Annotated in this window: 55 protein-coding genes, 2 pseudogenes and 1 riboswitch (1 of these 58 running past the window's edge); of the genes and pseudogenes, 47 read left to right on the top strand and 10 right to left on the bottom strand. The window is 63.5% G+C overall.

The window, feature by feature from the left end:
- Nucleotides 1-89: 89 nt before the first annotated feature.
- From ACO59D_RS06720 to ACO59D_RS06755, 8 genes and pseudogenes are all read left to right on the top strand, one after another.
- A pseudogene (locus tag ACO59D_RS06720) lies at nt 90-635 on the top strand (IS30 family transposase); the annotation flags it as partial.
- A 227-nt stretch (nt 636-862) separates the two neighbouring features.
- Nucleotides 863-1,324, top strand: coding sequence for a hypothetical protein (locus ACO59D_RS06725; RefSeq protein WP_130810881.1), 462 nt, complete (start codon nt 863-865; stop codon nt 1,322-1,324).
- 49 nt (nt 1,325-1,373) lie between these two features.
- The gene (locus tag ACO59D_RS06730) at nt 1,374-2,192 is read left to right on the top strand and encodes a hypothetical protein (protein ID WP_485126321.1); all 819 of its coding nucleotides are present in this window, start codon (nt 1,374-1,376) and stop codon (nt 2,190-2,192) included.
- Between the two features lie 349 nt (nt 2,193-2,541).
- A complete protein-coding gene (locus ACO59D_RS06735; RefSeq protein ID WP_485126322.1) occupies nt 2,542-3,426 on the top strand; it encodes a hypothetical protein in 885 nt (294 codons plus the stop codon).
- Complete coding sequence (locus ACO59D_RS06740; RefSeq protein ID WP_485126323.1) at nt 3,423-4,268, top strand: hypothetical protein; 846 nt, start codon at nt 3,423-3,425, stop codon at nt 4,266-4,268. Before ACO59D_RS06735 ends, ACO59D_RS06740 begins: the two co-directional genes overlap by 4 nt.
- Nucleotides 4,265-5,161: a hypothetical protein gene (locus ACO59D_RS06745; protein WP_485126324.1), complete on the top strand. Its 897-nt coding sequence runs from the start codon at nt 4,265-4,267 to the stop codon at nt 5,159-5,161. The genes ACO59D_RS06740 and ACO59D_RS06745 overlap by 4 nt, the downstream gene beginning before the upstream one ends.
- Nucleotides 5,158-5,811 carry an ABC transporter ATP-binding protein gene (locus ACO59D_RS06750; protein ID WP_485126325.1) on the top strand — a complete coding sequence of 218 codons (654 nt, stop codon included), beginning with the start codon at nt 5,158-5,160 and terminating at the stop codon, nt 5,809-5,811. The genes ACO59D_RS06745 and ACO59D_RS06750 overlap by 4 nt, the downstream gene beginning before the upstream one ends.
- Nucleotides 5,808-6,449 (top strand): DUF5028 domain-containing protein, encoded by a 642-nt coding sequence (locus ACO59D_RS06755; protein WP_485126326.1) that lies wholly within the window; start codon nt 5,808-5,810, stop codon nt 6,447-6,449. The genes ACO59D_RS06750 and ACO59D_RS06755 overlap by 4 nt, the downstream gene beginning before the upstream one ends.
- 50 nt (nt 6,450-6,499) lie before the next feature.
- Here ACO59D_RS06755 and ACO59D_RS06760 read toward each other — a convergent pair whose 3' ends face one another.
- Nucleotides 6,500-7,366, bottom strand: coding sequence for an SDR family NAD(P)-dependent oxidoreductase (locus ACO59D_RS06760; RefSeq protein WP_485126327.1), 867 nt, complete (start codon nt 7,364-7,366; stop codon nt 6,500-6,502).
- Nucleotides 7,367-8,228: 862 nt separating this feature from the next.
- Here ACO59D_RS06760 and ACO59D_RS06765 point away from each other — a divergent pair.
- Nucleotides 8,229-9,764 (top strand): 2-isopropylmalate synthase, encoded by a 1,536-nt coding sequence (locus tag ACO59D_RS06765; RefSeq protein ID WP_485126328.1) that lies wholly within the window; start codon nt 8,229-8,231, stop codon nt 9,762-9,764.
- A gap of 92 nt (nt 9,765-9,856) precedes the next feature.
- Here ACO59D_RS06765 and ACO59D_RS06770 read toward each other — a convergent pair whose 3' ends face one another.
- Nucleotides 9,857-10,639, bottom strand: coding sequence for a GntR family transcriptional regulator (locus ACO59D_RS06770; protein WP_485126329.1), 783 nt, complete (start codon nt 10,637-10,639; stop codon nt 9,857-9,859).
- Between the two features lie 172 nt (nt 10,640-10,811).
- On the opposite strand from ACO59D_RS06770, the gene deoC reads away from it, so the two are divergent.
- The 10 genes and pseudogenes from deoC to ACO59D_RS06820 all read left to right on the top strand — a co-directional run bounded on the left by deoC (nt 10,812) and on the right by ACO59D_RS06820 (nt 18,116).
- Nucleotides 10,812-11,543 (top strand): deoxyribose-phosphate aldolase, encoded by a 732-nt coding sequence (deoC, locus tag ACO59D_RS06775; RefSeq protein ID WP_485126330.1) that lies wholly within the window; start codon nt 10,812-10,814, stop codon nt 11,541-11,543.
- Between the two features lie 91 nt (nt 11,544-11,634).
- Nucleotides 11,635-12,063, top strand: coding sequence for a kinase/pyrophosphorylase (locus tag ACO59D_RS06780; protein ID WP_485126331.1), 429 nt, complete (start codon nt 11,635-11,637; stop codon nt 12,061-12,063).
- Between the two features lie 27 nt (nt 12,064-12,090).
- Nucleotides 12,091-12,777: a transaldolase family protein gene (locus tag ACO59D_RS06785; RefSeq protein ID WP_485126332.1), complete on the top strand. Its 687-nt coding sequence runs from the start codon at nt 12,091-12,093 to the stop codon at nt 12,775-12,777.
- A 17-nt stretch (nt 12,778-12,794) separates the two neighbouring features.
- Entirely contained in the window at nt 12,795-13,625 is an 831-nt protein-coding gene (locus tag ACO59D_RS06790) for a transketolase (RefSeq protein WP_485126333.1), read from the top strand.
- A gap of 1 nt (nt 13,626) precedes the next feature.
- A complete protein-coding gene (locus ACO59D_RS06795) occupies nt 13,627-14,565 on the top strand; it encodes a transketolase family protein (protein WP_485126334.1) in 939 nt (312 codons plus the stop codon).
- 369 nt (nt 14,566-14,934) lie between these two features.
- Nucleotides 14,935-15,393: a PTS sugar transporter subunit IIA gene (locus tag ACO59D_RS06800; RefSeq protein WP_485126335.1), complete on the top strand. Its 459-nt coding sequence runs from the start codon at nt 14,935-14,937 to the stop codon at nt 15,391-15,393.
- Between the two features lie 70 nt (nt 15,394-15,463).
- A complete protein-coding gene (locus ACO59D_RS06805) occupies nt 15,464-15,958 on the top strand; it encodes a PTS sugar transporter subunit IIB (protein WP_485126336.1) in 495 nt (164 codons plus the stop codon).
- 45 nt (nt 15,959-16,003) lie between these two features.
- A pseudogene (locus ACO59D_RS06810) lies at nt 16,004-16,861 on the top strand (PTS mannose/fructose/sorbose/N-acetylgalactosamine transporter subunit IIC).
- 1 nt (nt 16,862) lies between these two features.
- Nucleotides 16,863-17,696: a PTS system mannose/fructose/sorbose family transporter subunit IID gene (locus tag ACO59D_RS06815; protein WP_485126337.1), complete on the top strand. Its 834-nt coding sequence runs from the start codon at nt 16,863-16,865 to the stop codon at nt 17,694-17,696.
- A 72-nt stretch (nt 17,697-17,768) separates the two neighbouring features.
- Entirely contained in the window at nt 17,769-18,116 is a 348-nt protein-coding gene (locus ACO59D_RS06820; RefSeq protein ID WP_485126338.1) for a hypothetical protein, read from the top strand.
- Here the strand turns inward: ACO59D_RS06820 and ACO59D_RS06825 are convergent.
- A complete protein-coding gene (locus ACO59D_RS06825; protein WP_485126339.1) occupies nt 18,113-18,892 on the bottom strand; it encodes a GntR family transcriptional regulator in 780 nt (259 codons plus the stop codon). The genes ACO59D_RS06820 and ACO59D_RS06825 overlap by 4 nt on opposite strands.
- 128 nt (nt 18,893-19,020) lie before the next feature.
- Here ACO59D_RS06825 and ACO59D_RS06830 point away from each other — a divergent pair, with 128 nt between their 5' ends.
- The 20 genes from ACO59D_RS06830 to ACO59D_RS06925 all read left to right on the top strand — a co-directional run bounded on the left by ACO59D_RS06830 (nt 19,021) and on the right by ACO59D_RS06925 (nt 40,185).
- Nucleotides 19,021-21,441, top strand: a complete 2,421-nt coding sequence (locus ACO59D_RS06830) for a glycyl radical protein (RefSeq protein WP_485126340.1) — start codon at nt 19,021-19,023, stop codon at nt 21,439-21,441.
- A gap of 51 nt (nt 21,442-21,492) precedes the next feature.
- Complete coding sequence (locus ACO59D_RS06835) at nt 21,493-22,386, top strand: glycyl-radical enzyme activating protein (protein WP_485126341.1); 894 nt, start codon at nt 21,493-21,495, stop codon at nt 22,384-22,386.
- 2 nt (nt 22,387-22,388) lie between these two features.
- The gene (locus ACO59D_RS06840; protein ID WP_485126342.1) at nt 22,389-23,120 is read left to right on the top strand and encodes an HAD family hydrolase; all 732 of its coding nucleotides are present in this window, start codon (nt 22,389-22,391) and stop codon (nt 23,118-23,120) included.
- Nucleotides 23,121-23,128: 8 nt separating this feature from the next.
- The gene (locus ACO59D_RS06845) at nt 23,129-23,950 is read left to right on the top strand and encodes an ElyC/SanA/YdcF family protein (RefSeq protein WP_485126343.1); all 822 of its coding nucleotides are present in this window, start codon (nt 23,129-23,131) and stop codon (nt 23,948-23,950) included.
- Nucleotides 23,951-24,390: 440 nt separating this feature from the next.
- Nucleotides 24,391-25,653, top strand: coding sequence for a 3-isopropylmalate dehydratase large subunit (gene leuC, locus ACO59D_RS06850; RefSeq protein WP_485126344.1), 1,263 nt, complete (start codon nt 24,391-24,393; stop codon nt 25,651-25,653).
- A 372-nt stretch (nt 25,654-26,025) separates the two neighbouring features.
- A complete protein-coding gene (locus ACO59D_RS06855) occupies nt 26,026-26,532 on the top strand; it encodes a 3-isopropylmalate dehydratase small subunit (protein ID WP_485126345.1) in 507 nt (168 codons plus the stop codon).
- A gap of 2 nt (nt 26,533-26,534) precedes the next feature.
- Nucleotides 26,535-27,650, top strand: coding sequence for a 3-isopropylmalate dehydrogenase (leuB, locus tag ACO59D_RS06860; RefSeq protein WP_485126346.1), 1,116 nt, complete (start codon nt 26,535-26,537; stop codon nt 27,648-27,650).
- A gap of 402 nt (nt 27,651-28,052) precedes the next feature.
- Nucleotides 28,053-28,967: a GntR family transcriptional regulator YhfZ gene (gene yhfZ, locus ACO59D_RS06865; RefSeq protein WP_485126347.1), complete on the top strand. Its 915-nt coding sequence runs from the start codon at nt 28,053-28,055 to the stop codon at nt 28,965-28,967.
- 39 nt (nt 28,968-29,006) lie between these two features.
- Nucleotides 29,007-29,375: a PRD domain-containing protein gene (locus ACO59D_RS06870; protein WP_485126348.1), complete on the top strand. Its 369-nt coding sequence runs from the start codon at nt 29,007-29,009 to the stop codon at nt 29,373-29,375.
- Between the two features lie 13 nt (nt 29,376-29,388).
- Nucleotides 29,389-29,742: a DUF2620 domain-containing protein gene (locus tag ACO59D_RS06875; protein ID WP_485126349.1), complete on the top strand. Its 354-nt coding sequence runs from the start codon at nt 29,389-29,391 to the stop codon at nt 29,740-29,742.
- A gap of 113 nt (nt 29,743-29,855) precedes the next feature.
- Nucleotides 29,856-31,190 carry a YhfT family protein gene (locus tag ACO59D_RS06880; RefSeq protein ID WP_485126350.1) on the top strand — a complete coding sequence of 445 codons (1,335 nt, stop codon included), beginning with the start codon at nt 29,856-29,858 and terminating at the stop codon, nt 31,188-31,190.
- 120 nt (nt 31,191-31,310) lie between these two features.
- Complete coding sequence (locus ACO59D_RS06885) at nt 31,311-32,231, top strand: phosphotriesterase family protein (RefSeq protein WP_485126351.1); 921 nt, start codon at nt 31,311-31,313, stop codon at nt 32,229-32,231.
- Complete coding sequence (locus tag ACO59D_RS06890; protein WP_485126352.1) at nt 32,228-33,334, top strand: aminotransferase class V-fold PLP-dependent enzyme; 1,107 nt, start codon at nt 32,228-32,230, stop codon at nt 33,332-33,334. Before ACO59D_RS06885 ends, ACO59D_RS06890 begins: the two co-directional genes overlap by 4 nt.
- 9 nt (nt 33,335-33,343) lie before the next feature.
- Nucleotides 33,344-34,504 (top strand): alanine racemase, encoded by a 1,161-nt coding sequence (locus ACO59D_RS06895; protein WP_485126353.1) that lies wholly within the window; start codon nt 33,344-33,346, stop codon nt 34,502-34,504.
- A gap of 57 nt (nt 34,505-34,561) precedes the next feature.
- Nucleotides 34,562-35,788 carry a phosphopentomutase gene (locus ACO59D_RS06900; RefSeq protein WP_485126354.1) on the top strand — a complete coding sequence of 409 codons (1,227 nt, stop codon included), beginning with the start codon at nt 34,562-34,564 and terminating at the stop codon, nt 35,786-35,788.
- 2 nt (nt 35,789-35,790) lie between these two features.
- The gene (locus tag ACO59D_RS06905) at nt 35,791-36,477 is read left to right on the top strand and encodes a hypothetical protein (RefSeq protein WP_485126355.1); all 687 of its coding nucleotides are present in this window, start codon (nt 35,791-35,793) and stop codon (nt 36,475-36,477) included.
- Between the two features lie 81 nt (nt 36,478-36,558).
- Complete coding sequence (locus ACO59D_RS06910) at nt 36,559-36,858, top strand: hypothetical protein (RefSeq protein ID WP_485126356.1); 300 nt, start codon at nt 36,559-36,561, stop codon at nt 36,856-36,858.
- Between the two features lie 707 nt (nt 36,859-37,565).
- Nucleotides 37,566-38,963 carry a methyltransferase gene (locus ACO59D_RS06915; RefSeq protein ID WP_485126357.1) on the top strand — a complete coding sequence of 466 codons (1,398 nt, stop codon included), beginning with the start codon at nt 37,566-37,568 and terminating at the stop codon, nt 38,961-38,963.
- The gene (locus tag ACO59D_RS06920) at nt 38,942-39,889 is read left to right on the top strand and encodes a BsuBI/PstI family type II restriction endonuclease (RefSeq protein ID WP_485126358.1); all 948 of its coding nucleotides are present in this window, start codon (nt 38,942-38,944) and stop codon (nt 39,887-39,889) included. The genes ACO59D_RS06915 and ACO59D_RS06920 overlap by 22 nt, the downstream gene beginning before the upstream one ends.
- Nucleotides 39,889-40,185, top strand: a complete 297-nt coding sequence (locus tag ACO59D_RS06925; protein WP_485126359.1) for a hypothetical protein — start codon at nt 39,889-39,891, stop codon at nt 40,183-40,185. The genes ACO59D_RS06920 and ACO59D_RS06925 overlap by 1 nt, the downstream gene beginning before the upstream one ends.
- A gap of 150 nt (nt 40,186-40,335) precedes the next feature.
- Here ACO59D_RS06925 and ilvA read toward each other — a convergent pair whose 3' ends face one another.
- Complete coding sequence (gene ilvA / locus ACO59D_RS06930) at nt 40,336-41,556, bottom strand: threonine ammonia-lyase (protein ID WP_485126360.1); 1,221 nt, start codon at nt 41,554-41,556, stop codon at nt 40,336-40,338.
- A gap of 157 nt (nt 41,557-41,713) precedes the next feature.
- Between ilvA and ACO59D_RS06935 the strand changes: the two genes are divergently transcribed.
- The 5 genes from ACO59D_RS06935 to ACO59D_RS06955 all read left to right on the top strand — a co-directional run bounded on the left by ACO59D_RS06935 (nt 41,714) and on the right by ACO59D_RS06955 (nt 47,590).
- Nucleotides 41,714-42,532 (top strand): ABC transporter ATP-binding protein, encoded by an 819-nt coding sequence (locus ACO59D_RS06935; RefSeq protein WP_485126361.1) that lies wholly within the window; start codon nt 41,714-41,716, stop codon nt 42,530-42,532.
- Nucleotides 42,533-42,537: 5 nt separating this feature from the next.
- Complete coding sequence (locus ACO59D_RS06940; protein WP_485126362.1) at nt 42,538-43,284, top strand: class I SAM-dependent methyltransferase; 747 nt, start codon at nt 42,538-42,540, stop codon at nt 43,282-43,284.
- 138 nt (nt 43,285-43,422) lie between these two features.
- Nucleotides 43,423-44,589 carry a CobW family GTP-binding protein gene (locus ACO59D_RS06945; protein ID WP_485126363.1) on the top strand — a complete coding sequence of 389 codons (1,167 nt, stop codon included), beginning with the start codon at nt 43,423-43,425 and terminating at the stop codon, nt 44,587-44,589.
- A gap of 48 nt (nt 44,590-44,637) precedes the next feature.
- The gene (locus ACO59D_RS06950) at nt 44,638-45,177 is read left to right on the top strand and encodes a hypothetical protein (protein ID WP_485126364.1); all 540 of its coding nucleotides are present in this window, start codon (nt 44,638-44,640) and stop codon (nt 45,175-45,177) included.
- A gap of 586 nt (nt 45,178-45,763) precedes the next feature.
- Nucleotides 45,764-47,590 carry an adenine deaminase gene (locus tag ACO59D_RS06955; RefSeq protein ID WP_485126365.1) on the top strand — a complete coding sequence of 609 codons (1,827 nt, stop codon included), beginning with the start codon at nt 45,764-45,766 and terminating at the stop codon, nt 47,588-47,590.
- A 49-nt stretch (nt 47,591-47,639) separates the two neighbouring features.
- Here the strand turns inward: ACO59D_RS06955 and yfbR are convergent, their stop codons facing one another.
- Entirely contained in the window at nt 47,640-48,242 is a 603-nt protein-coding gene (gene yfbR, locus ACO59D_RS06960; RefSeq protein ID WP_485126366.1) for a 5'-deoxynucleotidase, read from the bottom strand.
- A 103-nt stretch (nt 48,243-48,345) separates the two neighbouring features.
- Here yfbR and ACO59D_RS06965 point away from each other — a divergent pair, with 103 nt between their 5' ends.
- Complete coding sequence (locus ACO59D_RS06965; protein ID WP_485126367.1) at nt 48,346-48,969, top strand: flavodoxin family protein; 624 nt, start codon at nt 48,346-48,348, stop codon at nt 48,967-48,969.
- 34 nt (nt 48,970-49,003) lie between these two features.
- Here the strand turns inward: ACO59D_RS06965 and ACO59D_RS06970 are convergent, their stop codons facing one another.
- Genes ACO59D_RS06970 through ACO59D_RS06980 form a run of 3 tightly spaced genes read right to left on the bottom strand, consistent with a single transcriptional unit; the run spans nt 49,004 to nt 52,286 of the window.
- Entirely contained in the window at nt 49,004-49,795 is a 792-nt protein-coding gene (locus ACO59D_RS06970; RefSeq protein ID WP_485126368.1) for an energy-coupling factor transporter transmembrane component T family protein, read from the bottom strand.
- Nucleotides 49,795-51,657 carry an ABC transporter ATP-binding protein gene (locus ACO59D_RS06975; protein WP_485126369.1) on the bottom strand — a complete coding sequence of 621 codons (1,863 nt, stop codon included), beginning with the start codon at nt 51,655-51,657 and terminating at the stop codon, nt 49,795-49,797. The genes ACO59D_RS06970 and ACO59D_RS06975 overlap by 1 nt, the downstream gene beginning before the upstream one ends.
- A gap of 11 nt (nt 51,658-51,668) precedes the next feature.
- Complete coding sequence (locus ACO59D_RS06980; protein WP_485126370.1) at nt 51,669-52,286, bottom strand: ECF transporter S component; 618 nt, start codon at nt 52,284-52,286, stop codon at nt 51,669-51,671.
- A 6-nt stretch (nt 52,287-52,292) separates the two neighbouring features.
- A riboswitch (FMN riboswitch) is annotated at nt 52,293-52,428 on the bottom strand.
- A gap of 233 nt (nt 52,429-52,661) precedes the next feature.
- Between ACO59D_RS06980 and murB the strand changes: the two genes are divergently transcribed.
- Both murB and ACO59D_RS06990 read left to right on the top strand, forming a co-directional pair.
- On the top strand, nt 52,662-53,597 hold the full coding sequence (gene murB, locus ACO59D_RS06985; protein ID WP_485126371.1) for a UDP-N-acetylmuramate dehydrogenase: 936 nt from the start codon (nt 52,662-52,664) through the stop codon (nt 53,595-53,597).
- Between the two features lie 696 nt (nt 53,598-54,293).
- Nucleotides 54,294-54,974, top strand: coding sequence for a hypothetical protein (locus tag ACO59D_RS06990; RefSeq protein WP_485126372.1), 681 nt, complete (start codon nt 54,294-54,296; stop codon nt 54,972-54,974).
- Between the two features lie 181 nt (nt 54,975-55,155).
- Here the strand turns inward: ACO59D_RS06990 and ACO59D_RS06995 are convergent, their stop codons facing one another.
- Both ACO59D_RS06995 and ACO59D_RS07000 read right to left on the bottom strand, forming a co-directional pair.
- Nucleotides 55,156-55,302 (bottom strand): hypothetical protein, encoded by a 147-nt coding sequence (locus ACO59D_RS06995; RefSeq protein WP_485126373.1) that lies wholly within the window; start codon nt 55,300-55,302, stop codon nt 55,156-55,158.
- Nucleotides 55,303-55,425: 123 nt separating this feature from the next.
- On the bottom strand, nt 55,426-56,579 hold the 3' portion of the coding sequence (locus ACO59D_RS07000; RefSeq protein WP_485126374.1) for a DUF711 family protein. The gene runs 211 nt beyond the window's last position; only the last 1,154 of its 1,365 coding nucleotides appear in the window; its start codon lies off the right edge, out of view; the stop codon is at nt 55,426-55,428.

The raw sequence follows: 56,579 nt of genomic DNA on the forward strand, positions 1-56,579 counted from the left end.
GAGCAGGGCCCGCTCAATTCAGGTGAGAATTCCGCTCAAATCCCGATGAGATTTTCGCTCAAGAGCTATTGACATAACACAAGCGCAGGCACCCGAGGGGGTCCGTCGACAGGAGGGGGAGGCTGAGGGCCACGCACGAGATCTCGGAGCGCCCGGCGGAGGCGGGGGACCGCTCCCGCATCGGGGACTGGGAGGGCGACACCGTGGTCGGCAGGGCGGGCGGCCCGCGCCTGGTCACGGAGGTCGACCGCAGGAGCGGCTACCTCGCGGGCGGCAAGGCCGCCTCGGGCTCCAGCGGCGACGTCGGCCCCGTCGTGGTGGGCGCGCTCGCCGGCGGGCCCGTCAGGACCCTCACGCTGGACCGCGGCGTCGAGTTCGCGGACGCCTCGGGGATGCAGGCGGCGCTCGGGGCGCCCATCTACTACTGCCTGCCCCACCACCCATGGCAGAGGGGGACCAACGAGAACACCAACGGCCTCCTCAGGGAGTACTTCCCGAAGGGCACGGACCTGTCGGGAGTCAGCGACGAGGAGGTGGCGGCGGCGTATGATGACCTCAACCACAGGCCACGCAAGCGCCTGGGGTGGAGGTGCCCCTGGGAGGTATACCACGGCGAGGCGTTGCACTTGCTTTGAGAATTCAAGCGATATTAATTAGCCGTCAAACATGAAATCGATATCTGGGGTACATGGACTGGACTCAAATGCTGCTCTCAAAATACGGTATTTGGTACGGAGCATCCGCTTACGGGAGAGAATCGAGCGCTCGCCTGTATAAGGGTGCATGCCCTGAGGCTGGTGATAGGTTGTTCCCAGGCTAGCCGTTAGCCATTTCGGCCAATCGGACAGAGTTAGGAGAGACCATGAGTAACGCCACCCACTTCCACCGAGCAGCAAGCGTCCTGCTGGGCCTCCAGATAGCGCTCGCGTCCGTCCTGCTCACCGCGACCCCCGCCCTTGCGGCGGGCAACACCGATAACTCTCCCTATGACTTCTACTTCTCCGGCACATATGCCACTCAGGGAGAGAAATGGCGGCGCAAGTATACCGATTCGGTCTGCTTCCTCAGGATTGACGACCTCGACATGAACCGGGTCAACTTCTACATCGACGGCAGCACCTCGTACGACGGGCACGCCACCAACCGTACGCGTGGCGGGGTTGCCACCGCGTACTATAAGGGCTACTTCGTGATCCACAACTACGTCCACGAGAACGGCGAGAGCTGGGCGCGCCTCACCGCCATGTCCCCGGACGGCTCCGGATACGTCTACGGCGCATGGAGCCCGGACTCCAACGAGCCGTGGCACACGTCCCTCAACTAACGAAGCTGCCGCGGCGGCGCACGCGCGCCGCCGCGCCGGAGGAGGAGCCATGGCCCGGAGGGCAAAGCGAGTCAATCGAGGGACGGTGGCCGCCATCGCCGTGGCCGCCGTGCTCGTTGCGGCGCTGGCCGTCGCGTACGCCCCGGGGGCGTACCGGGCCCTCACGCAGGCCCCGGGGGGCCAGGGTGGCGAGGCGGGGGAGTCCGACGGCTGGTCGTACGAGGTCGACCCCGGCTGGTCGTACCAGGCCGGCGAGGCCTTCGACCTGACGGGAAGGTATTACGAGGAGCGCGAGACCGCACGGGGCTGGGATAGCGGGGACACGGGGAGCTTTGAGGACTCCCTCCCGTGGTACGGCACCATGAGGGTCACCGCCTCCAAGCCCGTGTGGTACCCGTCGGCGGAGGCCGCGCAGTTCCCGTACATCGCCGATCCGTCCAGCGGGCGGGGCGTCATCGTGGTGACGCTCCACATCGAGAACGTGGACGCCCAGTGCAGGGAGTCGGTGAGAAGCATCGATGGTGCGGACTCCCTCCCCCTCACCATGTTCGAGCTGGCCCCGACGACCGGCGGGTCCCTGGCGGTGGAATCGCTTGCCGATCTGCTGGAGCACGACGCCCCGGGGGTCGAGGGCCTCGTCTACCAGAGCGACAAGGCGAGCGGCTACACGTGGGTCCCCCAGGGGGCGTCGGCTGACGTCCGCCTGGGCTACGAGGTGTTTGGCAGAGACGACAAGGATGAGTCGCACAACAGGGACGCGTCCTACTACCTGGTTGTTGATCCAATGGGCAAGACCTATGACACGTCGGGGCTCCCCGTCGTCGAGCTGGGCCCCGCCCAGGACGCCACGGAGGGGAGCGCCTCGTAGGCACCGCACCGGGCCGGTCTCCGGTCATATTGGTCACGTTTCGAGAGTTTGGAGATTGCCGCGAGTAACGCCATCCACTTCCACCGAGCAGCACGCGTTTGTGGCGTCTGGAGCCCCGATTCCAACGAGCCGTGGCACACGTCCCTCAACTAGCGCTCAACGCGAAAGGCGCGCAGTGAAGGAGTGAGTTTGCTGCGCGCCCCTTCGATTAGGGGAGGGGCGGTCATCCTGAGCAATACAACAATCAACCATCAGTTGGCTACGGATCTACACGAATCTGGAGGCAAGAGACCTGCCTCTCGCTCCTTCGGGGTCACAGAGTCCATAGATTTATAGGAGGTGACGCGTCATGAGCAGTCTCAAATCGTCCACGCACATGGAGCTACGCAAGGCTTTCGGAAGAAACCCTTGGTTTTGGATAGCGCTGGCGTTTGGCGTGCTCCTTGCGGTCTGGACTGCCATCGTGAGGTCAGAGCTCTTCTTCTCGACCCTTGAGATGGCCATCGTCGATTGGCAGCGAAAGGAGGTAGGGTATTCGACGGTTGGCGCCTATTCGCTCTGGATGCCTCTCTACAACATTGATCTGCCCTCCGGCATCTTTTTCATGGTGTGGCCGATTCTTGCCGCCGTTCCCTATGCTTGGACGTGGACTGCGGAGATGAGGTCGGGACTCATCGAGCAGGAGTGCGTGAGGGCGGGTCGCCGTGCGACCGTCGTCTCGAAGTGGATTGCGGTGTTTTTGACTGGGTTTGCGATCATTGCGGTGCCGTATGCAGTGAATCTTCTCTGCAACCTCTGCATCGAGCCAGCGATGCCCGCTTGGATAAGCGATGGGTTGTATGCGAGGGTGTGGGAGCAGACGCCGTTCTCGAGCCTCTTCTATAACAACCCCCTAGCGTTCTGCATCCTCTGGACGTTCGTCGCGGGGGCGCTGGGTGGCCTCTGGGCAACAGTGGTGGCGGCGCTATCGATGTTGGTGGGGAGCTACCTGCCGTCTCTGGTTGTCTCTTATCTGTCCCTGCACGTTCTTGCGTTCATTGGTGACCAAATCACAATGTATACCCAAGCATACGCTCAGTACTCGTACGCCGCGATGCTGTCCCTAGAAGTGCTCCCTACGGTGTCCGTGCGCGCCAGCACCGGAAGCAGACCGGCTCTGGTTGCAACCGTACTGGCTCTGGTCGTGCTTTCGATTGTCCCCCCAGTCGTGCTCCGCAAGAGAGATCTGCTATGAGAGTCCGGAGGCCCATCCGCCTTATGCATGCGCTCATGGGGCGTCGCCGCGTCAGGCTGCTCCTGGCACCTGCCGTATCCGTCCTGGTTGTGGGGTTCTCCATGCTCTCCATGCTTGGCCGGATGCAGTTTATTCGGCAAGCATACGATTGGGCCGGCACGGCAAGCCTTGGTGATGCCGTGCTGTGGCTTTTTATGGGCCATCCGTCATTGCCCGCTGCGGGATGGATGTCCGTATGGTGCACTGTGAGCGTGATGGCCCTCATAGATATCCAGGGTACAGGGGAATTTGATCAGGGGATCGTTGCCGCCGGCAGCCGATGCGGGGCTTGGGTGGCCTACGCTTGTACTGCTGCGCTGCTCGCCGTCCTGACCTACATCCTCATGATTGCCGCCTGCCTTATGTGGTCTGTACTGGCGGGGCTTGCCCCCACGCTTTCCCCAGAGTCGATACAGGACATATCGCTCGGCCTTGTCGCGCCGGGGTGCACGATGGGAGACGTGCTGTCCTATCTCGGACTGGGACTTTTGGGGGCGGTGTTTTTCGGCCTGCTCGAGCTGGTGGTTGGGCTCTGGGCGGGTGGCGTTGCATCATTTGGGCTTGCGGTTGCGGTGCTCGCGGCGTCCGCGCTTGCGCCGGCCGTTCCGCTTCCAGGGTCGTTCCTCATGGCATGCAGGGTTTCCCCGTTGGGCACGGGTCTCTCGCCTGACGGCGGCCCGGCGTTTTCGCCTGTGCTTGGGTTGGCCGTGCTTATCGTGCCCTCCGTGGTGATGGTGCTTGTTGGCGCGCTGCGTTTCTCGAGGCTGGATCTTGGCATCAGGGGCAAGGGGGCAAGGCGATGAGTGGGCGTCTTGCCTGGCTAGCCCTGTGGACTGCGAGGGCGGTGCTGTGGTCGTCTCGCAGGGAGTTGGCCGCGGTCTGCGTGGGCGGCCTGGTGATCTCTGGCGTCCTGTGCCTCTCGCTCGCCCTTCGCGTGCAGATGGCGGGTGTTGCCACGCCTCCCAGCATGGGTGACTTCTGGGTGAGCGTGATGGCCGGCATCTCTCAGCCCTACCCCCATGGATCGCAGCCCACGGAGATGCGCCCGTTGAACATTCCCTTTGGGTGGCTCACGGTCGTTCTTCTGCCGTGCGTGCTCTCTGTGACCGTTGCGAGGGAGGACGGCTACCTCGATGCCTGCCTTGTGGCAGTTGGTAGCAGGTGGTCCTTCTGGCTTGGGCATGTCGTGGCGATGGTGGCGGAGTGCCTGCTCTATTGGGGCGCCGTCATGGCGTGCTGCGCCGTGGCAACGGCATTGGCCAACGGAGGCTTGACCCTTCAGGCATCCCCTTGGCTCCCCGACCTGTTGCCGATGGAACGGGCCACGCTTGCCGAGGCCCCCTACGACATGGGGGCGGGCGTTGCCCTCGCCGTGGTCACCTCGCTCGCGATCTGCCTGGGGCAGCTTGCGCTCTCGCAGGTCACGGGCGTGCGCGTTGCCTTTCTCGTTGCGGTTGCGCTGGTAACGGGGTCGCTGTTCGTGATGTCGCCCGTGCTTCCCGGCAACCTCATGATGGCAGCGAGAAGCACGGTGTTCACCGTCGCCTACCCCGTGGAGATAAGGGAAGGGATGCTCTTGCCGGGCATTGAGGCAGGGCAGGCGCTCCTGCCGGCAGCCGCAAGCTGCCTGTTGTTCTCGTTGTTGCCGCTCGTTGTGGTCTTGCGCCGCGATTACCTGGGAGGGAGTCGTTCATGAGCTACGTAGAGGTGCGTGACGTCTGCAAGAAGATAGGGCCGGAGCAGGTGCTGGATTCCGTGAGCTTCTCCGTTGGCTCCGGAGAGGTCGCATGCCTTGAGGGGGAGAACGGGTCGGGCAAGACCATGGCGATGCGCGTCGTGTGCGGCCTCGTGCGGCCGGACTCCGGGACCGTGGAAGTGTCGGGCAAGAGGCTCTGGGGCGAGGTCTCGTTTCCACCGAGCGTGGGCCTGCTCATCGAGACGCCGGCCCTGCTCGACGGCTACAACGCGCTGGACAACCTGAGCCTTCTGGCCTCCATACGTGGCGTAGCCTCCAAGGACGACCTGCGCCGCACGATCGAGCGTGTGGGGCTGGACCCCGCAAGCAAGAAGCCGGTGCGCAAGTTCTCGCTGGGCATGCGGCAGAGGCTGGGCATTGCCATGGCAATCATGGAGGCGCCGGAGCTCCTCGTCTTGGATGAGCCGACAAACGCGCTGGACGAGGATGGCGCGGCGCTCTTGGTGCGCATCATCGGCGAGGAGCGGGAGAGGGGTGTGGCGCTCCTCGTGTCGAGCCACGACGCGAGCTTCATCGATGCCGTTGCCACGCGCGTGTACCACATGGCATTCGGCAAGGTGCGCAACGCGGAGGAGAGGGGGCAGGCATGAGTCGTGAACGCAGCGCGGGGCGTGTGCGCAAGGTGGCCATAGCCGTTGTGGCAGCAGTTGCGGTGGCGGCCCTCGCCGCCCGCATATACTGGGTGAACACCAACCTCCCCCAGATTCCAAACGAGTACTACGACCAGGGAGAATGGGCGAGCCTCGATGGGGCGTTCCAGATCGACTCGCAGGAGAACACCAATGGCTACTCCCTCATGGTCCAGAGCGCCAAGCTGATGACATACGACGAGTTTGTCGAGACGTATCGCACGGAGGACGCCGATGTGGCGGCCCAGCCTGCGGGAACCCACGGTGACGCCCACTGCGTGGTGGACGTTGAGCTTCACATACGCAACGAGGGAAACAGCGATGGCGTGCTGGACGCGTTCCAGATGGTCCTGGTGCCGGCACGGGGCAACGAGTACCTGATTGCCGACATCATGAACGACGCCGCCCTGTGGCCGCAGACCCAGCGCGGCGTTGGCATGCAGGTGAGCATACGTCCGGGGACCGAGTACGTTGCCCACATCCCGTATGTCTACAACAGCGTCGAGAAGGCCTACTTCACCGAGGTGACCGACACGGACTTCACGCTGCTCATCTCGCGAGCGCCCGTGAGGAAGATGATTCGGGTCCATGCGGAGTAGGCGGCGCAGGTCGCGGCTCTCGCTCGCCCTGCGCTCCCGCACCGAGAGCGCTACCAGCGGCCACCCTCCGGGGGCCGTCTCTTCTCGCTGGTTGCCACGGTGAGCTTGTATCCAGCCGCGATGCTGCCTCCGTCGCACAGGACGTCGGTGCCCATGAGGTAGCCGCAGCGCTCGTCGGCAAGGCTCACAATGAGGTGGGCCAGCTCCTCGGGCCTGGCACTTCGCTTGGGGCCGGTGTAGGAGAGCAGGATGTCGGTCGCCTTGCCCTTCTCCTTCTCGGTCATGGGGGTCTCCACATAACCGGGGCTCACGGAGAAGACGCGGATGCCGCGCTGGCGCATGTACTTGAGCGCGCAGCCGGCGGAGTACCAGCGTGCGAAGTTCTTCGAGATCATGTATGCCATCTGCGGGTCGACGGCCTTGTTGTGCATGACGCTTGCGCGACGCACCAGGCGCCTGACAAAGGCGTTCTCGTCGGAGAGCGCAAGGGGGTAGGAGCGGCGGGGAATCATCGCACGGGGTAGCATGTAGCCCGAGTTCGAGGCCACATCCACAATTACGCCGCCGTCCATCGCCTTGAAGAACTCCTGGTTCACGTAGACCGTGCCCAGTGCGTTTATGCGTATGATTCTCTCGGGCGTCCCCATCGAGCCCGAGATGCCCGCCGCATGAATGACCGTCGCAACGCTGCCGAGACCAGCGGCCTTCTCGGCAAGGGTACGCACCTCTTCCCGGCTTGAGACGTCGCAGGTGGCAGCAACGATGTGGCGGCCCTTCTCGTTGAGGGTCCCTGCCGTCCTTTCCAGCTTGGCCAGGGTTCGGCCCGTGATGACCACGGTATCCTCGCGAGGCAGCGCCTCTGCAACCGCGCGTCCAATGCCCGAACCACCGCCTGTGACCACGTGAACTCTGCCCACGCACTGCCTCCCGTCTCCGCGCTTCGTTATCCGCGCGGGATGATACGAGAACGCGGCCTGGGCGTTTGTCATATCTGTTGTCAGTTGGGGAAGGACTGTCCGGTTGCTGGGCGATTGGGAACCCCTGACGATTTCGGCCTTCCGGAAAACCCGTCTGGCAAAAGATGGGGGTTATGCATACGCACGACCCGGGTTTCTCGCCAGTGGGCGGCCCCGGGGCACCCGATCTGTCAAAAGTTAGGGGTGGTGCGTACGCATGACCCTGCATTTTTGACGGCGCTCCCACGTTTGCCCAGTTAGGCGAGAGGAGCTTGGCAGCGGGTGGGGGTTGTGCGTACGCACGACCCGGGTTTCTCGCCAGTGGGTGCTCCCAGAAGGTCGTTTGTGGCAGATTTCTCCGTTCATGCGCACTCACGTCGGGCATTTCTCGCCATCGAGAACGTCCCTCGACCTTGTGCTGGCGGTTTGGAGAGAGGCCTCTCGCTGCCGGGGCCGCTGCCACCCCCCCCGCGCCCCCAATGTTTCCGTTGCGCTACCGGATTGCAAACGACGTCGCCACCGCGGCTCCGTGTGTGCCACAGTAATCCCATCGGCCACGTCCGGTGGTCCCAACGACGAGGGGAGAGCACATGCGCATGCGCGGCACCACACGGTATGTGGATCTTCTCGCCCTCGATCTACTCGGCCTAGAGCTTACGTGCGCGAGCGCACGCTAGGTCCGAGGTCCAGCAGGTATCATTAGACCCAGCTTGCGTTCGCGTCCCGCCTTGGGACAGCGGCAGCTGGGTCTTGTCGTGTGTCATGCCACCATCCCAAGGCAAACCGGTACCAGTGCCAGGTCCCATGTCCAATGGAGGTAGCAATGACCCGCAAGATCGCAATCTTCGACACAACCCTGCGCGATGGCGAGCAGTCGCCCGGCGCTTCCATGAACACCGAGGAGAAGCTCGTCATTGCCCAGCAGCTGCTTCGCCTGCACGTAGACGTTATCGAGGCGGGCTTTCCCATCTCGTCCCCGGGCGACTTCCGCTCGGTGCAGGAGGTTGGCCGCCTCGCAGGTGACGACGCCGTGGTGGTTGGCCTCACGCGCGCCGTTGACAAGGATATCGACCGCGCGGCCGAGGCGCTGAAGTGTGCCAAGCGCCCGCGCATCCACACGGGCCTGGGCGTCTCGCCGCAGCACCTGCGCGACAAGCTGCGCATCTCCGAGGACGAGTGCGTTGAGCGCGCCATTCACTGCGTGAAGTATGCCAAGCAGTACGTTGAGGACGTCGAGTTCTACGCCGAGGACGCAGGCCGCGCAGACCAGAAGTTCCTGGAGCGCGTGATCCAGGCCGCCGTCGACGCCGGCGCGACCGTCGTGAACATTCCGGACACCACGGGCTACCAGATGCCGGACGATTTTGGCGCGCGCATCAGGGGCCTGGCAGACAACGTGCGCGGTATCGAGAACGTCACCATCAGCGTCCACACCCACAACGACCTTGGCATGGCCACCGCGCTGGCGCTGGCTGGCGTCAAGAACGGCGCCACGCAGATCGAGTGCACCATCAACGGCCTGGGCGAGCGCGCCGGCAACACCGCGCTCGAGGAAGTCGTCATGGCCATCAAGATGCACGGCGACGAGCTGGACGCCCATACCGACGTCAACACTCGCGAGTTCACGCGCGCAAGCCATCTGGTGAGCCGCATCACGGGCATGAGCGTGCAGGCCAACAAGGCCATCGTGGGTGCCAACGCCTTTGCGCACTCCTCTGGCATCCACCAGGACGGCGTGCTCAAGGCCCGCGACACCTACGAGATCATCGACCCAGCAGACGTGGGTGCCGCCGGTTCGGAGATCATCCTCTCCGCGCGCTCTGGCCACGCCGCGCTGCGTCACCGCCTGGCCGAGCTGGGCTACTCCTTCAAGGACGACGAGTTCGACGAGATCTACAACCGCTTCCTCGAGATCGCAGACCAGAAGAAGGAAGTCTACGACGAGGACCTCGAGTCCATGGTGCAGGAGCGCCAGCGCGAGGTGGCGGCCGTCTACGTGCTGGACGCCCTGCAGGTCTCCTGCGGAGACCCGCTGGTGCCCACCGCCACGGCGACCATCACGGACGAGCTGGGCGTGAGGCACGTGACGTGTGCCACCGGCACCGGCCCCGTCGACGCGGCGTACAAGGCCGTGGACCAGGTCGTCGCCGTCCACGGCGACCTCGCGGAGTTCTCGGTCAAGGCCATCACGCGCGGCATCGACGCCATCGGCGAGGTCACGGTGCGCATCACTGCCGAGGACGGCAAGGTCTACACCGGCCGCGGCGCGGACAACGACATCGTGGTCTCCAGCGCGAAGGCCTACGTCAACGCCATCAACCGGATGATCCAGACCACCCGTTCCAAGGAGGGCAAGTAGTCAGCCGGCGCCGGCGGCGAGGTACTTCTCGCCAGCTCACCTCGCTTCGCTCAGAAGTTACTGGCTGAGGAGTACCTCGCACTGCCGCTCGCTCACTGGGTGAGCTTGGCGAACTTCGCGCCACCCGTGTCGAGTGTGACACGGAAGCGGTTGCGGTCTGCCCGAAGCACGATGACGGAGGTCTCGAAGGGCTGTCCGTGCTGGTCGAAGGTGGTGCGTAGGATGCGCAGCGCCGCGGTTCCGGGCTCTACACCCAGCCCGCGCGCCTCAGAGGCGTCCAGATTGACTGCCTCGTAGATTTCCTCCGCCCGCGCCGGCATCTTCCCCGAAGCTTCGGCGATAAGCGAGTAGAGCGAGCTCACAAGGCTCTCGGCGCGTAGCGTCGGGCATACGGAGCAAGGAACGAAGGCGGTCACGTACTGCATGGGCCTGTCGTTTGCCAGTCGGATGCGGCGAATCTCCCATACCTCTGTTCCGTCTGGTACCTTGAGGCGCTTTGAGATGCCCGAACGCGCCCTGCGCCTTCGGAGGCTCAGAACGTGTGACGAGGGCGTCATGCCGAGTGCGGTTATCTCCGCGGTGAAGTTGAAGGCCGTCTCGAGCGTGTGCGCGTCTCCGGGCCACGCCACGAAGGTGCCTCGGCCACGTCGACGCACGACCGTGCCGTCATCCACCAGGTCCTGGAAGCAGCGGCGCACCGTGCCGCGCGAGAGGCCGAGCACCTGCGCGATGTCCTGCTCCTTGGGAAGCGGCGTCTCCTCGTCAAAGGCGCGCGTGGCAATGAGCTGCAAGATCCTGTCCTTGAGCTGCTGGTAGAGCGGGGTGGGGGAGTTAGGGTCGAGCGGCTCCCGCGCGAGGGTGGAGAGGGTGTCCAAGGTTCTTCTCCTTAGATAGATACTATATGTGCTGTACATAGTAGTCAATTTGAGATTATCGTGCCACCGATGTCCCGCGGCCCGTATTCTGTAATCACATCAAGTACAGAAGATACTGTACAAGGTGAACAAGCCAATTGGTGCCCCGCGGGGCAGAGAGAAAGGAAGCGTCATGAAGCCCACTAAGAAGGCCGCCGAGATGAGCGTCAAGGAGCTCGCCCGCTACATCGACCAGTCCGTCCTCAAGCCCGAGTTCACCGTCGACGAGATCAAGAAGTACGCCCAGGAGGGCATCGACTTTGGCTGCGCTACCATCTGCATCAATCCGGCCAGCCTGCCCATCGTTGCTCCGATGGTCGAGGGCACCGACACCGGCCTCTGCGTCGTCTGCGACTTTCCCTTTGGCCTCGCCACCACCGAGGCCAAGGCCATGCTCGCCGAGGAGTACTGCTCCAGGTGGAACATCCAGGACCTCGACATCGTGGCAAACTTCGGCTGGCTGCGCTCCGGCCTTCACGACAAGGTCGTCGAGGACCTGAAGCCGGTCGTCGAGGTCTGCCACAAGCACGGCGCCGAGGTGAAGGTCATCATCGAGACCGAGACCCTGACCGACGAGCAGATCATCGACGGCACCCGTTGTGCCGTCGAGGCCGGCGCCGACTTCATCAAGAGCTCTACGGGCTTCGTCACCGGCTTTGAGCACGAGGGCGCGAGCCCCCGCGTGGTCAAGCTCATGATGGATGCCGCTAACGGCGAGATCAAGGTCAAGGGCTCCGGCTGCATCCGCACCCGTGAGCACTTCCTCGAGCTCATCGACATGGGCATCGATCGCATGGGCGTTGGCTTCCGCTCCACCCCGGTCGTCCTGGACTGCACGCCCGCTCAGGCCAAGAACCTCGCATAGCGCCTGAGATTCCGCACGTGCGCGGGACCGGTACCCCCAATCCGGCCCCGCGCCTTGTATAAGCTCACCCACGTTTGAGAAAGGTACGACCATGAGCGAGAAGACCGATGATGCCCACGAAGCCGCCCCGGACTTCCTCACGCTGCACGTCATCTCTGACTCCCGCGGCACGACGGCACGCGAGGTGGTGAGCTCTGCCGTCGTGCAGTTCTCGTACAAGCGAGTTGGCATCAGCACGCTCGCCCGGGTGAGCACGGTCGGTCAAGTGCGTCGCTACCTGGATCGCTACGTGCCAGATCCGGAGAAGACGGCCGTCTTCCACACGGTGCTCGACGAGCGTCTGCGCTCGGAGATCCGAGACGAGCTCAATCGTCGCGGCATCGCTTCGGTCGACTTGCTCGGACCCGCAATGAGCATCGTCGAGCGCCTGTTGGACGAGGAGCCGCAGAACACGCCGGGTCTTGTGGTCAAGCGGGAAGTCGTGAACACACGCATGATCAATGCGGACAAGCTTGGCTAAGAGGACCAAGGGAGAAGGAGAAGAGCAGTGAAGTTCTTTATCGATACCGCTGACCTGAACGACATCAAGGCCGCTTCTGAGTGGGGCATCCTTTCCGGTGTTACTACCAATCCGAGCCTCTACGCCAAGACCGGTGGCAAGCTCGCGGACTTTGAGCCGCACATGGTCAAGATCTGCGAGATCGTCGGTGAGAGCGTGCCCGTCTCTGCCGAGTCCCAGGCCAAGACCACCGAGGGCATGATCGAGGAGGGCCGCCGACTCGCCGCGCTGGCGCCCAACATCGTGGTCAAGCTTCCCATCTGTGAGGAGAGCCTGCCTGCGACCCACCAGCTTGCATCCGAGGGCATTCGCGTCAACATGACGCTCGTGTTCTCCGCGCCGCAGGCCCTGCTCGCCGCTCGCGCAGGCGCCCGCTACATCAGCCCGTTCGTGGGCCGCTTTGACGACACGGGCGAGGACGGCCTGGCGCAGCTCGAGACCGTGGTCACCGCCGTCAAGAACTTCGACTACGGCTACTGGGAAGAGGAAGGTGGTCCGGAGATCATCACTGCCTCGGTCCGCACGCCCTGGCACGTGACCCAGGCGGCGCTGCTCGGTGCTGACATTGCCACCGTGCCGTTTGCCGCGCTCAAGAAGTGCGTGCGCCATCCGCTCACCGATGCCGGCATGGCCTCTTTCGATGCCGACTGGGCAAAGGTCGTTGCGGCACAGTAGCGAGGAGGAGGCTTGAGATGACAGACAACGAGCTTGCGCGCGTTGCCATCGAGGTACGCAAGGGCATCGTGCGGTCAACCCATGCAGCCAAGTCCGGCCACCCCGGCGGTTCGCTCTCCGCGGCGGACATACTCACGTACTTCTACTTCGAGGAGATGGACGTGCGACCCGAGGAACCCCGCTGGGAGGGCCGCGACCGTCTCGTGCTCTCCAAGGGGCATGCTGCTCCGGGCCTCTACGCGACGCTCGCCGAGCGTGGCTTCTTCCCTAGGGAGGAGCTGCTTACGCTGCGCCACGTGGGTAGTGGCCTGCAGGGTCACCCCAACATGAACGACACACCGGGCGTGGACATGTCCACCGGATCCCTCGGTCAGGGCGTCTCCGCTGCCGTGGGCATGGCGCTCGCTGCCAAGCACTGGGGTGAGCCGCACCGCGTCTATGCGATTCTCGGCGACGGTGAGCTCGAGGAGGGTCAAGTCTGGGAGGCCGCGATGCTCGCGGGCAACCTGGGGCTCGACAACCTTTGCGTGGTCGTGGACCACAACGGCCTGCAGATCGACGGCACCATCGAGGAGGTCAACTCCGCCATGCCCATCGCGGACAAGTTCCGCGCCTTCAAGTTCCATGTGGTCGAGCTCGCGGACGGCAACGACATGACACAGATCCGAGCCGCATTTGCGGAGGCGCGCTCCATGAAGGGCCGTCCGACGTGCATCGTGGCAGAGACCGTCAAGGGCAAGGGCGTGCCCTTTATGGAGGGGCAGGTCGGCTGGCACGGCAAGGCCCCCAACGACGAACAACTCGAACAGGCTCTCGCCGCGCTCGATGCTGCGGGAAAGGAGCTCTAGGATGGCAGGTGTGAGGAAGATCGCGACCCGCCAGAGCTACGGCGAGGCGCTCGTGGAGCTGGGAGCCGAGAAGGACGACTTCGTGGTGCTCGACGCCGACCTCGCCGCCGCGACCCAGACAGGCAAGTTCAAGGCCGCGTACCCCGACCGCTTCATTGACTGCGGCATCGCCGAGGGCAACATGATGGGCGTTGCCGCGGGAATCGCGGCAGCGGGCCACAAGGTCTTTTGCTCGACCTTTGCGATGTTTGCCGCGGGACGCGCCTACGAGCAGATCAGGAACTCTGTGGGCTACCCGCACCTCAACGTCAACATCTGCGCCACGCATGCCGGCATCTCGGTGGGAGAGGACGGTGCCACCCACCAATGCAACGAGGACATCGCCCTGATGCGTGCGATTCCGGGCATGACGGTCGTCTCGCCGGCTGATGACATAGAGGCAAAGGCCGCGATTCGTGCGGCCTACGAGACCGACGGGCCGTTCTACGTGCGACTGGGCCGCCTTGCGGTGTCCGTGGTGAATGACCCGGAGACCTATGAGTTCAGGCTCGGTCGCGGCGTCGTCCTGCGCGAGGGCGCCGATGTCACCATCGTGGCAACGGGCTTGATGGTGGCGGAGGCGCTCGCCGCCGCTGACGAGCTCTCCAAGAGGGGCACCTCCGCCGAGGTCATCAACATTCACACAATCAAACCGCTCGACGAGGAGTTCGTGCGCGCGTCCGCGGCCAAGACCGGGCGTGTTGTCACGGCCGAGGAGCACTCCGTGATTGGCGGCCTGGGTGATGCCGTGCTGGCAGCCTTGGCCGATGACCCCGTGCCCGTGCGCAAGGTGGGCGTGAACGACGTCTTCGGCGAGTCCGGGCCGGCCGTGGACCTGCTCCACAAGTACGGCCTCGATGCGGCGGGAATCGTCGCCGCCGTTGAGGGAATGCTCGCATAGACTCGGGCGCAACGGCACCCTGTGGCGTGGTGACCTCCAACTCGCCGCACATCTATCGGGAAGGCCACCCCGCCACTCGTCCAGCAGGAGGACGGGTGGCGGGGTGGCCATTCTTTCAACAGGGACTTGCAGACAACCCAAGCCGAAGAAACGCTCCTCATCGAGAGCGTGAATGCATCGTCTTTCCCATCATCCGCGCTCGCGGCCGAATTCATACCGTTCGCCGTCGATATGTATTCAATATCCAGTACTTACAGATTTTACATGCGGCCTGGAAGCCACTCAGCTCCCACCCCAATATTCTAAATGTACTACTTGTACTGAATGTAGAGTACATGACGAAGAATACATCAGGGAGAGGGGTCGAACGTGAAGAACTACCTTCTGCTCGTGAGCCACGGGACCATGGCACCGGGCGTCCACAGCGTCATGCGCATGCTTTTTGGCGAGAGGGACGACCTCATGAGCGTCAGCCTCGAGGACGGCATGGCTGTCGATGTCTACGCAGAACGCGTCCGCGCCAAAGTCGCCCACGTCAAGGCGGGAGATCGCCTCTGGGTGTTTGCCGACCTTATCGGCGGTTCCCCCCTCACCACCGCGCTCAACGTCATCAACGAGCGCGGTCTTCTCGGCACCACGCGTGCCTTTGGAGGCCTCAACCTCGCGATGGTCATGGCGGCCATGAGCGAGGGCATCGACGGGGGCCTCGACGCTGACTCCATGGGGGAGGTGATTGTGGAGTGGGGCCGGCAGGCCGTCTCCGAGTTCTCCCTCGAAGACATGCTCGCCGAAGACGAGGGGGAGGACGAGGACGACGAGGAGCTCTGAGCCAGGGTCGTCCCTAGCCGGGCGTGTCACAGATCCGCTACCAGCAAGCAGCAAGGATTGGAGCCAAGCAATGATTTCGTTCGTACGTGTAGACGACCGCATCGTGCACGGACAGACGGTCACCCGCTGGTCGATGGAGTACCCCTGCGACGGCATCATTGCCGTGAACGACGCCGCGGCGTCGAACAAGGTTCTCAGACAGGCCTTCAAGGGTGCCGCCCCGGACAAGAAGGTCTTCGTCTGGACCATGGAGCACTTCCTCGAGAAGCGCCGGCAGGTCATCGAGAGCGCTTCGCGCTACTTCCTCATCACGAAGAGCCCGTTCGACATGAAGAGGATCCTCGTGGACGAGGGGTTTGTTCCCTCCGAGGTGAGGACCGTCGTCGTGGGTCCGCAGTCCGATCGCCCCGGCACCGTCAGGCTCGGCAACAACCAGTCGATCACGCGGGAGGAGGCCGAGGCGTTCGAGGCCATCTCGGAGGCTGGCTACGACATCCTGTTCGCGCTCGTCAAGGAGGCCGCGATTGGCCACTGGAGCACCCTGCGCGAGAAGTTCGGGCTCTAACCCCAGCCCCTGCCACTGGAAGCATCTGAAGAAGGAGGTATCCATATGGAAATCAGCCTGTTCCAGGCAATCCTGCTGGGCATCTTCGCATGCCTGGGATCGTTCATCCCCCTCGCCGGCTATCCTGTCGGCAACTACACGATCGGTCGGCCCCTCGTCGGCGGCCTCATCGTGGGCATCATCCTCGGCGACGTCCAGACTGGCATCATAATCGGTGCCGCCATTTAAGTGGTCTACATCGCCCTTGTCACGCCGGGCGGCGCCGTCTCGGCCGACGTGCGCGCCATCAACTTCATCGGCATCCCGCTCGCCATGCTCTCCATCCGCGCGCAGGGCCTCGACCCCATGTCCGCTGAGGCCTCAGGCCTCGCCGCCGCGCTCGGTGCCGCCGTGGGCACCATCGGAACGATTCTCGTCTACGCCACCTCCTACATGAACCTCATCTGGCAGAGCATCGGCTGGAAGGTCATCGAGAAGGGCAACTGGGCCCAGATCAAGCGTACCATCCCGCTCGTGAACGTGGCCTTCCCTGCACTCAGCCACGTGGTCTTCTCGTTCCTTCCCACCGTGCTCATAAACCTTGCCGGCGCGAGCATCGTGGGGGTCATCCAGACCTACCTACCCATGGATGGCATCCCCATGAAGACCCTCTTCACTGTGGGGTCGCTGCTACCCGCCGTTGGCGTGGCCATCCTGTGCAAGCAGATGATCGCCAAGCCGCTCGACTGGCTCAGCTTCGGCCTGGGCTTCACGCTCGCCGCGGTCATGAGCTGCAACCTCATCGCCTCGGCGCTGATCGCGTGCTTCTTCGCGCTCATCAACTACCAGATCCAGTCCGTCAAGAACGCCCGACCCGTTCTTGCCTCCCCCGGCGACGACGAAGAGGAAGAGGAGGACATCTAACATGGCTGAGCTCAAGAGGGTCTCCAAGAAGGCGCGTTTCTCGTCATGGCTTCGCTGGAGTCAGTGCTCCAACACCTGCTTCACCTACGAGCACATGCAGACATTTGGCTACCTCATGTCGATGATCCCCGTCATTGACGAGCTCTACGAGAGCGAGGAGGACAAGGTCAGGTCGCTGCGTACATACACCACGTTCTTCAACACCGAACCCGAGCTGGGCAGCATCATCGTGGGCCTCACGGTGAGGCTCGAGGAGGCCCGCGCCAACGGCGAGCCCATCGACGACGACACGATCGTCGGCATCAAGGCCGGCCTCATGGGTCCGATCGCGGGTCTCGGGGACTCGCTCATCGTGGGCACGCTCATCCCCATCCTGCTGGGCATCGCGCTCGGGCTCTCCACGGGCGGCAACATCCTTGGCCCGATCTTCTACATCGTGGCGTGGAACCTCATCATCCAGTTTGGCATGAAGTTCGCCTATGACCAGGGCTACGCGCTCGGCGAGAACGCCGTGGAGGCGCTCGTCGGTCCGTCATCGGCGGCGCTGCGCAGCTCCATCGTCATGGTGGGCACCATGGTCATCGGTGCCGTGGCCGCCACGTGGATCACCATCACCACGCCGCTCACCATCACGTTCTCCGATACCTCGAGCCTCGTCCTGCAGGACACGCTCGACAGCATCTACCCGGGGCTGCTCAACGTGGCCTTCGTGTGGCTGTGCTGGTGGCTCATGACCAAGAGGAAGCTCTCTGCCACCACGGTCATGCTCATCCTCGTGGGCATCGCCTTCCTGGGCGTCCTCGTGGGCCTCTTCAACCCGCAGCTTTCGTACTAGGGTCTCCCCTGGGGGCGTCTGCCGCGGGCGTCCCCTTCTCATCCTGCGATTCATCCGAGAGGGGGCGCGCCTGTGGCACGCCGCAAGAGGGTCACAAGGCCAGAGTCCGAGTTCCGCCGCAAGATCCGCGAGTCAAACAACCCGCTGGTCAAGGAGGCAGACGTACAGGTGCGTGCAATCCATCGCCTGGACACATGGAAGCGCCTCGCCTATTCCGGGCTTGCCGTCGGCACTCTGCTCGTGGGCTATGGCCTCTCGGGCGGTCTCGGCCAGGTGGCGGTTGTGACCGGCGTGGCGCTTCTCGTCATCAGTGCGCCCTGCGCCGCCCTTCTCGCCGTGGGAACGTCGCGCGCTCGCAAGAACGTCATGGCCATCCTCGACGTCATCGAGGCGCAGGGCAGGGCGGCGGGGGACCGCTAGAAGCTCTCCGTGGAAAACGTCGACGCGGTGGCGCCCATGTGGACGATGATGCGGTTGTGGTCCGCGCGCGAGAGGATCGTGACCGCCTCGAAGGGCTTCCCGTCTGCATCGAACGTTATTCGTCTGGTGCGCAGCGCAGCCTCACCTGGACGAGCGGTCAGGCGCTCGGCATCGGCCTCGTCGAGCGTGATGGCCTCGATCGTGGCCTCTGCCGTGGCGGGGAGCACGCCCGACTCCTCGGCGATGCGAGCGTAGAGCGAGGAGGCGAGCCGCTCTTTCGTGAGGTCGGGACAGAGCGCGCGTGGGACGAAGGCGACGTGATGCTCCATGGGGACGTCGTCTGCGAGGCGCAGGCGCTCGGCGCGCCAGAGCTCAGTGCCCTCGGCGACGCCGAGCCAGCGAGCGAGGTCCGCATGTGCCGGCACGGTCGAGAGGTCGAGCACGCGCGAGGTCGGTACGCGTCCGAGCGCCTCCATGCGCTTGGTGAAGTTGAGGGAGACATCCGCGTGGCCGTTCTCCGTGCTTCTCGTGACGAAGGTGCCGCGCCCGCGTCTGCGCACTACGCGCCCCTGCTCGACGAGGTCCTCGAAGCAGCGCCGGACAGTCGCTCGCGAGAGGCCGAGCGCGGTGCAGAGGTCCTTCTCGGTGGGAAGGGGCTCGTCATCCAGGGCGTGGGAGGCGATGAGCGAGAGAAGCCGGCCCTCGAGCTGGCGGTAGAGCGGGACCTCGGAGGTCTCATCGAGCGGTCTCTGGGTGATGAGGGAGAGCGCTTCCATGGCATCCTTTTTCTAAAGTGATTAATGTATGGTACATAGAATACAATTTTGGGCTTCTGCGGTCTACCCGCATGAGGCCGGGTATTCTTATGGTAACGATATGCGGGTTCAGCCGAGAGGAAGTTGCTATGAAGCCGTTTCTCTTCTACCAGCCTGAGGACAAGGACGTGGACTGGGAGCGCACGGGTCGTCTTCAGCATCGCATGGAGAAGCGCGTGGCGAGCATCTGCCCCGAGCGTGCGGTGCTCTACACGGAGTCCTTCAAGCAGACGGAGGGCGAGCCCTACATCGTCCGGAAGGCCAAGGCCTTCGCGCACACGCTGCGCAACATGACCATCTACGTCGAGGACGATTCCCTCATCTTTGGCAACATGTCGAGCAGGAACTTCGGTGCGCCGATCTATCCCGAGTACTCCATCGACTGGGTGATCGACGAGCTGGACGAGTTTGCTCTGCGCGAGGGCGACGTCTTCCAGATTGACGAGGCAACCAAGGACGCGCTGCGCGAGATTGCGCCGTACTGGCACGGCAACACTCACTCGGACGCCGTGGAGGCCACGCTCACGGACGAGATTCGACTGGCGGAGAGGCAGGGTATCATCCATCGAGGCGGCATCTCCATGAGCGGTGACGGCCACATCGTGCCTGATCACGAGATGCTGCTCGCACGTGGCCTGAGGAGCTTCGCCGACGAGGCGGGGGAGCGCCTGGCGGACCCGACGCTCACGGACGACCAGCGCAGCTTCTATGAGTCCGTGCGCATCTCTATGGAGGGTGCGCTCGACTTCTTCAAGCGCTATGCCGTTCTGCTCGGCGAACTGGCCGCGACGTGCGAGAACCCCCTGCGCGCCTCCGAGCTCGCGCAGATGTCCGAGATGGCGGCCACGATGATGGAGGGACCGGCGCGCAGCTTCTGGGAGGGCGCCGAGGCATGCTACATGGTCCACCTGCTCCAGATGATCGAAAGCAATGGCCACTCCTTCTGCTACGGCCGCTTTGACCAGTACATGCTGAGGCTCTACGAGGCGGACCTCGCGTCCGGTGCGCTCACTCGCGATCGCGCCCTCGAGATCGTGACCCACATGTTCATCATGAACTCCTCTGCCAACAAGGTGCGCCCCTACGGTCATACGCGCTTCTCGCAAGGCTATCCGCTCTACTCCAACCTTGTGGTGGGCGGCTACCGCCCGGACGGCGTGGACGGCACCAACGACCTCTCCTACCTCTGCATCGAGGCCATGAACCTGACCTCGCTCGCCGAGCCCAACTTCTCCGCGCGCTACGACGCAGACTCCCCGCGCGAGTACCTCGCTGCCTGCGCCAAGCTCATCCGCACGGGCTGCGGCATGCCCTCGATGTTCAACGACGCCGTGGCAGTGAAGGGGCTGGAGGACCTGGGCATTCCGCGCGAGGACGCACTCGACTACTGCCCCATCGGCTGCGTGGAGACGGGCGTTCCTGGCAAGTACGGTCACCGTGCCACGGGCATGACCTACGTCAACTGGGGCAAGGTCTTCGAGTGCCTGCTCTACAACGGCTACGACCCCAAGACGGGCATTCGCATGATCTCCGTGAACGAGGGGGACGAGCGGGAGTCGAGCTTCGCCTCCTACGACGAGCTGTGGGCCACGTGGAAGAGGTTCCTCAGGTTCTACTCCGACATCGCGGTTGAGTGTGACGCCACCTGCGACGCGCAGCTCGTGACCTACGACGCCGACCCCTTCGCGAGCTCTCTCATCCAGGACTCCATGAAGCTTGGAAAGACGCTCAAGGAGGGCGGCTGCCGCTACGACGTGATCTCTCAGTCCAACATCGGGTCGAGTGTCGTGGGCAACTCCCTCATGGCCATCAAGCGTCTCGTCTTTGATGAGGGGGCCGTGAGCTTCCACGAGCTCATGGACGCGTTGCGTGCCAACTGGGAGGGCCCGGAGGCCGCGCGGATCCACCAGCTCGTGCGCCACTGCCCCAAGTTCGGCAACGACATGGACGAGGTCGACGAGATCGTGGCTGACGTCTTTAACTCCTACCTCGAGCTGCTGCCTGGCTACAAGACGCTTCGGTACGGCCAAGGCCCGCAGGTGAGCTGCTACACCATGTCGACGAGCAACATCACCTCGTACGTCCCCAACGGCTTTGTGGTGGGGGCCACGCCGGACGGTCGCTTCGCCGGCGATCCGCTGAACGAGGGCTGCTCGCCCACGCAGGGCACGGACACGTGCGGACCCACCTCGGTCATCAACTCCGTCTCCAAGCTCCCCAACGCCAAGGTGGCCGCGGGCCAGCTCCTTAACATGCGCTTCATCCCGGAGTCGCTTGCTGGCGACGAGAACCTCGACAAGTTCGTGAGCTTCCTGCGCGTCTCGCAGAAGAAGGGCATCTATCACGACCAGTTCAACGTGGTCTCGAGCAAGGTCCTGCGCGAGGCACAGGCGGACCCGACGAACTACACCGACCTCATCGTCCGCGTGGCGGGCTACTGCGCGCAGTTCGTCTCGCTCATGCCGCAGACGCAGGAGGCCATCATCGCGCGGACGGAGAACCGCCTGTAGGGCTGTGGCGACTCGGTTCGAGCGTCGGGTCTTTATCGAGAAGGAGGGGGCATGCGCGGTCTTGTCTCGAGCGTCCAGCGCTACTCCACGAAGGACGGTCCGGGCCTGAGAAGCACGCTCTTCATGGTGGGGTGCCCGCTGCGCTGCGCGTGGTGCGCCAACCCGGAATGCATGGTCGCGCGCGAGCAGGTGCTCTACTTCCGGGCGCGCTGCCAGCGTTGTGGGGCGTGTGCGCGGGTGGATCCCACGATCGAGGTGTGCGAGGACGGTGCGCACGCAGAACGATCGCGCATGAAGGAGGCGTGCCTCGGGGTCTGCCGCTTCGATGCGTACGAGCGAAGCTGCCACTGGATGGGAGTGGATGAGGCGCTGGACGCCCTGCTGCGCGACCGTGACTTCTATGACGAGAGCGGAGGTGGCGTCACCGTGAGCGGGGGAGAGCCGCTCGCGCAGGCGGGGTTCGTGCTGGAGCTTGTGCGCCGCCTGCGTGCGGAGGGCGTCTCGTGCGCGATCGACACCTGCGGAAGCGTGCCGTGGGAGACCATGCGCGAGGCGGCGGACGTGTGCGACCTTATGCTCTTTGATGTGAAGACGGCCGACTCCGAGCTTCACCGGCGCTGGACCGGGACGGGAAACGAGCTCATTCTGGAGAACCTGCGTCGGCTGGACGAGCTGGGGCAGCGCCTGTGGGTGCGCCTTGTGGTGGTGGGCGGCTGCAACGACCAGACGGATGACCTGCGCCGCCGGCTGGAGCTGGTTGCCTCGCTGCGCCACGCCGAACGAGTGGACGTACTGCCTTATCACGAGCTGGGCCTGGGGAAATATCGCGCGCTCGGGCGGGACTATCCGCTGGGGCCTGGAGCGCGCGTGAGCGTGGAGAAGATCGCGGAGATTCGTCGGATGGCAGACGAGCTCGGTCTTGCCGTGGACGTAGCGGAGGAGTAGTCATGGACGCCGGCTCTGACGAGAGGGAGCCTGGGACTCGAGGCGCTGCTGATGCGGATGTCTCGGGCCGAGGCGTGGTCATCTTTGATTTCGACGGGACGCTCGCTGACACGGTGGGTGGCATCACTGCCACGGCCCGCGCGGCGCTTCTAGCCCACGGCGTTCCCGAGGGGGAGCTGGGCGACGTGTCCTGTGTGGTGGGGCCGCCGTTCCCGCAGGCCTTCTCGATGTATTACGACCTGACGGACGCCGAGGCGGCAGCCGTGACAGCAGACTATCGCGACCGCTACGAGCGGCTGGGGCCTGACGCATGGCCGCTCTTTGACGGGATGACGGGCGTGCTGCTTGACCTGCGTGCGGCGGGGCGGCGGCTCGCGGTGGCGTCCTCGAAGCGTCAGACGTTCCTAGAGGCGGCACTTGACGACTGCGGCGTGGCGGGGCTCTTCGACGCGCTCGTGGGCAAGGACGCGGAAGGGTCCCTCTCCAAGGAGGATGCAATCCGCAGCGTGCTCGTCGAGCTGGGCGTCTCTGCCGAGGATGCAGTCATGGTGGGCGACCGTCGCTTCGATGCGGAGGCCGCGCGAGCCTGCGGCGTGCCCTGCGTTGGCGTGACGTATGGTGGCGCTGCCGAGCCGGCCGAGTTGGAGGCTGTCGGTGCGTTGGTGGTTGCAGACTCGGTGGTGGAGCTGCGACAGGTGCTGCTGGGCTCCTGTGCATGCGACGAGCGGAAGTGAGACGTGCCATGGGCGAGAAGAGCCTCACACAGGTGGCACGTGACATGAACGAGATCGCCGGCTTCGTTGCCGTGCGCGACGTAAAGGCGCTGGTACCCGGTGAGCTTGAGCGTGTGCTCGGCAAGTCGCAGGCGGACGTTGCCGTGCTCTTTGGCGGGGCGATTCTTGCTGGGGCGGACGAGCTCGCTGCGGGGATGCGCGCCGGAATCGCGCGGACCTACGCTCTCGTGGGTGGTGCGGGCCACACGACGCCGGCATTCCGCGCGAGCGTACGGGGGCTCTGCCCAGACGTGGAGTTTGCCGACGGCGCCTCGGAGGCCGAGGTCTTCGATGCGTACCTGCGCACGCGCCACGGCCTTGCGGCCGACCTCTTGGAGACGGCGTCCACCAACTGCGGGGCCAACGTGGTGAACCTCCGTGCGCTTCTCGCCGAGCGAGGCGTTTCCTGCAGGAGCATGGTCATCGTGCATGACGCCACAATGCAGCGGCGCATGTCCGCACAGATTGAGAAGGAGATGCCAGGCGTCCGCCGCGTGAACTATGCGAGCCCTTATCCCAAAGTCGTTGCGCGCGTGGGGGAGGCTGGAGAAGAGCTTGCCTACGACCGAGACCTTCTGGGCATGTGGGACATGGGTCACTACCTGTCGCTGCTCATGGGCGAGGTCGCACGGCTCACCGATGACGAGCATGGTTATGGCCCGTGCGGCACTGGCTTCATTGCTCACGTGGAGGTACCCGCGAGCGTGTGCGTCGCTTGGGAGCGCCTGCGCGCGGCTTACCCGGGCTCCGTCCGCGTTGCCAATCCCACCTTCGCATCGGTGAACGCATGAGGTTGCTGGGAAGCTCTGTACCGACGCCACTCCCCGGTACCATTCAACCTTGTGGCCGCTCTTATACGCAGAAGCGGAAGCTTGCGGGATAGTCCGCGCCCCATCCCCGCGGTCGCGGAGAACGGTGTCGAAGGCGCCGAGGCGACACAGGTTGCAGAAGCCAGTCGTTCCAGGCCTGGAGTGGTCCATGAGAAGGTGGCTGTGTCTGGACTCCTCATTGGGGGCGTCAAGTTTGGGGTGTCTCGCAAGCAGCCGAGCCATGGCTTGCGTTACCAAGCGGGGACAAAAGCGACGCGTCGATTGACTTGCGAGTAAGATTCTCTCTCAGTAGACGCCTGCGTCGAGCTACCGCCGGCGCTGTCCCTCTCGACCAGCGACTTCCGAGCGTAACGAAGTGAGCTGGGGAGAGGAGGCGGCGCGGGCCCTACGGAAGGAGAGACATGGCACGTCCCATGACCATGGCCGAGAAGGTGCTTGCAGCCCACGCGGGCCTCGAGGAGGTCGTGCCCGGCCAGCTTATCGAGTGCGACCTGGACGGCGTGCTTGCCAACGACATCACGGCGCCCATCGCCATCAAGACGGTGCGCGAGATTGGCGCTGGGGTGTGGGACCCCACGAGGATCTTCCTCGTCCCGGACCACTACAGTCCCAACAAGGACATCAAGAGCGCCGAGCAGACCAAGGTCACGCGTGACTTTGCCCACGAGATGGGTATCACCCACTACTACGAGCAGGGGTGCATGGGCATCGAGCACGCCCTTCTCCCCGAGCTGGGCATCGTGGGCCCGGGCGACCTCGTGATTGGCGCGGACTCGCACACCTGCACGTATGGCGGCATCGGCGCGTTTTCCACGGGCGTTGGCTCCACGGATGCCGGTGTGGGCATGGCTACCGGGCGTGCTTGGTTCAAGGTTCCCGAGACGATCCGCTTCGAGATTGACGGGAAGCTCCCGGCGGGTGCCAGCGCCAAGGACGTCATCCTCTATGTGATTGGTCAGATTGGCGTGGACGGCGCGCTCTACTGCGCCATGGAGTTTGCGGGCTCGACCATCCGCGACCTCTCCGTGGAGGGCCGCCTGACCATTGCCAACATGGCCATCGAGGCCGGTGGCAAGGCGGGGCTCTTCGAGGTGGACGACGTGGCGCGCGCCTGGCTTGCCGGCCGCACCGAGCGCCCTTGGACCGAGTGCCACCCCGACTTGGGTGCAGGCTACAGGCAGGTCATCAAGATCGATGCGGCCGACATCGTGCCGCAGGTCTCGTGGCCGCACCTGCCCTCCAACACGCATCCCGTGGCCGAGAGCCGCGACATTGCCATTGACCAGGTTGTTATCGGCTCCTGCACCAACGGCCGCATCGAGGACATGCGCGCGGCGGCCGAGGTCCTGCGCGGCCGCACCGTGGCCGATAACGTGCGCTGCATCGTGATCCCGGCCACGCAGGGCGTGTGGCTCAAGTGCGTGCACGAGGGGCTGATGGACGTCTTCATCGACGCCCACTGCGTGGTCTCCACGCCTACCTGCGGACCATGCCTGGGCGGCTACATGGGCATCCTGGCGGCAGGCGAGAGGTGCGTGAGCTCGACCAACCGCAACTTCGTCGGCCGCATGGGAGACCCGACGAGCGAGGTATACCTGGCGAGCCCGGCCGTCTGCGCCGCATCGGCCGTCGCCGGCCATATCGCGCTGCCGAGCGACTTGTAGCGGGGAGGGGGGCGGGCGCATTGCCGCTGCGCTCAGACAGCTTGGCTTCGCCAAGAACTCGCGCAGCGACAAAGCGCCCGCCCCTCGCTGGTTGCAAGGCCGGCGACGGGCGTCCCAGCAGCCGGTTCTCTTGCCTGCTGTTTGTTGCAGCGCGTTCTTCTCGGCTTTGCTCCTCTGTGCTTTTTGCTCTTCCAGCGGGTGGAGGTTCCGCCACGGCCCTGACGCGAAAGACGGTTCCTCTGCCTGTGCGTAGTTTCGATAGTGGGCGGTGGTGGGTCTCTCCGCCCAGCGAGTTTCGCAGCGCGTCCCTTGCGCGAGAATGTCCGAGCGGGGCGGAGAGACCCACCACCCCTCCTCTTAGAAAGGAAACCCATGCAGTTCCGAGGAACCGTCTTCCGCTACGGCAGGGACATCGACACCGACGTCATCATTCCCGCCCGCTACCTCAACACGTCCGACCCGGCTGAGCTTGCCAAGCACTGCCTCGAGGACCTCGACAAGACCTTCGTCTCGCGCATGAGGCCGGGTGACATCATCGTGGCCGATGAGAACTTTGGCTGTGGCTCCTCTCGCGAGCACGCGCCCGTGGCCATCAAGGCGGCGGGCGTCTCGTGCGTCATCGCCAAGAGCTTTGCTCGCATCTTCTATCGCAACTCGATCAACATGGGGCTTCCCATCCTGGAGTGCCCCGAGGCGGCGGATGCCATCTCCGATGGCGACGTCGTGAGCGTTGATGCCGATACCGGCACCATCACCGACGAGACCACGGGTGCGGTCTTCCACGCCCAGCCGTTCCCGGCGTTTATCCAGGACATCATCAGCGAGGGTGGCCTCGTCGCGCGCACCAAGCGCGTGCTTGCCGAGAAGAGGGGGGAGTAGGCATGGCCAAGGCGACCTATCGCGTGTGCACGCTCCCGGGTGACGGCATTGGCCCGGAGATCATGGCAGAGGGCAAGAAGGTCCTTCTCGCGGTAGGCGAGAAGGCCGGCGTCGAGTTCACGTTTGATGACCGGCTCATCGGTGGCGCCGCCATCGACGCCTGCGGCGACCCGCTTCCCGACGCCACCCTCGAGGCCGCACGCGCTGCGGATGCCGTGCTTCTCGCCAGCGTGGGCGGACCCAAGTGGGACTCCACCGATCCCGCGGTGCCGCGTCCGGAGCAGGGGCTTCTCGGCATCCGCAAGGGGCTGGGCCTCTACACCAACCTGCGCCCCGTCAAGATCTATGACGCCCTGGCCGGGGCCTCCACGCTTCGCCCGGAGATCATCCGCGGTGTCGACATGGTGCTCGTGCGCGAGCTCACGGGCGGCATCTACTTCGGCCACCGCGAGCGCTTCTACGACGAGGAGGGTGCCGGCGCCAACGGTGCCCGCGGCCAGCGCGCCTATGACGTCATGGAGTATCGCGAGTACGAGGTGGAGCGCATTGCTCGCAAGGCATTCGAGGCCGCCCGCAAGCGCCGCAACAAGGTGACGAGCGTCGACAAGCGCAACGTGCTGGAGACCTCCCGCATGTGGCGCGAGGTGGTGCACCGGGTCCATGACGAGGAGTTCCCCGAGGTCGAGCTTGAGGACCTGCTCGTTGACAACACCGCCATGCAGCTCATCAACAGGCCCGCCGACTTCGACGTCGTGGTGACCGAGAACATGTTCGGCGACATCCTCTCCGACGAGGCCGCACAGATCACAGGTTCACTGGGCATGCTGGCGTCTGCGAGCCTGGGCGACGGCGTCTCGCTCTTTGAACCCTCCGCCGGCTCCGCACCCGACATCGCCGGCAAGGGCATCGCCAACCCGCTGGCGCAGATCCTCTCCGTGGGCATGATGCTCGCCTACGCCTTCGACATGACCGAGGAGGCTGGCTGGGTCGAGTCTGCCGTGGAGCGCGTGCTCGACGAGGGCTGGCGCACCCGCGACATCGCCGACGACGCCACGCCGGCGGACCACGTGCTGGGCACCTCAGTGATGGGCGACAAGGTGGTTGCCGCCCTCGCCTAGACACCGAGAACTTGGTTTAGAGCATCTAGCTGTGGCCCGCACGGTCTTCTCGCCGTGCGGGCAGCTTGTCTGTACGCGTATCGGTCCCCTACGATCCTGTGCATCCTGCCTTTCGATCTTGTATAGACAAAACGCTTGGCCGATGAGTCTACCTTGCCAACTGCCTGCGAATATATAAATTCGAATTAAAATAACATGCCAGCTTGTCGTATAAGATCGAGGGGCGGCAAAGTCGAGTGACGTGCTGCCTTCTTACCCCCTCTTGCCACTGACACCAAGAAATCGACCGTTTACAACCTCTTAAACGCTGGAGTCCTTGAATACGCTCGCAAAACAGTCATTATCGTCTTATGAAATGAATGTACAAAATAATGTATATTCATCCGCCCAAAGGGGGAGCTGATGCCTGACGTGCTCAACAAAGCGGGAATCACCACGCAACGCGTTGCCGTTAAGCTCTGCGGCATTCCCCTGGGGACGAGGATTCCTACAGTCTCTGAGCTGCAGGAATCTTGTGGGGCTTCTCGCGGCAACGTCCAGAAGGCCCTTACCGCCATGAAAGACTCTGGTGCCGTAACCTTGGAGGCGCACGGTCAGAACGGAACTCTGCTTACGGCCGTCGATTATCTCTCGCTTGCTGACGCCTGCGGTAGGCGGCACCTTGTGGGTACGATGCCCCTGCCCTATACGCGGCGCTACGAAGGGTTGGCAACGGCTCTCTACACGTTGTTCAATGAGGGAGGTATGCGCTCGTTCATCACGTTTCTGCGTGGTTCGGAGGCCCGCGTTCAGATGCTGTTTGACGGCTCTACCGACTACGTCGTTATGAGTCAGATGGCACTCGAGGAATATATCCGCGCTGGCTTTGAACTTGAGGCGGCCTTGACCTGCGGCTCCTTCAGTTACGTTGGGCGTCACGTGCTCCTTGTCGCAGATGCCGCAAGGACGGACTGGTCGGGCGCTCGTGTGGGAATCGACGAGTCTTCGGTTGACCAGAGCAGCCTCACGCGTCGTTACTTTGCTAATGAGCAGGTCGATTACGTACCTGTTCAGTACACGCATATCGTGAACATGCTGTTGGCTGGCGAACTCGACGTGGGCATCTGGAACGAGGACGATGTTCACATGAAGACCTCAGGCCTTGCCACACGTCCTCTGAGCGGCCTTGGCGCACAGGACTCAAACACCCGTGCCGTGGTGGCCGTTCGCGCGGACGATCCCTTTTCACGCCAGCTCATTCGTTCGCTTGCGAGCGCCGAGAAGATTGAGAACATCCAACGGCAGGTCATGGAAGGACGGTTGGCCGCGCGGTACTGACCGGGGATTAAACCCAGAGGACAAGAGTAGGGAGAAGAGATGGATGAGCTGAGCGAGAGGATCGAGGTGCTCCGGAGCTGCGGCTTTGTCGATGACCCTGGCATGCGTGACCTCAACAGGATTGCGGAGGTTCTCGTTTCCGAATGCGGGGTCTCTCGTGATGACGAAGTCCTGGGCACGCTCATCACTCACGTTGCAGCGGCGCTTAAACGTGCTCGTGATGGCGAGAAGATCAATCCGCTCGCTGCCGACATCATCTCTGACGTCGTGGACAGCGAAGTCTATCCAGAGGCCCTGCGCATCCAGCATGAGCTCCTTGACTCCATGGAGAACGACCTTTCGGCTGATGAGAGGGACTTCGTGCTTGTGCATATAGGTGGCCTGCTCATGTCGCGGGCTACCAGGTAGAAAGGAGAGGGCAATGAGAATTGCGGTCGGTGGACTCAACAAAAATGAGATGGAGGCGGCCATCAAGAAGGCAGCTCCCGATGCGGAGGTTACCGTCACCAACGACATGACGGGTGCCCAGCTCATCAAGCAGGGGAAGGTCGATTACTACTTCGGTGCGTGCAACTCGGGTGGTGGCGCCGCCATCTCGATCCTGATTGGCCTGGTGGGATATCCCAAGTGCTGCACGGTCTGCAAGAACGGCTGCACCCCCAAGCTGGACGAGATCAAGAAGTTCGTCGACGAGGGCAAGGTTGTTTTCGGTATGACGGTGGACACCATCGACCAGACGGTGCCTCTGCTCATTGAAGCGCTTAGCGCAAAGTAACTCGCGCTCTGACGTGCGCGGCGAGGTCGTGGGGGCCGTGTCGCATATGCACGTAGGCTTCGCCGGGCGGATAAGGCCGCTCGGAAGGAAACGGAAAAGAAGGGATGTGCTCAATGGAAGTCAACGCTTTTAGCATTTTGCTCGTCGGCGCACTTTGCGCCATGACGGCTCTCTGCTCTCATCTTGGAGTTGCCGTGTTCAACGACGGCGTTCGTCCGTTCGTGCCAGAGATGCTTGAGGGTCGCATGCCGCGCCCCGAGTACGGTGTGGCGGTCTTTGGTCTCTGCATCGGCTTCATCGCGTCGGTCGGCATCGGTAACGCCCTTGCCACGAACCTGCTCAACCCCTGGTTGCTTTTCCTTGCAACCGACATCATCGGTGCCTTCTGCCCCAATAAGGTGTCGGCTGCTGTTGCCGGAGCCGCATGGGGCGTCCTGTGCCTTGTGGGCCTCGGCGGCATCAATGCCGTCCTGACCTTCCTGCCTGTTGACGTCCTTGGGGCCCTTGGCCAGCTTGGCACCTACATCGTGACCGGCTTTGCCCTGTTCCCCGTTGTTGCCATCATCATGCAGTTTGGTTGGAAGCGCGGAATCATCACTGCCGTCATTGCACTTCTCGCCCGCGTTGTCGGCCCCATGTGGAAGTTCGGCCCCACCCAGACCTCCATTAGCGCCGATGCCTGGTGCCTGCTTGTTGGCGTGCTTGCGCTCGTAATCTTCTGCATCATTAAGGACAGCAAGGAGAAGAAGGACGGTCCTGGCGAGTTCGAGGACAACGTGTTCACCGAGCGTGTCGCGCGCATCCGCAAGAACGTGCCGTTCCTGATGATTTGTGGTGCCCTCATTGCCGTGGTCTGCAACCTGCACCTGTTTGCCGGCTCTACTGTCTCTATGTTCAACCTGCATGACGCCTACTACACTGCGGGCGCTGATGCCGCCGGCTTGATTCAGACTGCTGCCGTCAACGAGCTCTTCCGCGGCATTAGCTTCATCCCGCTGATTGCCGTCACGGCCATTACCACTGGCGTCTACGGTGTTGCGGGTTTCACCTTCGTCTACGTTGCTGGCTACCTCTCTCCGAACCCGATTGTCGCCGCCGTCCTTGGTGCCGCCATTATTTTCTGCGAGGTTATGCTTCTGTCTGTCATCGGTAGGCAGCTCGGCCGCTTCCCCAGCCTTCGTGATGCCGCGGATAACATCCGCTCTGCTATGGGTACTACCGTTGAGTTCGCCGTTCTCTTTGGCTCTCTGAATGCCGTCATCGTGATGGGCACCTCCGTGGGTAACGCCGCTCTGGCGTTTGCCATTGCCGCCGCCATTTTCTACGTGAACGAGGTCACCGGTCGCAAGATTATGCGCATGGCCATCGGCCCCGTCTTCGCCCTGGGCACTGGCATCATCCTGAACCTGCTCTATGCCGTCGGTCTCGTTGCCCTCGCTGCTGCGTAATCGCACCTTTTGTCCTGAGGCCCGCCGCCTCTCTCGGCGGCGGGCCGATTCTGCGGGGCGAGAAGCCCCCAACGTTCTTCTCGCCTGCTATTTGTAGGCCGGGGGGGGGAAGGCATAAGCATGATCCAGACCGTACTCGGCCCCATTGAGACCTCCAAACTTGGTGTCACGATGGCTCACGAACATCTCTCCGTTGATCTCGGCAGCGTTCGTGGCGATGAGGACTCCATCTTCACTGACTCTCCGCTTGTACGCTCGGAGATGGGGCACCTGCATGCTACTGGTGTAGACAGTGTGGTTGAGGTCAGCTGCATAGATATGGGCCGTAATGTGAGTGCGCTTGTTGAGATCTCACGTGCAAGCGGACTCAATATTATCTGCTCTACTGGCTTTTACCTGGAGAAATACCATCCCGCGTGGCTCAAGGAGGCTCCGGTCTCAAAAATCGAGGACACCTTTCGCCATGAGTTTGCCGAGGGAATCGACGGCACTGACATCAAGCCGGGCGTCATTGGCGAAGTCGCGGGGGAGAAGACCGAGATAACGGAGTCGGAGACCAAAGTCATGGTTGCCGCAGCTCACGTTGCCTCCGAGGTCGGCTGTGCCGTGACCACACATTGTCAGCTCGGGTGCATGGCTCCCGAGCAGGCCGACTTGTTGATTGGGGCTGGCATGGAGCCCGAGAAAGTTGTTCTTGGCCACCTTGACCTTGCCGACAATCTCGACTATTACCGTTGCGTCTTGGCACGTGGCGTGAACATTGGTTTCGACACCTGCGGCAAGATCGCCTATCTTGCCGATGAGAGACGTGCCCAGGATCTTGCCGTGCTCGCCGCAGAGGGCTTTGCTGGGCAGATCGTCCTGTCAACGGACATCTCACGCCAGTCCTACATGCATGGTAAGGGAGGCTTTGGTTACACCGCCGTCATGGACCGCGTGCTTCCTATGGCGCGCGAGGCGGGCCTTTCCGAAGACGACATCGACACAATGCTGGTGAGCAATCCGGCTCGCATCTTCGACATCGAGGGTGGTCTGCAATGAAAACCTATCCACTCTACTCCCGCACCTTTGAGGAGGCGCGAGACCTGCAGTTCAAGGTTGTGGATGCGACGTCGCGCGCGTTTGCGGGCGAGGAGCTGCTGGACCTTGGGGACCTGGGAGTCCACAAGGGCACCAACCGGCCGCTCCAGACCATTCGGGTCGAGCATGTCTTCGCCGAGGCCTTTGATGCCGAGGATGCCGTGCTCGTGCGCGGTGCCGGTACCGGGGCGCTTCGTTGGGCTATTGTTGCCTGCGTTGAGCCGGGGACTACGATTCTGGTTCATGACGCTCCTGTATACCCGACCACACAGGTGACTCTGGATACCATGGGCTGCAAGACCGTAGTGGCTGATTTTAACGATGACTCCTCCATAGCTGCCGTTTGCGCGATCCACAGGCAGCAGATTACCGGCGTCCTGGTTCAGCATTCGCGTCAGAAGCCGGATGACTCCTATGAGCTCGGCCACGTCATCAAACAGGTTCGCACTGCGCTGGGGGGCGTGCCCATTGTGACGGACGACAACTATGCTGCCACCAAGGTCATGGCCATCGGCAATCAGCTTGGGGCTGACCTCGCCACCTTCTCGTGCTTCAAGGTCTTGGGTCCGGAAGGCGTCGGCGTGGTCATTGGCAAGAAAGAGCTTGTCGAGAAAATCCGCAGTATGCAGTACTCCGGCGGATCGCAGGTTCAGGGTCATGAGGCCATGGCGGCGTTGCGCGGCCTGGTCTATGCTCCGGTGGCGCTCTCCATTACTGGTGCCACATGCCACGAGGTAGCCCAGCGCTTGAACGATGGCGAGCTCGAGCATGTGCGCGCTGCGTATGTGGCGAATGCCGAGAGCAAGGCGGTGCTCGTGGAGTTTGACGAGGACGTGGCTGATGAGGTTCTGGCGTTGGCACCCTCCCATGGTGCGGCACCCCATCCTGTGGGCTGCGAGAGTCGCTATGAGTTCGTACCCATGTTCTATCGGATTAGCGCGACGTTTCGTGCCAAGGACCCCACTTGGCAGCGGCGAATGATTCGCATTAACGTCATGCGTTCTGGTCCGGATACCGTCATCCGCATTCTCCGCGAGCTTCTTGCTGCGGTCTATGCAGGTTAGGGGGCGTCCATGTTTCTTGACAGGCTGGTTGAGACAAATCGTCCCTTAGCTGAGCTCGCACTCGCTTGGGAGGCAGATGGCAAGATTCTTCCCGACACCTACCTCATTGATCTTGACATGGTTTGCAGGAATGCGGCCATCATGAAGGCTGCCGCAGATGGGGCGGGCATCTCGCTCTACTTCATGCTCAAGCAGCTGGGGAGAAACCCGCTTCTTGGCCGGCGTCTTGCGGAGCTGGGGCTCTCGGGTGCCGTGTGCGTGGATTTCCGCGAGGCCCTGGTGATGGCCGAGGCGGGGGTTCCCCTGGGAAACGTCGGCCATCTCGTCCAGACGCCGCATGCGGCGCTCGGGCGCATTCTGGCCGCACGCCCCGAGATCATGACCGTCTATTCCGTTGAGAAGGCCGTGGAAATCGGCGCCGAGGCCGAGCAGCAGGGTTTCGTGCAGCCCATCATGCTGCGTGTCCTTGGCAAAGACGACACCCTCTATTCGGGGCAGTATGGTGGTTTTGCCGTCGACGGCCTTGGAAGGGTGGTTGATACCCTGGAGAAGGTCGGCGGCGTTCGAATCGCTGGCGTCTGCTCCTTCCCGTGCCTGCTTTTCTCTAAAGAGAGCGGCGAGCTTGAGCCTCAGCCCAACGCGCAAACCGTTCGCGAGGCAGCGGATCTGCTGGAGGCACGCGGCTACGATGGGCTCCAGCTCAACATGCCGTCCGCAAGCTGCGCTCACTCTGTGCCTATCGTGGCTGCCTTGGGCGGCACCCACATGGAGCCTGGACACGGACTTTCTGGCACTACGCCATATCACGCCGCGCATCCCGGTGAGCCCGAGGGGGTTGCTTACGCGTACGTGAGCGAGGTCAGCCACGATCTGGGTGACGTCTCCTACTGCTACGGCGGCGGGCACTATCGCCGCGGGCACCTACAAGGCGCCTTGGTTGGAAGCTCGATTGACTCCGCATGCCGTGTGGAGGTCACTCCGCCCACTGACGAGAGCATTGACTACTACTTCGAGCTTTCGCGCTGTCTGCCTGTTGGAGATCCGGTTCTCATGTGCTTCAGGACGCAGCTCTTTGTTACCAGAAGCGAGGTTGCGGTGGTCTCGGGCCTCTCGGAGGGAAAGCCGTTCCTGGAGGGCATCTTCGACACCCAGGGGCGTCGTGTCAGATAGTTCGTCATAGGCTTCCCTTGATATCAGCGGGGGAGCCATTTCATCGAAGGGGGACTCATGCAGGAGAAGCGCGGAAAGTTCGTCATCATTGTCCTGGACGGTTTTGGCGTGGGACAGATGCCCGATGTTCCGGAGGTCCGGCCGGCAGACATTGGGGCCAATACCTGCGTCCACATATTCGATCGCACGCCTTGCCTGGCGTTGCCAAACCTGGCCGCACTTGGCCTGGCGAACGCGGCGGGCAAGGAGTTTGCCGGTCTACCCTTCTCGCCTGGCGCCACTTGGGGACGCGGCGCCCTTACGCATCAGGGTGCAGACACCTTCTATGGTCACCAGGAGATCATGGGGACCAAGCCGCCGGTGCCGCTGACCGAGCCTATTCAAGTCGCAGTTGACGAGATTGCCGAGGCGCTGACCAAAGAGGGCTTCTCGGTGCACTTTTACACGTCCGAGAAATCTGGCATGCGTTTCATCATTGTCAATGATGCCTGTACCGTGGCGGACAATGTCGAGTGTGACCCTGGTCAGGCCTTCAATGTGACCGCCGCCATCGATGACCTGGATTTTGACACCGAGCTCAAGATCGGTCGCATCGTCCGTGGCATCGCAAAGACTCCGCGCGTCATCACCTTTGGCGGGCGTGGCGTCCACCTTGGCAATCTGCTTGCCGCCGTCGAGGAGCATGGTGGCTTCATCGGCGTGAACGCGCCCGCTTCTGGCGTCTATAACGATGACTACCACTGCATCCACATGGGCTATGGCGTCGACGAGAAGGTCCAGGTGCCCTACATCTTGGGGGAGCATGGCGTTGACGTGCACCTTCTGGGCAAGGTGGCCGACGTCTGCGCCAACCACTTTGGCGAATCGGAGTCCATTGTTGATACCGCTGAGGTGCTGACGCGAACTCTGGAGCTGGTCAGGCAGCCGGGCAGCGGCTTCATCTGCACCAACGTGCAGGAGACCGACCTCATGGGACATCGTGAGAACGTTGCTGGTTACGCCGAGAAGCTCACGATTGCTGACGGCATCATCGGGCAGATTCGCGCATCGCTGGCACCTGAGGACGTCCTTGTGGTCCAAGCAGACCACGGAAACGACCCCACCATTGGGCACCCGCACCACACCCGCGAGTACGTGCCTCTCCTTATCTCGCACGAAGGGGCACCGGTGGGCTGCATCGGGACGCGCGCCACGCTCTCTGATGTGGGCGCCACGGTGGCGGACTACTTTGGGTGTCCTTCGCCGGAGAACGGTACGGGCTTCTGGTCGCAGATCAGGGGTTAGGGATGACGCTTTCCCTCGAGGACCGGCTCGTGGTGGCGGGCCGGGCCCTCGGTCGCTCCGTCGTGGCGATAAACCCGCATGCGCGTGAGGAGGCATCGCACAAGTGCGAGGGCTTCTCGTACCTTGGCGTAAAAGATGATGCTGGGCTGCCCCAAGAGCTTCTCGACCGTTTTCTCCTGTCGCCCGATTGGCTCGTGCTCACCGTTGACCACAAGGCCGACCTTGGACGAAGCGTGGATACGGAGCTCGTGAACCCGCTGACCTACAGGGCGATGACGGGGTCTACCAGTGGTGGCCCGATAAACGTGTTGAAGGGGGTAAACGACGTTTGCATGGGGACCGACGGCGGCGGGAGCGTGCTTGCCCCGGCGCTGGCAACAAACCTTTTTGCCGTCATGGGAAAGGGGCTGGGGCTTCTGACAACGGGCGAGGGGCGTTCGACGGACGGACTTGTGTTTCGAGGCGGTGTGGGATTCATCGGGAGGGGCTTGGGACTGGTAATTTCAGCCGCAGAGCTTGCCTGTGGGGAGTCGCTTGCGGGTGGTGCGTTGCCGCGGGTGGTGGCACCCGTCGCTGGTTCGACGCTGCTCCCCGGCGGAGAAGACATGCGCAAGAAGGTAGATGGGTTTCTCACTGAGGCTGGCCTGCCTGCTGCTTCCGATTACGCCTTCTCCGACGTCTATGATTGAAGGCGCACTGTGCCCGAGCTGGGTGCTCTGTGGGAACGTGAACCCCTAGCCTGTGTGGTGACGTTTGAGGGGCCTATTGACGTGCTTTCGGCGGACGAGACCATCCCTCGCGGCTTTGGCGGCGTGGCTCCTGACATGGTGGCACATGTGCGTTCCAAGGCGGTCTGCAAGTCCGTAAACATGGCGGGCGGCACGGCGGTCTGTATTCCGACTGGTGAGCTGGCCTGCGGGCTTCTCGTTTCCTGCGGTCCGGGTGTCGAGGCCGCGCGAGGGGCGGTGCGCCTTGCGCACGAGCTTGCGACCCATATCCAGCTACCAGAGATGCTTGTAAGCTATTCTCACGACCGGCAGAAACCGCCACGGGCGCTAGACCTGTTCTAGGGCAGTGTCACGTAAACCGTCGGCCGCCCATTGGGGGTGGGCGACCGACGGAAAAGAAGGGATGCGCCCAATGGCTTATCGGGCACATCGGCTGAACTATAGCGTATGGCTTGGGGTGCCTCAAAATGCACATGATGCGTGTTGTGCCACTAGGCTCTAAGGACAGCCGTAGGCCCTGCTGGGCTTGAAGCGGCTACCGTTGCCTTGGCGAGAAGCGCCTCGTTGCTGGTGACGAGATAGACCGCCTCGAGACGGCTGCTATGGTTGTGTCGCCAACCTCAACTCCCACGCGGAGGACGTTGCACACGGCATATGTGATGGGTTCGACGTACGGTAAGCTGTTCGTGCAACGTGACGCGAAGCTGTATTGCTGGGAACATCACAACGTGTTGTGGCAGGGGTTCACGCCCGGTGTCGTGTCTTCAGAAGGCTCAGGCGGGCTGAAGCAAGCTTCGCATCCCAATTGGATATAGCCGGATCGGGTGGTTCAGGCAGCCTTCTGCGACGCTGACAGTGTTTCAAAGCCCCGTCGCTCACTCGGGATATGCACCGAGGAGCGGCGGGGCTTCTACGTGCTCGTAGACCCCTTAAATCTGAAATCCGCTGTTACGCTGGACTTTTACGCTCGGTTCAATTTATGTCCGGACGGTCCGGTAGACTGTCCACCGAACAGGGAAACCGATGATTTTCGAAACCGAGGTAATCGCATGGTCGCAAGCGCGTTGCTGATGGCGGAGGAGACGAGGTCGCACGTGGTCGCGACGACCGGCGACGCCGCGCGCTCAGATTACTCGCAGTACCTTACGCCGTACCAGACGGCGCACCTCGCCGCGTCGATGCTCTCCGACGCGGACGGTGGCAGGCTGCGCTGCCTCGACCTCGGTGCGGGAACCGGCATCCTCTCGGTTGCACTCGCCGAGCGCTATGGCGGCCTGGTCGACGTCGACTGCGTGGAGCTTGACCACGAGCTCGCCCGCATCTGCGACGGTGAGCTGTCGCAGCTCGAGATCCCCCATCGCATGGTGGTCGGCGACGCCCTCATGGTACCGATCGGGCCCGGTTACGACCGGGTTATCCTGAATCCGCCGTACAGGAAGATGGCCGCCGGCGACGTGCGGCAGGCGGGCCTCCCGGCGCGCTCGCCAAACCTGTACTCGGCGTTCATGATGGTCGCGCTGTGGGCTCTCGCGCCTGGCGGCGAGTGCGTGGCAATCGTGCCGCGCTCGTGGACGAACGGGCAGTACTTCCAGCAGTTCCGGGCATGGGCACTGTCCACGTGCTCGCTCGACGCGATGCACGTCTACGGCTCGCGGACCGAGATCTTCTCCGATACGAACGTGCTGCAGGAGACGATGCTCGTGCGGTTCTCGAAGCGGCCGCAGGCACCGACCGTCCGCGTGTCGGAGTCGCAGGTGAAGGACGGCGAGCCCATCGTCCGCGAGTACCCGTTCGACGAGCTCGTGGACACAGGAGGCGATCTCGCGGTGCGCGTGACGCCCGCCGGACGCGGTCCGCTCGACGGCATGGCGACGCTCAAGGCGTCCGGGCTCTGCGCGAGCACGGGCAAGGTCGTGGACTTTCGCTCGCGCGACGTGCTGCGACGCGACTACGAGCCGGGGCTGAACCGGCTCATCTACGCGCGGAACTTCACGCCGGAGGGCTTCGCGCACCCCATCGACAACTACAAACCCCAGTGGATCGACTGCTCGAGCGAAAGGTTCGCCAAGCAGCTCATACCCGCTGGCAGCTACGTCGTCGTGAAGCGGTTCTCGTCGAAGGAGGAGTCGCACCGCGTGAAGGCGCACGTTCTCGACCTCGGCGAGCCGCAGGCGCTCGAGAACCATTTGAACTACGTCCACGCGGGCACGCCGAGAAAGACGGTGCCGCTCGACCCGGCGCTCGCGCGCGGCCTCGAGCTGTGGCTCTCGTCGAGCGAGGTTGACGCGTGGTTCCGGGCGCGCTCGGGCAGCACGCAGGTCAACGCGAGCGACCTGAACGCGATGCCCGTGCCGAGCGCGAGGCAATTGATCGAGCTGGGCGGGCGCTGGTCGCTCGGCCTCACGCAGGAGGAGGTGGACGGGCTGTGTCGATCGGTCCTTCCGTAAGCGTCGAGGGCGCGCGCGAGCTGCTGCGCGACCTCGGCATGGACGACGAGCGCAGCAACGAGCGCTCTGCGATGGTGCTGCTCGCGCTCGCGCATCTCAAGCCCGGCGACGACTGGCGCAGCGCGACGAACGAGATGTACGGTATACGCACGATCATGGACCGAATCGCCGAGGCGTTCGGTGTCGAGTACAAGCCGAACACGCGTGAGACGATCCGGCGGTTCACGCTGCACCAGTTCGTGCAGGTCGGCATCGTCGAGGAGAACGCGGATGACCCGACGCGCCCGATCAACTCCCCGAAGTGGAACTATCGGCTCACGTTCGACACGCTCGACCTCGTGACATGGTGCGGGACATCATGGTATCCCGACCAGCTCGAGATCTGCCTCGAGGGGATAACCACATGGGTCGAGTACAGCTCCGAGCGTCGCGAGATGGCGAAGGTTCCGGTCACGCTTCCGGACGGCACCGAGGTCAAGCTCTCGGCGGGCGGTCAGAACGTGCTGATCAAGGCGATGGTCGAGGAGTTTTGCCCGCGCTTCGCACCGGGCGGGAAGGTGCTCTACGTCGGCGACACGAGCAAGGTCGACGAGACGGTCGATGCCGAGACGCTGGAACGCATCGGGGTCAAGCTGCCTGAGCGCGGCAAAGAGCCCGACCTCATCGTTTGGCGCGAGGACAAGGGCTGGCTCTACCTCATGGAGGCGTGCTCGACGCACGGCCCGGTGGACGTCACGAGGAAGCACGAGCTCATCGAGCTGTTCGGCGACTACGGACACCCGATCGTCTACGTCTCGTGCTTCCCGAGCAGGAAGGTCATGCAGGGCTACCTCGGCGACCTCGCGTGGGAGACCGAGGCATGGTGCGCCGACGCGCCCGACCACATGATCCATCTCGATGGCGGGAAGTTCATGGGGCCGTACTGATGCAGCTCACGTACCTCATCAGAAGCGCCGAGGTCAAAGACCGGTTCCTCAGCGAGGAGCTGCCCCTCGGGGTGACGCGTGGCGCCGTCGGCACCTACGAGGCGGAGGGTGGCGAGCTGTACATCCTCTCGTTCAGCGTCGAAGGGTCGACCATCGCCGGCGCGAGGACGTTGTCCAAGCTCAGGTGTGCGCTACGGGATGACGCCAACACGAGGTTCCTCGCCGACGACGCCACGCCGGCGGACCACGTCCTGGGCACCGCCGCCGTGGGCGACAAGGTGGTTGAGTACCTGTAGGGGCGACGTGCCGCTGGCGACGGGGGCGTGTCCGGTCGCCGGAAGCGCGTATTTGGCGAGAGTTGCAACATTTGAGGCCCTCCGGCGATTTCCCGTCGCCGGAGGGCGCTTTCTTGCAACTCGAATGCAGCGCAGCGTGTGCGCAGTACGCTACAGTGACGTCTGTACCAGCGTGGGATTGAAGCCGGCCTCGCGGATGGCATCCACGATCTGCGCCTTGTGCTCCTCGCCGTACGCCTCAATCGTCACGCGCAGCTCCACCGCGGCGTTCCTGTTGGTCGAGACGAACTGGTTGTGCTCGAGCTTGATCACGTTGCCGTTCTGCTCTGCGATGACGCTGGCCACGCGCACCAGCATGCCGGGGCGGTCGGGGAGCAGCACGCTCACGGTGAAGATGCGCCCGCGCTGGATGAGCCCGTGCTGTACCACGCTCGACATCGTGATGACGTCCATGTTGCCGCCCGAAAGGATGCACGCCACGCGCTTGCCCTCGGCGGGCAGGTGCTTGGCGGCTGCCACGGTGAGCAGGCCGGAGTTCTCGACGATCATCTTGTGGTTCTCGACCATGTCGAGGAACGAGACGACCAGCTCGTCATCGTCCACGCAGATAACATCATCGAGGTTCTGCTGCAGGTAGGGGAAGACCTTGTCGCCCACCTCGAGAACGGCTGTGCCGTCGGCGATGGTGTTGGCGCCGGGGAGCTTCGTCACGTGCCCAGCTTCGAGCGCCGCCGTGAGGCTTGCCGCTCCCGTGGGCTCAACGCCAACGACGCGGATCTTGGGGTTGTAGAGCTTGGCGAAGGTCGAGACGCCGCAGGCAAGGCCGCCGCCACCCACGGGCACGAGAATGGTGTCCACCAGCGGCAGCTCCTGGATGATCTCCATGGCAATGGTGCCCTGTCCGGTTGCGACCGTGGTGTCGTTGAACGGCGGAATGTAGGTGAGGCCCTGCTCCTCGGCCAGCTCGACCGCGCGCTGCTTGGCATCGTCAAACACGTCGCCATAGAGGACGACCTCGGCACCATAGCCCTTGGTACGCTCAACCTTGATGAGTGGCGTCGTGGTGGGCATCACCACGATCGAGTGCGCCCCTGCGTGCGTGGCGGCATAGGCAACGCCCTGGGCGTGGTTGCCGGCGCTTGCGGTGATCACGCCGCGGCCGAGCTCCTCCTGGCTGAGCTTCGAGATCTTGTAATAGGCGCCGCGCAGCTTGTAGGCACCGGTGCGCTGCATGCTCTCGGGCTTGAGCCACATGCGGTTGCCGGTTGCCGCCGAGAGGTACGGGCTCTCCACGAGCTTGGTCTCGAGTGTGACCTCCTTGACCTTCTCGGATGCCTCCTCGAACGCCTCGAGCGTGAGCATCTCTGGCATGTGGAACCCCTATCTGCGCGAATCTGAGCGAATGGCGTGTGAGATGTTACGGCGCGTCGCCAACATTCCACAGGCGCGCACGCATTGCTTATAGTAGGTCTTCACGGCCCGCCAGATGGTGGTGCGTTTGTGTGAAGTTTCGTGTAAGGGAGACCGCATGCAGGGCGAGAACAACGCTGGCGGCGATACGCCACTCTTTGCCATCCACGACGCAAGCGTGGTGAGGGCGAGCAAGACCATCCTCCACGTGGACGACTTCACGCTGCACGAGGGGGAGCACGTGGCCCTTCTCGGCCCAAACGGTGCGGGCAAGTCGACCTTCATACAGCTTCTCACCAGGGAAGTCTTCCCGCTGTACCGAGACGAGCCGCCGGTGCGCTTTCGTGGCAACCCGCGCCCGCAGCTCACCGACGTGCGCCGCACGCTGGGCGTGGTGAGCTCCACCATGCACGACCAGATCCGCGTGCACCTGCCGTCCATCGACATCGTGACGGGCGGGCTCTTTGGCACGCTCGGCCTGCCCAAGCAGGTTGAGGTTACCGAGAGGGACCGGCAGCTGGGACTCGACGCGCTGGGGCGCCTGGGCATCCCCGAGGTCGCTGAGCGCGACGTCATGACCCTCTCGACCGGCCAGGCCCGCCGCGTCCTGGTTGCGCGCGAGCTTATCCGCGACCCGCAGGTGCTGGTCTTTGACGAGCCGTGCACCGGCCTTGACCCCGAGGGCATGTATCACGTGCGCGAGACCATGGGCACGCTGGCCGCCGAGGGGCGCTCGATCATCCTTGTCACGCACTATCCCGAGGACATCATCCCGGCCATCGGACGCGTGATGCTTATCAAGAACGCAGCCATCTTCGCCGATGGTCCCAAGGTGGAGATCCTCACCGACAAGGTCCTCTCGGACCTCTTCGACGTGCCGCTTCTGGTGGACGAGCATGACGGGTGGTACTCGATGCGCGGATCGTACGGGGTGTAGCACTGGTGGAAGGCCTGGTTGTAGAGGTTGCTCCCAATGGAGACGTCGCGCGGGCCCAAGCGCTTGCGGAGCGCCTGGGGGTCCCTGTGGCACCTTTGGGTGCCGCGCAGGCTACGGGTGCGCTTTGCCTGCGCGTAGCCGAGGAGGGTCTCTCGCTTGAAGGTGACGGGATGTCCCTTGCCGCGGACTTCTCGCGTATGGTGCCTCGCCTGCGCACGGGCAACCTTAGCCGCGAGCTGGTGGTTCGCGCGGCGCGCCTCCGTGGGGCAAAGGGGACGCTCACGGCCGTGGACGCGACCGCCGGGATGGGGGAGGACTCGCTGCTTCTGGCCGCTGCGGGCTTCTCGGTGACGCTCTTTGAGCGCGACCCGGTGATGTGTGCGCTTCTGGCAGACGCCCTTGCGCGTGCGGCGGACGACTCTGCCCTGGCGGAGGCGGTTTCTCGCATGGAGCTTCGGGGCGAAGACTCCGTGACGGCGCTCCCCGCGCTGGGGTTCTCACCCGGCGTAGTCCTTCTCGACCCGATGTTTCCCGAGCGCCGCAAGAGTGCGGCCGTCAAGAAGAAACTGCAGCTCATCCAGCGTCTTGAGCAACCATGCGACGACGAGCGAGGCCTTATGGCCGCCGCTCGCGCCGCCGGGCCTTGCCGTATCGTGGTGAAGCGGCCGGCCAAGGGGCCGTGGCTTGCGGGCGAGAAGCCCAGCTATACCGTGGGTGGCAAGGCTATACGGTTTGACTGCTACGCGCTGTAGGGACGCTTGACGGCCATGGCGGCCTGCCATGGCGGCGGCTCCTCTCGGCCCCTCAATCTCACCACACGCATGCCCTAGACTTGCCAGGTTCACCAGACACGTCGCCTGCGCCGCTCGCGTCGGCAGAAGGGGGCACGCATGCCCACGTCAACCAAGGACATCACGACTCCAGTCAAGATCGTCATGCTCACTGGCTATCTGGGGGCGGGCAAGACCACGCTGCTCAACCACATCCTCGCCAATGACGAGGGCATCCGCGCTGCCGTCATCGTGAACGACATCGGCGAGATCAACGTCGACGCAAGCCTCATCAAGAACGGTGGCCTCTCCGCAACCGACAGCCTCATCCCCATGAGCAACGGCTGCATCTGCTGCACGCTCTCATCCGACCTGGCGCAGCAGCTTGACTCCATCGCGCGCACTGGTAACTTCGACTACATCATCATCGAGGCCTCGGGCATCTGCGAGCCCGTCCCCATTGCGTACACCATTTCGTCTATCTGCGACCAGACCAAGGGTGGCACCGCGCCGCTTGACCTGGACAATATTGTTGCCGTGGTGGACTGCGCTCGCATGTATGACGAGTTCAACGGCGGCCACGCCCTTCTCGCCGACGACATCGAGGAGGATGACGTCGAGGGCCTGCTCATCCAGCAGATTGAGTTCTGCACCACGCTCGTGCTCAACAAGTGCGACCGCGTGACGCACGAGCAGGTGGCCGAGCTCAGGGCTATCGTGCGCGGCCTGCAGCACGACGCGCGCATCGTGGAGGCCGTGAACGGCAACGTCCCTATGGACGAGCTGCTCAACACCGGACGCTTTAGCTTTGACGAGGCATACGGCTCGGCTGCCTGGGTTGACGCCATGGAGCATCCCGAGGAGCACGAGAACCCCGAGGTCCTGGAGTACGACGTCTCTACCTTTGTCTACCAGCGCCGCAAGCCCTTCGACTACCATGCGCTCTCCGAGTTTGTGAACAGCTGGCCCGAGTCCGTGATTCGCGTCAAGGGTCTCGTGTGGGTCAATAACGATCCGGACATGTGCTATGTCTTCGAGCAGGCAGGGCAGCAGTTCACGCTTACCGAGAACGGCCAGTGGGCGGCGCTGATGCCTGCCGACGTGCTCAAGAACACCATGGCCGAGGTGCCTGAGCTGCGCCGCGATTGGGACCCCAAGGTGGGCGACCGCATGGTGCGCCTCTGCGTGATCGGCCGTCACATGGATCGCGATGCCGTAGAGCGTGGGCTTGACGCTTGCCTCACCACGTGGGAGGGCGAGACGCCCGCTATCGGGGGGTTGGAGTAGGACCGTGCGGTGCACGGCCGGGCTCTTGGTGACGCTGAGGGGAGGGCCATGGACGAGAATGACGAGACGCGCGTGATGGGCGCCGATGGCGACCTTGACGCCACAGTGCATGTCCTGCCTGCCAGCTCAGACACCGCTCCGTCGCCACGGCGCGGTGCGGAGCCAGTTCGCAATGCGGTGCCGTCGCCGTCGCAGACGAGCTACTACGGCTATGGCTATGGTGGCGCGAGCGGCGGCGATGGCGGCCCTCGGCGCGGGCGAGGCCCCAACCTCAAGCGCATAACGTTTGTGCTGGTGGGGGCGCTTGTCGCGCTTGTCGTTTTTGCCGTGGTCTCGAGCTGCGTGAGCGATGCCGTGTCGAGCGTGGCATCGGGGGTTGCGAGCGGGGTGGCCTCGAGCGGTACGAGCAGCACGAACTCCAGCACCAGTACCGACACCGGCTTCGAACTCGATGGCCTCGGAGAGGCGCTGGGCGATGCCGCCACAACCTTGGGCGCCGTTGCCGAGGGTATGGGCAGCGTGGCGCAGGACCTGATGTCCGAGCTTCCTTCTCAGGTGCAGGATCTTCCCGACGCAGCCGGCCGATAGTTCGCAAATTGGCCATGGCGACCCCAGCAGGGAGCCCTTGAGAGGCGTTTTTTCCTCTGCGGCAGATTCCTGTGCACAAAATTGCCCTATCGAACGGTTTTTCCTGAGTCGCTGCATAAAAACGCCCTATCGAAGGGTGCCTGTGACAGTCTTTCATCAATTTTGAAACTAATGTTCCAAGATAATGCATATTTATTGGAAAATACTCAGTTATTTGGAACTATAGTTACATTCTTGATATGGAATCCCGAAATCGACCGAACGATAGACCGTTTTCATGCAGAGGAAGCCAAAAAGTCGTACGATAGGCCACTTTTATGCAGGGTTGGACCTTCGCGGCTCGGTCTCTTGGCAGGTCGTTTCTCTTGGGCGACCCGCCTTCCTTCGAGTGGCCTTCCGCGGCGCTGGGACTTCTCCGTAACTTCCGTACGGTTACGGTCGTCTGGCTAGCGAAACCCTGCGCCACAGTAGTGGCTCGCACACCTGCAGAATCGTTGCATACCGCTCGCAGAATTCTTTCTCCACCGTGACGCGGAGTAGGTAGCGTTTTGGCAATTAAAAAGCTGGGCGTCGAGAGGGGCTTGTTATGCTCAATCATTTTTGCAAGTGTCCACTGTGGGAGTGCAACCGCACGCTCATCCGCGTGGCTCAGGGCCAGGAGCCAGCTGACCTCGTCATTCGCCACGCTCGGCTGGTAAGCGTCGCAACGCACGAAATCCTTGATGACACGGACATCGCCATCGCGGCCGGGCGCATCGCCTACCTGGGCATTGGTGGCCACACGGCCGAGCACTGCATTGGCGAGAAGACCACCGTTATCGATGCCGCGGGCCGCTACGTGGCCCCGGGTTTCATGGACGGCCACATCCACGTGGAGTCTGCCATGGTGGGACCTTCCGAATATGCCCGCGCCGTAGTGCCGCATGGCACGACTGGCATCTACTGGGACCCGCACGAGGCCATGAACGTCGCTGGCCTCCCCGCGCTCAAAGAGCTTGTCCGCGACTCCGAGCGCGTTCCGCTCAAGTGCATGGTCACCCCTGGCTCCTGCGTGCCTGCCGTGCCGGGCTTTGAGGACACCGGTTCGAAGATCGATGCCAAGGACATCCGCGAGACCATGGGCTGGGACTCTGTGGTGGGTCTCGGCGAGATGATGAACGACCCGGGCGTTCTTGCCTGCGACGGGGGCCCGCTTTCCGAGATGGACGAGACGCTCAGGGCCGACAAGACCTTGACCGGGCATTTCACCGTGCCGGGCACCGACCGCCAGCTCAACGCCTACATCGCTTCTGGCATTTCGTGCTGCCACGAGTCCATTACCCGCGAGGAGGCGCTCACCAAGCTGCGCCTCGGTCAGTACGCGCAGCTGCGCGAGGGCTCTGCCTGGCAAAACCTCGAAGAGCTGGCGCACGTTATCACCGAGAACAACATTGACGCGCGCCATGTGAATCTCGTCTCGGACGACAACCACCCCGAGACCCTGGTCTCCGAGGGGCATATCGACCGCATCTTGCGCAAGGCCGTGGGCTACGGCATCGATCCCGTCTCGGCAATCCAGATGGTCACGATCAACGTGGCCGAGTGTTTCGGCATGGCGCGCGACCTCGGCTCCGTCACGCCGGGCAAATGCGCTGACCTCGTGATCCTCGAGGACCTCAAGGGCTTCCGCGTGACGCACGCCTTCATCGACGGCGAGCTGGTGGCGCAAGACGGCGTGGCGCTCTTCTCGCCAGAACCATACCCTTGGCCCGGCTTCATGTTTAACTCCATGCACGTTGCGACAGACATCAGGCCCGAGACCTTCCGCATTCCCGCAGCTCACGCCGACGGCTCGCCGGTGAAGGGCGAGAGTGCCCTCGTACGCGTGATGACCTCGAGCGCAGGCTCAACGGTCACCAGGGAAGAGCACCTCGAGGTGCCCGTGGTTGGCGGCTGCCTTGCGTGCGTGCCCGAGAGGGACATCCTGAAGGCATTCGTCTTCGAGCGCCACCACAACACGGGGACGTATGCCTATGGCTTTGCCAAAGGCTTTGGCATCCACGGTGCCCTTGCGCAGACCGTGGCCCACGATGCCCACAACCTGCTGGTCATTGGCGATAACGACGAGGACATGGCCCTTGCGGCAAACCTGCTTATCGACTGCGGCGGAGGCGAGGTGGCCGTTGCCAACGGAGAGGTGCTCGGCCAGGTGAAGTTGCCAGTCTTGGGCCTCATGAGTCCCAAGAGCGTTGAGGAGGTGGCCGAGGAGGTCCGCGGAGCCGAGGCCGCCTGGGCGAAGATGGGCTGCACGATGCCCTCGCCGTTCATGACGATGGCGCTGCTCTCGCTTGCCTGCATTCCCGACCTCAGGCTTACCAACCGAGGCTACGTGGACTGCCACGGGTATCAGTTTGTGCCGGTGATGGTGGAGTAGAAGCGATGGCGGCCGGCGCACGGCCCGCAGCCGCTCGCCGGTCCCGCTGTCACAGCAGCTCGTCCAGCGTCTTTCCGTAGCTGGGGAGAAACTCTCGCACGAAGTCCGCGACCTCGGGCATCCGCGAGGCCATCTTGTCCACCTTGGCGCGGATGCCCTCTTCGGCGGTCTTGAACTCTGCGTTTCCCGATTGGCCCTCGTCGATGCACTTGATGAGGGCCGATATCTTGTCGGCAGCCTTCACCAGGCAACGCAGGTACTGGTCGTTCTCGTCTGCAGGATCGCCACGGAAGATCTGCTCGTACGTGGGCCGCAGGTCTTCTGGTAGCGTCTCGAGCAGCGTATCCTCAGCGCTTCTCTCCACGTCCTTGTAGGCGTTGCGGATGCCGCGGTTGGCGTACTTCACCGGCGTGGGCATGTCGCCGGTCACGATCTCGGTCGTGTCGTGGAAGAGGCCGATGAGCGCGGCCTTCTCGGCGTCGAGATGACGACCGTGGCGCACGTTGCCAAGCGTGGCCAGGCAGTGGGCAATCGCCGCGACCTCCAGGGAGTGCTCGGAGAGGTTCTCGGGCCGCGCGCTGCGCATGAGGGCCCAGCGCTCTATGTACTTCATCCTCGAGACAATGGCGAGAAATGTCGATTGCTCCGTCATGCCGCGGCCTTCCTGATGGGTTTGCGTCGCTTAATGGTACGCTCGAATGAGACGGAGGGACAGTCCCTTTGTCTCATCCAGAAGGCGTTTGGCGGGGGCACACATGAAGGTTCTTATGCTTAACGGGGGCATTAGCCCTAAGGGAAACACCGGCATCGCGCTGGCAGAGGTGGGCCGCGTGCTCGCCGGGCAGGGCATAGACTCCGAGGTCTGCCATCTTCCCCTGGCTCCCGTGCGCGACTGCGTGAGCTGCGGCAAGTGCTTCGAGATTGGTCGTTGCGTCTTTGATGATGATGGGGTGAACGAGTTTGTCGAGAAGGCCTCGGCGGCGGACGGCTTTGTCTTTGGCACGCCTGTCTACTATGCGCACCCTGCCGGTCGCGTCCTGGCTTTTCTCGACCGAGTGTTCTACAGCGAGCATGGCCAGTTTGCCTTCAAGCCGGGTGCTTGCGTGGCCGTGGCACGTCGCGGCGGCAGCACGTCTTCGTTCGACGTGATGAACAAGTACCTGGGCATCTCGAACATGATTACGGTGGGGTCCTCGTACTGGAACATCGTCTACGGCGCCAAGAGCGGCGAGGCCGCCCTGGACACCGAGGGCATGAAGACCATGCGCAACCTGGGGCGCAACATGGCATGGCTGCTCAAGAGCATCGAGGCCGGACGCGCCGCGGGTGTTCCCGCGCCCGAGGCCGAGGGCGGCGGCTGGATGAACTTCATCCGATGAGACGAGGGTGAGACAAGGGGGCCGTCCCCTTGTCTCATAACGCTATGAGAAGGGCGGTCATCGCGGCGATAATGGCGACGGCAATGGCGTCTCGCGTGGCAAACTTCAGTGGATGCCAGTGGCTGCGCGTGGCACCGCCCACGTAACAGCGGGCGTCAAGGGCCCGTGCAAGGTCGTCTGCGTGGTGCATGGAGCTCGCCATGAGCGCGACAAGGACAGAGCCCAGCGCGCGCAGACGCTGCGCGGGGCTTCCGCTTGACACCTCGCCCCCGCGCGCGGTCTGCGCGTCCGTGATGGCGGCGGCATCGTCTGCCAGCGTAGGAATGAAGCGCAGCATAAGCGAGAAGACCATGGCAAGCTCGTGCCCCGGAAGGCCAATCCTCGTGAGCGGCGAGCAGAATGCGTCGAACGCGTCGCCCAGCTCGGTGGGCGTTGTGGTAAGCAGGAGCAGCGCCCCTGCCAGGATTGCCGCCAGCACGCGGACGGGGTAGAGCACGGCTGCCCACGCGCCTCCCCGGGTGATGGTGAGGGTCCCCGCCGAGAGCAGCACGTCTCCCTCGCGTACCAGGAAAAGGTTGAACAGCGCGAGGAGCAGCAGGACCCAGAACACGCCGCGCACGGAGTCCAGCACCTCTCCGGCCGGAACACGCGAGATGGAGAGAAGCGCCAGCACACACGCTACCAGGGCGACAAGGGAGAGTGGCCCATGCACGAAGAAGGTCGCAACCATGAGTGCCACGGCACATGCCGCCTTCGTGCGGGGGTCAAGCCGGTGGATGGGGGAGTCTGCGGCATAGTACTGACCAACCGAGATGCGAAGCGCCATTACTCCTCACGCCCCTCTGCGACGCCGACCGCGCAGGCAATGGCACGCGCCAGGGTTTCGTCCGTGAGGGGGTCGCCAAGAGGCGGGGTCCCCAGCCCCTCGAGCGCGCGGGCAAACGCGAGCGGCTTGGGGATGCCCAGCCCCATGTCGTGGAGGCTCTCGACGTGTGCTGGAGAGAACACGCCCGAGGGCGCGCCATCGAGAACAACCCTGCCCTCGTCGAGAACAACGACCCGGTCTGCCCGAGCTGCGTCCTCCATGGAGTGGGTGACCTCCACGAGCGTTGTCCCGGCGCGGCGCACGTCCTCGAGCACGTAGCGGAGCTTGTGCCTGCCGCGCGGGTCGAGTCCCGCCGTGGGCTCGTCGAGCACGAGTACCTGTGGCTCCATGGCGAGAATGCCCGCAATGGCGCATAGCCGCTGCTGGCCGCCAGAGAGCTCAAACGGCGACGCATTGTCTTTCCCCACGAGCCCCACAAGCTCGAGCGCCTCGCGCACGCGGCGCTCGGCTTCGTCTGGGGGAAGGCCCAGGTTCCTTGGGCCAAAGGCGACGTCTGCCGCAACGGTCTCGGCAAAGAGCTGCCGCTCGGGGCGTTGCATCACGTAGCCAACGTGCCCGTGGAGCCTCCGGCGGAGGCGACGATCGGCTGTGGTGATGCCGTCCACTGTGACCTTGCCCTCGTCGGGAACCTCGAGCGCGGCGATGAGTCGCAGAAGCGTTGACTTCCCCGAGCCCGTCTGGCCCACAAGCGCAACCCACTCGCCGCGTCCCACGCGAAGCGTTACGTTGTCGAGTGCCTGAGCCGTGAGGCCTTGCTTGCGCAGGCGGTGAGTCCGGGCATACGAGAACGAGACCGCGTCTACGTCCACGGCCGGCCCCGCGTCTGCAGCGTGCGGCAACGCCGAGGCAGCGCCTGGCATGGGGCACGTCACGGTCGCCGCGTCCGCACGGCATGCCGCTGCGGCCTGGTCATCCCGAGGGTGGTGGAGAAGCGCGTTTGCAACGCCTTCGAGCAGCGTCTCCTCGTTGCAGGTCCATGCAACGCCCAGTCCCAGGTCGCGCAGGCGAGAGGAGAGCCTTCCTGCGAGGGGCTCCTCCAGCCCCAGCTCGCACATCATGTCAACGTGCGAGAAGACCTGCTCGGGCGTACCCTCGAGCGCGATGCGGCCATGGTCGAGCACCACCACGCGATTGGCACCCAGCGCCTCGCTCATGAAGTGCGTGACGTGGATGACGGTGCAGCCGTAGCCGCGCAGCCTATCGACCACATGCATGATGGAGCGTCGGCCACGCACGTCCAGGGCAGACGACGGCTCGTCGAGCACCAGCACGCGCGGCTCCATGGCAAGCGCGCCGGCGATCGTCACGCGCTGGCGCTGACCGCTGGAGAGTCGTGCAGGGTCTGCCTTGGCGTAGCGCTCCATGGCAACGCGCCTGAGCTCACGGCGGACGAGGTGATCGATCCGCTCGGGTGGAAGGCCAAGGTTCTCGGGACCAAAGGCCACGTCCTCCTCGACCACGCTGGTCACAATCTGGTCCTCGGGGTTCTGGAAGACCAGTCCCAGGCTTCTCCGCGCGCGCGCATAGGCATCAAAGTCGGGGCCGCCCTCGGTGAAGACGCGCTCTCCCACAAGCGTGACCGTACCGGCGTCAGGGGCGAGAAGCCCGCACGCCACAGAGGCAAGCGTCGACTTGCCGGAGCCGTTGGCGCCAAGGACGCAGACCCTCTCGCCAGGCCTTACCTCAAGCGAGAGATCGTCGAGCGCGCAGACGTTGCCGTACGAGAGCGTAACGTGCGAGAGAGAGACAATCGCCTCGCTCTCGCCTGGGCCAGCGACGTTATCAGCTGCTGCCGTCTCCACCTCCGTGACCGTTACGCTTCGTTGGCGCCCCGAGCGAGCGCGTCAACGCCCATGGCCTTGCAGGCCGGCTTGAAGACGAGGGCAAACACGACGCAGTTAAGCACAATCTTGATGAGGTTGAACGGCAGGAGCGCCGGTACCACGAGGGCAAGCACGTCATTGAGGGCCATACCGGTGTAGAACGGCGTCACGATGAGGTTGCCCACAATGCAGGCGGCGAGACACACGACACCGCCAAGGACGAGGCCTGCCACCATGCCGCGAGTGCTCTTGTGGTGCTTGTACACGAGCGCGGCGGGAAGCACGAGGGAGATCGTGGCGAGGACCGCCATGACCACGCCGTAGATGCCGCTTGCCGTGGCAAGGTGCACAAGGTAGGGGATTATCGAGACCACGGCTCCGGTTGCAGGGCCAAACGCGAAGCCGGCGATGAGCGCCACGATGCCCGAGGGGTCGTACTTAAGCCACGTGACTCCGGGGAGGATGGGGAACTCAAGCAGCAGCGTGCATATGGCGGCAACGGCGCAGAAGAGCGCCGTCACCGCGATGCGCCTCGTGCTCCAGCCCGAGGCATTGGCAGAGGTTTCGTGCGTGGAGTGCGTGAATGTGCGCGGGGAAGTGGTTGCCATGTGGCATCTCCGTTTCTTCCGTCCGGACTGTAACCGTTGGTCCTGGAGTCTCACCAGGTCAGCCGCCTTTTTAGCGGGTCGCGGACTTCGCGCCGAGCGCGTTACCACCAGTGGGGATTTTCACCCCGCCCTGAAACCGTCATGGGAACTATAGCACTTCTCGCCATGCGCGAGCGTGAAGTGATGCGGGCCTGAGGCGGATGCCAACGGGACGGTGGGGCAACGGGCCAGCGAGCCGATCTTCCGTGCCTGTGGTGTTGGGAGTGCAAGAGCAGGATGAAGGTCTGTGCGCAGCATTCAACATCTAGTCCGTCTTGCTATACTCAAGTGCCGAGCACGTGCACACAGCGTGCAAAACCCAAACTGAGGAGCAAGATGTCCGAAAGTGGCACTACTGGCGATGACCACTTGCAACCGCTCGCCTGGAAACTCCGTTCGATAGTCGGCGAGGACAACGTCCTGGCAGACGAACCGATGAGTGAGCACACTACCTTCAAGATCGGCGGTCCGGCCGACCTCTTCGTGATCCCCGAAGACTTTGACGATCTCCACGATGTCATCGATGCCTGCAAGCAGGCAGAGGTGCCCTACTTTGTGCTGGGCCGTGGCTCGGACCTTCTGGTTTCAGACGAGGGGTACCGTGGCGTGATCGTTGCGGTGGGCGACGGGCTCGTGGGCGTGAGCGTCAATGACGACGAGATGTGGTGCCAGGCGGGAGTGACGCTGCGCGAGGCCTCCGAGATGGCCTGCGAGCTTGGGCTATCTGGCCTCGAGTTTGCATGCGGCATTCCGGGCTCCATCGGCGGCGCATGCTTCATGAACGCGGGTGCCTATGGCGGCTGCATCGCCGACGTCCTCAAGAGCGTGCACGTCCTGCACCAGGACGGCCACGAGGAGACCATCCCGACCGACCAGCTTGACCTGGGGTATCGCCACAGTCGTATTGCCGACGAAGGCATGGTGGTTCTCTCGGCAACCTTTGACCTCAATCGTGGTGACCCCGAGCAGATTCGCGCGACCATGGACGACCTCACGCACAGGCGCGAGGAGAAGCAGCCGCTCGAGCTTCCCAGTGCCGGCTCGACATTCAAGCGTCCCGAGGGCTACTTTGTGGGCAAGCTTGTCACCGACGCCGGCCTTCGCGGCTATCAGGTCGGTGGGGCTGCTGTCTCGAAGAAGCACGCTGGCTTCGTGGTGAACCTGGGCGGTGCCACGGCCGCGGATGTGCGTGCCGTGATTCTGCACGTGCAGGACGAGGTTGAGCGCCAGTTTGGTGTGCGGCTCCAGCCCGAAGTGCGCTTTTTGGGGTAGGGCCGTGTGTGCGTATCCGTCCGGATGGCGCGTTTTTACGTTTGGTGGCAGTTTTACGGGGAGCCCCCGAGTAGCAAACGGTTCGACTTCTGATGGAGCGCAGGTCAGCGAAGTGCGACTCCGACGGCTTCACATAAGGGATTTGCCCAAAACTGCCACCAACCGTCAATTTGGGACTGGCGGTTCCGGGGCTTCAGGGCAAAGACTTCCGCGGATGTCACCGTTGGCCTCGGCAAGCCCCCTCGCGGTGCTCGTCTGAGCTTCATTTGCACAGGCATTTACCAGCGCGTTCACACTAACATCACACTGTTTCTCTCGCGTAAGCTGCGGCGTCAGCTTCGTGCAAGCGTCTCGAGCACGCGAATGGCCCCCGGGCGCTATCCTCAGCCAACCAGCGTGGAGAGGGTTGAGATGAGTGTTGTCCTGTGCCATGAATCGGCTTTGAGATATTGGCTGACCAAGACATCCCACGAGGCGATTCCGCCTGTGAGCACCTGTCAGAGCCTTGCGTTTTCGAGTGCCAACATGCGCGACGTACGTGGCGATGCTCTGCCCTTTGGCTATGCCACGAAACGTCCGTTGCACGTTCTGGTGAACGATTCTGATTCGGTGCGCAATCAGCGGAGCCTGATAGTCCATCGATGGCGTGGTGGGCTACCACCGGGTTCGTTCTGTGAACTCTCCGGCTCGAATCTCGTGAGCTCCCCAGAGTTCACGTTCCTACAGATGGCCGCTGGGCAATCCCTGCGAGAGGCTGTCGAGATTGGCGACTACCTGTGCGGCCTCTTTTCCATTGGCGATTCCGGCCGCGGGTACACGGGCCAGCGCGATGCCCTAGCTACGCCCGAGTCGACTGCGGGCTTCCTCGATCAAGTCCCAGGAGCCTACGGCGTCAAGCAGGCGCTTCGCGCGCTGCGCTGCATTGTTGCGCGCACGGCGTCACCCAGGGAGATCATGCTCTGCAGTGCTCTCGTTCTCCCCAAGTCGGGAGGTGGGAGGGCGATTCGCCATGTGGTTGCAAACCAAGAGGTCAAGATTCCCGAGCGTCTGTGGGAATTTGCAGGTACCGATAGTTTCTACTGCGACGTGTACATCCCCAGGGCTCATGGAGACGTGGAATACGACAGCGAGCAGTATCACACAGGGCGTTACCGGTTGGACCACACGCAGAAACGCAGGAACATCCTTGAGGTCTCGGGTATCAAGACGATGTCGGCCACCCCTGGACAGCTCAGCACCTTCGAGTACTTCCAGAACTTCATGTGGATGCTCAACAAGAGGTTTGGCCTCAGGGAGCGCAGTCTCACGGAGGCGCAGATCGACGCTAGGCGGGACCTGTACGAGTTCTTCAATGACCCGCGTAGGACCCTTTTCTAGGTGTCTGTTGCCCTGCATCAGAGGTGCCAATCCCAAATTGACGGTTGGTGGCAGTTTTGGGCAAATCCCTTATGCGAGACCGTCGGAGTCGCAATTCGCTGACCTGCGCTCCATCAGAAGTCGAACCGTTTGCTACTCGGGGGCTCCCCGTAAAACTGCCACCAAACGTAAGAACGCGCCATCAGGTGCCCGCAATACCTCTGCAGGCAAGTCCGACCGCCTCGGCTTCGTCTTTGGCAATGCGATAGGGCTCGTGGCCTGCAGAGGAGACGGCGGCAACATTGCGCTTGGCAATCTTGCGGCCAATGTGGCGCGCATGCCAATGCATGAATGCGCAACATGCGGCCTGGGTCTCGCCGTGGGGAATGCTGACGAAGCGCCGCGAGAGAGACGCCGGAGCAGCACGCTACAAGCAAGCGGGGCGCGGGCGCGCTCTGTGGCGAACCTGCCCCTAGTTCTTGAGGCTGTTCAGTGGCGCGGGGAATCGCCCGCCGCGGTGCGCAAGCACGTTTCCAGCGAATCGGTTCACGCTCATGACTGGCGCGCTGCCAAAAAGGCCACCAAACTCGAGCGTGTCGCCCTCAGCGTGCCCGATGGCGGGAATCAAACGTACGGCCGTGGTCTTGGTGTTGATCACGCCGATAGCCATCTCGTCGGCGATGATGCCGGCAATGGCCTCGACCGGCGTGTCCCCAGGGATGGCAATCATGTCCAGACCCACGGAGCACACGCTGGTCATGGCCTCGAGCTTCTCAATCGAGAGCGACCCGTCCTCGGCCGCGCGAATCATCCCGGCGTCCTCCGAGACGGGAATGAACGCACCCGAGAGACCGCCCACGCTGGAGCTGGCCATGACGCCGCCCTTCTTGACGCAGTCGTTAAGAAGGGCCAGAGCACAGGTGGTGCCAGGACCTCCGCACTCGCCCACGCCAATGATCTCCAGGATCTTCGCCACAGAGTCCCCGGCGGCAGGCGTCGGCGCAAGCGACAGGTCGACAATGCCCTTCTCCACGCCCAGGCGCCGCGACGCCTCGCGGCTCATGAGCTCGCCGGCGCGCGTGATTTTGAACGCCGTCCGCTTGATGGCCTCGGCGACCTCCATGAGGTTTGCGCCATCGGGCAGCTGCTCCAACGCCGCAGCCATTACGCCTGGGCCCGAGACGCCTACGTTGATGACGGCATCTGCCTCGCCAGACCCATGCACGGCGCCAGCCATGAATGGGGAGTCCTCCACCATGTTGGCAAAAACCACGAACTTCGCCGCACCGTAGCAGTCGATGTCTGTGGTTCGCCGCGCGCATTCGAGGATGGTCTCGGCCGAGAGAAGCACGGCATCCATATTGATGCCCGCCCTCGTCGACGCAATGTTAAGCGAGGAGCACACCCGCTCCGTCGTTGCCAGTGCCTCGGGAACGGAGGTGATGAGCCGCCTGTCAGCGCTGCCGATACCCTTCTGTACCAGCGCCGAGAAGCCGCCCATAAAGTCGATGCCCAGCGTCCGCGCGGCACGGTCCATGGCATGTGCGATGGGGGAGAGGTCCTCGTCTGCACAGCCGGCCGCCACCTGCGCCACCGGCGTCACCGAGACGCGCTTGTTGGCGATGG

It is taken from the genome of Tractidigestivibacter sp. (assembly GCF_057241865.1).

Bases quoted from the DNA above. Each gene is read 5' to 3' on its own strand.
- leuC (WP_485126344.1), top strand. From the start codon at position 24,391: ATGGCACGTCCCATGACCATGGCCGAGAAGGTGCTTGCAGCCCACGCG.
- ACO59D_RS06890 (WP_485126352.1), top strand. From the start codon at position 32,228: ATGAAAACCTATCCACTCTACTCCCGCACCTTTGAGGAGGCGCGAGAC.
- ACO59D_RS06970 (WP_485126368.1), bottom strand. From the start codon at position 49,795: ATGGCGCTTCGCATCTCGGTTGGTCAGTACTATGCCGCAGACTCCCCC.
- ilvA (WP_485126360.1), bottom strand. From the start codon at position 41,556: ATGCCAGAGATGCTCACGCTCGAGGCGTTCGAGGAGGCATCCGAGAAG.
- deoC (WP_485126330.1), top strand. From the start codon at position 10,812: ATGAAGCCCACTAAGAAGGCCGCCGAGATGAGCGTCAAGGAGCTCGCC.
- ACO59D_RS06805 (WP_485126336.1), top strand. From the start codon at position 15,464: ATGATTTCGTTCGTACGTGTAGACGACCGCATCGTGCACGGACAGACG.
- ACO59D_RS06780 (WP_485126331.1), top strand. From the start codon at position 11,635: ATGAGCGAGAAGACCGATGATGCCCACGAAGCCGCCCCGGACTTCCTC.
- ACO59D_RS06885 (WP_485126351.1), top strand. From the start codon at position 31,311: ATGATCCAGACCGTACTCGGCCCCATTGAGACCTCCAAACTTGGTGTC.
- ACO59D_RS06950 (WP_485126364.1), top strand. From the start codon at position 44,638: ATGGACGAGAATGACGAGACGCGCGTGATGGGCGCCGATGGCGACCTT.
- ACO59D_RS06740 (WP_485126323.1), top strand. From the start codon at position 3,423: ATGAGAGTCCGGAGGCCCATCCGCCTTATGCATGCGCTCATGGGGCGT.
- ACO59D_RS06730 (WP_485126321.1), top strand. From the start codon at position 1,374: ATGGCCCGGAGGGCAAAGCGAGTCAATCGAGGGACGGTGGCCGCCATC.
- ACO59D_RS06765 (WP_485126328.1), top strand. From the start codon at position 8,229: ATGACCCGCAAGATCGCAATCTTCGACACAACCCTGCGCGATGGCGAG.
- ACO59D_RS06790 (WP_485126333.1), top strand. From the start codon at position 12,795: ATGACAGACAACGAGCTTGCGCGCGTTGCCATCGAGGTACGCAAGGGC.
- ACO59D_RS06955 (WP_485126365.1), top strand. From the start codon at position 45,764: ATGCTCAATCATTTTTGCAAGTGTCCACTGTGGGAGTGCAACCGCACG.
- ACO59D_RS06845 (WP_485126343.1), top strand. From the start codon at position 23,129: ATGGGCGAGAAGAGCCTCACACAGGTGGCACGTGACATGAACGAGATC.
- murB (WP_485126371.1), top strand. From the start codon at position 52,662: ATGTCCGAAAGTGGCACTACTGGCGATGACCACTTGCAACCGCTCGCC.
- ACO59D_RS06795 (WP_485126334.1), top strand. From the start codon at position 13,627: ATGGCAGGTGTGAGGAAGATCGCGACCCGCCAGAGCTACGGCGAGGCG.
- ACO59D_RS06995 (WP_485126373.1), bottom strand. From the start codon at position 55,302: ATGCATTGGCATGCGCGCCACATTGGCCGCAAGATTGCCAAGCGCAAT.
- ACO59D_RS06835 (WP_485126341.1), top strand. From the start codon at position 21,493: ATGCGCGGTCTTGTCTCGAGCGTCCAGCGCTACTCCACGAAGGACGGT.
- ACO59D_RS06905 (WP_485126355.1), top strand. From the start codon at position 35,791: ATGACGCTTTCCCTCGAGGACCGGCTCGTGGTGGCGGGCCGGGCCCTC.
- ACO59D_RS06965 (WP_485126367.1), top strand. From the start codon at position 48,346: ATGAAGGTTCTTATGCTTAACGGGGGCATTAGCCCTAAGGGAAACACC.
- ACO59D_RS06935 (WP_485126361.1), top strand. From the start codon at position 41,714: ATGCAGGGCGAGAACAACGCTGGCGGCGATACGCCACTCTTTGCCATC.
- yfbR (WP_485126366.1), bottom strand. From the start codon at position 48,242: ATGACGGAGCAATCGACATTTCTCGCCATTGTCTCGAGGATGAAGTAC.
- ACO59D_RS06825 (WP_485126339.1), bottom strand. From the start codon at position 18,892: ATGGAAGCGCTCTCCCTCATCACCCAGAGACCGCTCGATGAGACCTCC.
- ACO59D_RS06870 (WP_485126348.1), top strand. From the start codon at position 29,007: ATGGATGAGCTGAGCGAGAGGATCGAGGTGCTCCGGAGCTGCGGCTTT.
- ACO59D_RS06725 (WP_130810881.1), top strand. From the start codon at position 863: ATGAGTAACGCCACCCACTTCCACCGAGCAGCAAGCGTCCTGCTGGGC.
- ACO59D_RS06900 (WP_485126354.1), top strand. From the start codon at position 34,562: ATGCAGGAGAAGCGCGGAAAGTTCGTCATCATTGTCCTGGACGGTTTT.
- leuB (WP_485126346.1), top strand. From the start codon at position 26,535: ATGGCCAAGGCGACCTATCGCGTGTGCACGCTCCCGGGTGACGGCATT.
- ACO59D_RS06815 (WP_485126337.1), top strand. From the start codon at position 16,863: ATGGCTGAGCTCAAGAGGGTCTCCAAGAAGGCGCGTTTCTCGTCATGG.
- ACO59D_RS06925 (WP_485126359.1), top strand. From the start codon at position 39,889: ATGCAGCTCACGTACCTCATCAGAAGCGCCGAGGTCAAAGACCGGTTC.
- ACO59D_RS06880 (WP_485126350.1), top strand. From the start codon at position 29,856: ATGGAAGTCAACGCTTTTAGCATTTTGCTCGTCGGCGCACTTTGCGCC.
- ACO59D_RS06945 (WP_485126363.1), top strand. From the start codon at position 43,423: ATGCCCACGTCAACCAAGGACATCACGACTCCAGTCAAGATCGTCATG.
- yhfZ (WP_485126347.1), top strand. From the start codon at position 28,053: ATGCCTGACGTGCTCAACAAAGCGGGAATCACCACGCAACGCGTTGCC.
- ACO59D_RS06980 (WP_485126370.1), bottom strand. From the start codon at position 52,286: ATGGCAACCACTTCCCCGCGCACATTCACGCACTCCACGCACGAAACC.
- ACO59D_RS06875 (WP_485126349.1), top strand. From the start codon at position 29,389: ATGAGAATTGCGGTCGGTGGACTCAACAAAAATGAGATGGAGGCGGCC.
- ACO59D_RS06915 (WP_485126357.1), top strand. From the start codon at position 37,566: ATGGTCGCAAGCGCGTTGCTGATGGCGGAGGAGACGAGGTCGCACGTG.
- ACO59D_RS06755 (WP_485126326.1), top strand. From the start codon at position 5,808: ATGAGTCGTGAACGCAGCGCGGGGCGTGTGCGCAAGGTGGCCATAGCC.
- ACO59D_RS06745 (WP_485126324.1), top strand. From the start codon at position 4,265: ATGAGTGGGCGTCTTGCCTGGCTAGCCCTGTGGACTGCGAGGGCGGTG.
- ACO59D_RS06895 (WP_485126353.1), top strand. From the start codon at position 33,344: ATGTTTCTTGACAGGCTGGTTGAGACAAATCGTCCCTTAGCTGAGCTC.
- ACO59D_RS06840 (WP_485126342.1), top strand. From the start codon at position 22,389: ATGGACGCCGGCTCTGACGAGAGGGAGCCTGGGACTCGAGGCGCTGCT.
- ACO59D_RS06830 (WP_485126340.1), top strand. From the start codon at position 19,021: ATGAAGCCGTTTCTCTTCTACCAGCCTGAGGACAAGGACGTGGACTGG.
- ACO59D_RS06750 (WP_485126325.1), top strand. From the start codon at position 5,158: ATGAGCTACGTAGAGGTGCGTGACGTCTGCAAGAAGATAGGGCCGGAG.
- ACO59D_RS06735 (WP_485126322.1), top strand. From the start codon at position 2,542: ATGAGCAGTCTCAAATCGTCCACGCACATGGAGCTACGCAAGGCTTTC.
- ACO59D_RS06855 (WP_485126345.1), top strand. From the start codon at position 26,026: ATGCAGTTCCGAGGAACCGTCTTCCGCTACGGCAGGGACATCGACACC.